Source organism: Enterocloster lavalensis (genome assembly GCF_046603895.1).
Classification (GTDB): Bacteria; Bacillota; Clostridia; order Lachnospirales; family Lachnospiraceae; genus Enterocloster; species Enterocloster lavalensis.
Window position 1 is genome coordinate 2,761,875 of record NZ_CP176637.1, and the last position, 57,671, is coordinate 2,819,545.

41 protein-coding genes (2 of these 41 cut by a window edge) are annotated in these 57,671 nt (G+C 56.9%); 8 read left to right on the top strand and 33 right to left on the bottom strand.

The genetic code is table 11. The features are described 5' to 3' along the window. The 8 genes from ACK2JC_RS12300 to cysK all read right to left on the bottom strand — a co-directional run. On the bottom strand, positions 1–319 hold the 5' portion of the coding sequence (locus ACK2JC_RS12300; protein ID WP_092362704.1) for a GerMN domain-containing protein. 254 nt of this gene lie to the left of the window's left edge; only the first 319 of its 573 coding nucleotides appear in the window; its start codon is at positions 317–319; its stop codon lies off the left edge, out of view. Between the two features lie 27 nt (positions 320–346). Beyond that, positions 347–796 carry a MarR family winged helix-turn-helix transcriptional regulator gene (locus ACK2JC_RS12305; RefSeq protein WP_034590677.1) on the bottom strand — a complete coding sequence of 150 codons (450 nt, stop codon included), beginning with the start codon at positions 794–796 and terminating at the stop codon, positions 347–349. A 123-nt stretch (positions 797–919) separates the two neighbouring features. Further along, complete coding sequence (gene murD, locus ACK2JC_RS12310) at positions 920–2,266, bottom strand: UDP-N-acetylmuramoyl-L-alanine--D-glutamate ligase (protein ID WP_320937307.1); 1,347 nt, start codon at positions 2,264–2,266, stop codon at positions 920–922. Between the two features lie 12 nt (positions 2,267–2,278). Further along, a complete protein-coding gene (locus ACK2JC_RS12315; RefSeq protein ID WP_092362708.1) occupies positions 2,279–3,691 on the bottom strand; it encodes a hypothetical protein in 1,413 nt (470 codons plus the stop codon). Positions 3,692–3,838: 147 nt separating this feature from the next. Further along, entirely contained in the window at positions 3,839–4,363 is a 525-nt protein-coding gene (locus tag ACK2JC_RS12320; protein ID WP_092362710.1) for a spore maturation protein, read from the bottom strand. 234 nt (positions 4,364–4,597) lie between these two features. After that, positions 4,598–17,686, bottom strand: a complete 13,089-nt coding sequence (locus ACK2JC_RS12325; protein ID WP_411338515.1) for a doubled motif LPXTG anchor domain-containing protein — start codon at positions 17,684–17,686, stop codon at positions 4,598–4,600. Positions 17,687–17,900: 214 nt separating this feature from the next. Beyond that, positions 17,901–18,998 (bottom strand): hypothetical protein, encoded by a 1,098-nt coding sequence (locus ACK2JC_RS12330; protein WP_227169688.1) that lies wholly within the window; start codon positions 18,996–18,998, stop codon positions 17,901–17,903. Positions 18,999–19,030: 32 nt separating this feature from the next. After that, positions 19,031–19,966, bottom strand: a complete 936-nt coding sequence (gene cysK / locus ACK2JC_RS12335) for a cysteine synthase A (protein ID WP_092362719.1) — start codon at positions 19,964–19,966, stop codon at positions 19,031–19,033. Positions 19,967–20,152: 186 nt separating this feature from the next. Here cysK and ACK2JC_RS12340 point away from each other — a divergent pair, with 186 nt between their 5' ends. Next, positions 20,153–20,740: a hypothetical protein gene (locus tag ACK2JC_RS12340; RefSeq protein WP_092362721.1), complete on the top strand. Its 588-nt coding sequence runs from the start codon at positions 20,153–20,155 to the stop codon at positions 20,738–20,740. 51 nt (positions 20,741–20,791) lie between these two features. On the opposite strand, the gene ACK2JC_RS12345 is transcribed toward ACK2JC_RS12340, so the two are convergent. The 3 genes from ACK2JC_RS12345 to ACK2JC_RS12355 form a co-directional block, all read right to left on the bottom strand. Next, the gene (locus ACK2JC_RS12345; RefSeq protein WP_092362723.1) at positions 20,792–22,147 is read right to left on the bottom strand and encodes a sodium-dependent transporter; all 1,356 of its coding nucleotides are present in this window, start codon (positions 22,145–22,147) and stop codon (positions 20,792–20,794) included. A 67-nt stretch (positions 22,148–22,214) separates the two neighbouring features. Next, complete coding sequence (locus ACK2JC_RS12350) at positions 22,215–22,805, bottom strand: nucleoside recognition protein (RefSeq protein ID WP_040411175.1); 591 nt, start codon at positions 22,803–22,805, stop codon at positions 22,215–22,217. A 134-nt stretch (positions 22,806–22,939) separates the two neighbouring features. Beyond that, positions 22,940–23,566 carry a hypothetical protein gene (locus tag ACK2JC_RS12355; RefSeq protein ID WP_092362725.1) on the bottom strand — a complete coding sequence of 209 codons (627 nt, stop codon included), beginning with the start codon at positions 23,564–23,566 and terminating at the stop codon, positions 22,940–22,942. Between the two features lie 200 nt (positions 23,567–23,766). Between ACK2JC_RS12355 and ACK2JC_RS12360 the strand changes: the two genes are divergently transcribed. Further along, positions 23,767–25,191: a cell wall-binding protein gene (locus ACK2JC_RS12360; protein WP_092362727.1), complete on the top strand. Its 1,425-nt coding sequence runs from the start codon at positions 23,767–23,769 to the stop codon at positions 25,189–25,191. A gap of 319 nt (positions 25,192–25,510) precedes the next feature. Continuing rightward, the gene (locus tag ACK2JC_RS12365; protein ID WP_368271388.1) at positions 25,511–28,198 is read left to right on the top strand and encodes a sigma-70 family RNA polymerase sigma factor; all 2,688 of its coding nucleotides are present in this window, start codon (positions 25,511–25,513) and stop codon (positions 28,196–28,198) included. A gap of 14 nt (positions 28,199–28,212) precedes the next feature. On the opposite strand, the gene ACK2JC_RS12370 is transcribed toward ACK2JC_RS12365, so the two are convergent. Continuing rightward, positions 28,213–28,563, bottom strand: coding sequence for a helix-turn-helix domain-containing protein (locus tag ACK2JC_RS12370; protein WP_390515466.1), 351 nt, complete (start codon positions 28,561–28,563; stop codon positions 28,213–28,215). Between the two features lie 178 nt (positions 28,564–28,741). Between ACK2JC_RS12370 and ACK2JC_RS12375 the strand changes: the two genes are divergently transcribed. The 3 genes from ACK2JC_RS12375 (at position 28,742) to ACK2JC_RS12385 (ending at position 30,638) form a co-directional block, all read left to right on the top strand. Continuing rightward, the gene (locus ACK2JC_RS12375) at positions 28,742–28,939 is read left to right on the top strand and encodes a hypothetical protein (protein ID WP_092362731.1); all 198 of its coding nucleotides are present in this window, start codon (positions 28,742–28,744) and stop codon (positions 28,937–28,939) included. 60 nt (positions 28,940–28,999) lie between these two features. Beyond that, positions 29,000–29,755 (top strand): hypothetical protein, encoded by a 756-nt coding sequence (locus tag ACK2JC_RS12380; protein ID WP_107435019.1) that lies wholly within the window; start codon positions 29,000–29,002, stop codon positions 29,753–29,755. 208 nt (positions 29,756–29,963) lie between these two features. Then, positions 29,964–30,638, top strand: coding sequence for a YitT family protein (locus ACK2JC_RS12385; RefSeq protein WP_092362735.1), 675 nt, complete (start codon positions 29,964–29,966; stop codon positions 30,636–30,638). Positions 30,639–30,740: 102 nt separating this feature from the next. On the opposite strand, the gene ACK2JC_RS12390 is transcribed toward ACK2JC_RS12385, so the two are convergent. From ACK2JC_RS12390 to ACK2JC_RS12410, 5 genes are all read right to left on the bottom strand, one after another. After that, positions 30,741–31,565, bottom strand: a complete 825-nt coding sequence (locus ACK2JC_RS12390) for a MerR family transcriptional regulator (protein WP_320937310.1) — start codon at positions 31,563–31,565, stop codon at positions 30,741–30,743. 141 nt (positions 31,566–31,706) lie between these two features. Next, entirely contained in the window at positions 31,707–32,987 is a 1,281-nt protein-coding gene (locus tag ACK2JC_RS12395) for a lactate racemase domain-containing protein (protein ID WP_320937311.1), read from the bottom strand. A 17-nt stretch (positions 32,988–33,004) separates the two neighbouring features. Next, positions 33,005–33,763: an SDR family oxidoreductase gene (locus ACK2JC_RS12400; protein ID WP_320937312.1), complete on the bottom strand. Its 759-nt coding sequence runs from the start codon at positions 33,761–33,763 to the stop codon at positions 33,005–33,007. Between the two features lie 12 nt (positions 33,764–33,775). Beyond that, a complete protein-coding gene (locus ACK2JC_RS12405; RefSeq protein WP_320937313.1) occupies positions 33,776–34,435 on the bottom strand; it encodes a ribulose-phosphate 3-epimerase in 660 nt (219 codons plus the stop codon). A gap of 14 nt (positions 34,436–34,449) precedes the next feature. Next, positions 34,450–34,923 (bottom strand): RpiB/LacA/LacB family sugar-phosphate isomerase, encoded by a 474-nt coding sequence (locus ACK2JC_RS12410; RefSeq protein ID WP_092362745.1) that lies wholly within the window; start codon positions 34,921–34,923, stop codon positions 34,450–34,452. 119 nt (positions 34,924–35,042) lie between these two features. Here ACK2JC_RS12410 and ACK2JC_RS12415 point away from each other — a divergent pair, with 119 nt between their 5' ends. Then, the gene (locus tag ACK2JC_RS12415; protein WP_092362747.1) at positions 35,043–35,732 is read left to right on the top strand and encodes a GntR family transcriptional regulator; all 690 of its coding nucleotides are present in this window, start codon (positions 35,043–35,045) and stop codon (positions 35,730–35,732) included. Positions 35,733–35,870: 138 nt separating this feature from the next. Here the strand turns inward: ACK2JC_RS12415 and ACK2JC_RS12420 are convergent, their stop codons facing one another. From ACK2JC_RS12420 to ACK2JC_RS12445, 6 genes are all read right to left on the bottom strand, one after another. After that, positions 35,871–36,830, bottom strand: a complete 960-nt coding sequence (locus ACK2JC_RS12420) for a C-terminal binding protein (protein WP_302326478.1) — start codon at positions 36,828–36,830, stop codon at positions 35,871–35,873. Between the two features lie 11 nt (positions 36,831–36,841). After that, positions 36,842–37,849 (bottom strand): 2-dehydro-3-deoxygalactonokinase, encoded by a 1,008-nt coding sequence (locus ACK2JC_RS12425; protein WP_092362751.1) that lies wholly within the window; start codon positions 37,847–37,849, stop codon positions 36,842–36,844. Between the two features lie 4 nt (positions 37,850–37,853). Then, positions 37,854–38,858: an ABC transporter permease gene (locus tag ACK2JC_RS12430; protein WP_320937314.1), complete on the bottom strand. Its 1,005-nt coding sequence runs from the start codon at positions 38,856–38,858 to the stop codon at positions 37,854–37,856. A 14-nt stretch (positions 38,859–38,872) separates the two neighbouring features. Next, positions 38,873–39,835, bottom strand: a complete 963-nt coding sequence (locus ACK2JC_RS12435; RefSeq protein WP_007708062.1) for an ABC transporter permease — start codon at positions 39,833–39,835, stop codon at positions 38,873–38,875. 58 nt (positions 39,836–39,893) lie between these two features. Next, a complete protein-coding gene (locus ACK2JC_RS12440; protein WP_320937343.1) occupies positions 39,894–41,393 on the bottom strand; it encodes a sugar ABC transporter ATP-binding protein in 1,500 nt (499 codons plus the stop codon). Between the two features lie 198 nt (positions 41,394–41,591). Then, positions 41,592–42,713, bottom strand: a complete 1,122-nt coding sequence (locus tag ACK2JC_RS12445) for an ABC transporter substrate-binding protein (protein ID WP_092362757.1) — start codon at positions 42,711–42,713, stop codon at positions 41,592–41,594. Positions 42,714–43,122: 409 nt separating this feature from the next. On the opposite strand from ACK2JC_RS12445, the gene ACK2JC_RS12450 reads away from it, so the two are divergent. After that, positions 43,123–43,848, top strand: a complete 726-nt coding sequence (locus tag ACK2JC_RS12450) for a hypothetical protein (protein WP_092362759.1) — start codon at positions 43,123–43,125, stop codon at positions 43,846–43,848. A 92-nt stretch (positions 43,849–43,940) separates the two neighbouring features. On the opposite strand, the gene ACK2JC_RS12455 is transcribed toward ACK2JC_RS12450, so the two are convergent. The 10 genes from ACK2JC_RS12455 to ACK2JC_RS12500 form a co-directional block, all read right to left on the bottom strand. Continuing rightward, positions 43,941–49,106 (bottom strand): AAA family ATPase, encoded by a 5,166-nt coding sequence (locus tag ACK2JC_RS12455; RefSeq protein WP_320937315.1) that lies wholly within the window; start codon positions 49,104–49,106, stop codon positions 43,941–43,943. Positions 49,107–49,357: 251 nt separating this feature from the next. Further along, positions 49,358–50,770, bottom strand: a complete 1,413-nt coding sequence (locus tag ACK2JC_RS12460; RefSeq protein ID WP_368272607.1) for an ABC transporter substrate-binding protein — start codon at positions 50,768–50,770, stop codon at positions 49,358–49,360. Positions 50,771–50,966: 196 nt separating this feature from the next. After that, on the bottom strand, positions 50,967–52,340 hold the full coding sequence (locus tag ACK2JC_RS12465) for an ABC transporter substrate-binding protein (protein WP_007708083.1): 1,374 nt from the start codon (positions 52,338–52,340) through the stop codon (positions 50,967–50,969). A gap of 93 nt (positions 52,341–52,433) precedes the next feature. Continuing rightward, a complete protein-coding gene (locus ACK2JC_RS12470) occupies positions 52,434–53,141 on the bottom strand; it encodes an ABC transporter ATP-binding protein (protein ID WP_411338491.1) in 708 nt (235 codons plus the stop codon). Continuing rightward, positions 53,134–53,883, bottom strand: a complete 750-nt coding sequence (locus ACK2JC_RS12475; RefSeq protein ID WP_107435032.1) for an ABC transporter ATP-binding protein — start codon at positions 53,881–53,883, stop codon at positions 53,134–53,136. Before ACK2JC_RS12475 ends, ACK2JC_RS12470 begins: the two co-directional genes overlap by 8 nt. Positions 53,884–53,885: 2 nt before the next feature. Continuing rightward, positions 53,886–54,944 carry a branched-chain amino acid ABC transporter permease gene (locus ACK2JC_RS12480; protein WP_320937317.1) on the bottom strand — a complete coding sequence of 353 codons (1,059 nt, stop codon included), beginning with the start codon at positions 54,942–54,944 and terminating at the stop codon, positions 53,886–53,888. A gap of 1 nt (position 54,945) precedes the next feature. Beyond that, entirely contained in the window at positions 54,946–55,809 is an 864-nt protein-coding gene (locus ACK2JC_RS12485) for a branched-chain amino acid ABC transporter permease (protein WP_007708090.1), read from the bottom strand. Between the two features lie 192 nt (positions 55,810–56,001). Continuing rightward, a complete protein-coding gene (locus ACK2JC_RS12490) occupies positions 56,002–57,237 on the bottom strand; it encodes a helix-turn-helix domain-containing protein (RefSeq protein WP_411338492.1) in 1,236 nt (411 codons plus the stop codon). A 20-nt stretch (positions 57,238–57,257) separates the two neighbouring features. Next, positions 57,258–57,590, bottom strand: a complete 333-nt coding sequence (locus tag ACK2JC_RS12495) for a response regulator (protein ID WP_320937319.1) — start codon at positions 57,588–57,590, stop codon at positions 57,258–57,260. 18 nt (positions 57,591–57,608) lie between these two features. Next, positions 57,609–57,671: the end of a histidine kinase gene (locus ACK2JC_RS12500; RefSeq protein WP_092362777.1), read on the bottom strand. 1,476 nt of this gene lie beyond the right edge of the window; the window shows 63 of its 1,539 coding nt (coding positions 1,477–1,539); its start codon lies beyond the right edge, outside the window; it ends in the stop codon at positions 57,609–57,611.

The window sequence follows — 57,671 nt, forward strand, 5'->3', positions numbered from 1 at the left end:
TTCCCTTGGTCAGCACGCCGTACTCCACCAGCTTGTCCACCAAAAGCTGTGCATCCAGGCCCTCGGTGTCCAGCGCGTCCATATCCTGGACAATTCCATCGCTGTCGTCGCTGCCATGGTATATCGAAATCACCGCCACCGGCTTCACGTTGGGATCCGGCACCTTGTCGCTGGCTCCGCCTGTGGTCATGGGGATCGTCTCCATATCGGCTGCGGCCGCGGCCGTGGTATTCTCTTTCTGCTTTTCAGTCGTTGGTGTGCACGCTGCCAGTGCAAATGCCATAGCCGCCAGCATAACGCCCATCATCAATTTTTTCATAGTAGTAGTTGCCTCCTTTAGTCCTCTTCAGAAGCCTCTGAACCAGGAATTCAGCTTTGTTACCGCCTTAATCAGAACTTCTAACTCTTCCTCGGTCAATTCATTGATCACGCCGTCGATCATGGCTTTGTGGAATTTGGCGTGGTGTTCAAACACTTCCTTGCCCTTTTCCGAGAGGGAAATCAGTACCACTCTCCGGTCCTCCTCGCTGCGCTGCCGGACAACGTAGCCCTTTTTTACCAGGCTGTTCACGGATATGGTCAGAGTGCCGACCGTCACGGACAGCTCCCTGGCGATGGACGACATATTTTTAGGCGCGTACACGCCGATCGCCTCGATCACATGCATATCGTTGTTCGTTATATCGGGATATCCCAGCGCGCGGACCGCCTTCTGTTCTATCCCCGTAATGTCGCGAAACAGGTTCACCAATACATCGTTCAGCGTCTCGTACGTTCCCACGATTTTTCCTTTCATTTCCCGCTTCAAAAAAGCTTCTTTCTGATTGTACAGTATTTTACAGGTTCGCACAACCCCCAAAATCCTTATGAAATTCTTAAAAGGCTGTGATTTTTTTGTGTCTTTTCCATTTTTATCCAGCTATTCAAATACATACCGCGAAAAGGCCTCCCCGCGCTCCTCAAAATTGCGGAAAATGCCGTAGCTTGCGGCTGCCGGAGATAATACGCAGCTGTGTCCCGGTCTGGTCACGGACCTGGCGGCCCGAACCGCCGCCTCCAGATGGTCCGCCAGGATCAGGCGGTCCCTTCCGGCGAACTCCGGATAATCCCGGCCGATCTCCTCATAGATCCGCCGTCCGGTGGCTTCCATCAGCACGATATGAGGAACCGGACACCCGGACAGGAACTGAATCAGCTCCCCGTAGTCAATCCCCCGGTCCATGCCCCCGATCAGCACGGTGTCCGCGTCCGTCAGGGTTTTCAGCGCCTGGATGGTGGTGGCGCAAATGGTGGAAATGGAGTCGTCATAATATTTCACGCCGTCCCTCTGGCCCAGATACTGAAGGCGGTGGGGCAGCGGCTCGTAGGATTTGAGGCCCTCCGTGAACGCGGCCTCGCCGATGCCCAAAAGTCCGCACACAGCGTACACCACCGCGATATCGAAATAGTTGTGCTGGCCCAGAAGCCGGATCTCCGTCTCCGGGATGCGGTAGCGCCTGCCGCCGTAATCCACAAATGTTCCATTTTCGCCGCAGTTATCCACATTGACGTCCGCATCCGGGCAATTTGTCCCCACGCGGATCAGCCGCGACGGGCATTCCCCCGGCTCAGGGAGACATTGCACATTGCATACAAGAATGTCGTCCGAACCCTGGTTGCGGAAAATGCGGTGCTTGGCCGCCACGTATTTCTCCATGGTGCCGTAGTGGTCCAGATGTTCCTCGTGTATATTGATCAGCACGCCGATGTGGGGCGATACCGTCATGTATTCCAGTTGGTGGCAGGACAGTTCAAAGACGATCCTGGTGTCCGGGCCGATCTCCTCCAGGTGGTCGAAGGCCGGAATTCCGATATTTCCCATCACCACGCAGTCCTGCCCCGCGCTTTTTAGCACGTGGTACAGCAAGGAGGTGGTGGTGCTTTTCCCCTTGGTGCCGGTGATGCCGATGATCTGGTCCCGGAACAGGTGGAAAAACAGCTCCGCCTGGGACAAAATGGCGCAGCGGTAGGACTCTATGGGGCGCTCCAGCACGATTCCGGGGCTTTTGAACACCACGTCGTAGTCGTCCAGACAGTCCTGATAATGATCCCCGGTGATCCAGCGCGCCCCGTCCGCGTCCACGGCGGCGGGCTTCTGGTCCGCGATATCCACGCAAGCGCAGGTTCCCAGCTGCTTTAATACCTGCCAGGTGGACTGGCCCTCCCGGCCGAAGCCCAGCAGCAGAACACGTTTATTGTGGACCCATGGGTCGATTCGTTCAATCACGTCATTATCTCCTTATCCTATGGCATTGTCTGTACAAGCCACACAGTTACGCTTTATCAGCGCGGCAAAGGGCTCCGGAACCAGGTTCTCATCGTCGTAATAGGCAAAATACCGGTCTCTCCCAGCCTTTCTTCCCGCATACATTCCAGATTGTTTGTAGTGCCTCAGCAACAGGGGAAGCGGTTCTCCCTCTTCCTCCATGCGGTCAATGGTCAGCACCAGCGCCGCATTGATCTCGTCGCGGCTGCCCACGCACTCAAACGGCTTCTCTTCCTCAATGCCCACCAGTTGATCCAACGTAAACGTCATGGACGAATCCTCCAGCATATTTGTTCCGAAAATAGCCCTCACCTCGTCCGATGTCAGAAATGGCGACAAAATCAAATAGACGAACAGGCACTTGGGGCAGTGACCGCACCAACTGTCCGTCTTGCTGCCTGCATTACAGCTGCGGAATACGCCGTGATAGAGCTTCTGCCTGGCAAAGAACCTGGCAATCTGAAACTCGCTGAGAGGCCTTAACAGACTGAAGTAGTAAGCGCTTCCCGGCAGATATTCCGCCGCATATTGGTGGAAATCCCGTTCAAATTTGAAGCTCTTGGAATATTGATGGTTTACCGTGCTCCCCAAAACCGTACTCTCATTGGCGCTGGATTCATTGGACAGCGCCACATATGGCAGATGCAGAAGCTTCGCCCCGATCAGGCCGGAAAATGCCACCAGGGCGGAAAACGGTGTATGTCCATTCAAATACCCCTTCTGATTCAGCTCCAGCATATTTTGATCCAAAGTGCGTCTGACCTCCATGAGATGACCGCCGTCCAGGCCTGCAACCTCTGCGGTGTGGACAGTAGCACCTCTGGGATTGATGATATATCCGTAGAGCGGCGCGCCGGACTGGCGCAAAAGCTCCAGCGTCACCACAGAGTCCTTGCCCCCGCCGATGGGAACCAGAATGCCGGAAATCTCAGAAGCCACAGTAAAATCTTCTGCCACCTGCTCACAGGCAGTCTGGTCCGCACTGTCCTCGCAGATAATCTCCATAAAATCATCCGGATTTACATTGTCGATCTGATTCACATAGAAAAACTCACCCAATCCATTGTAATACAGGTCTTTCCACCAGCGGATCTGCTTCTCATCCAGTGCGCCTGCCTCCACAACCACCTGGGGGGAACAGGTGATTTTCCAATAGCTGACCAGCTCTACCATGCCCAGCGAAAAGACCATACGTTCCATCAGCCCGTCCACGGCCGTCCCGTCGGCACATTCCGGCCTGGTGAACGTCCAGCAGGGTGCAAATGAGCTGAGCCCTTCGATCTCAAAGTGATATGTAATCCCGAGTGCAGTGCCTGTCTCCTCTATCTCGTATCCTCTGTAGAAAAACCGCGGAAAACGGCGGCGCAGAGTCTCATATTGCTCCATTTTGGCTCCTTTTTCATGACAAAACCCGCTGTATATGCACCGTCCTCTGTACTATGCCGGCGCCGATACACAGCGGATCTCCTATTTTCTTATGGCTATTATAGTAAAAAAACCTGGGTTTTGCAATGTTTTCTTTGGCTTCGGCCTTTACATCACCCCGGCCAGCACCACACTGGCCGCCACCCCCGCCGCGGTTGCGATCAGCGCCCCGGCCAGGGTGTAGCGGGTTTTGGTGATGCCCGCGGCGCCGAAGTACACGCTCATACAGTACAGCACCGTCTCCGTGCTGCTCATCAGCAGGGAGGCGATCAGCCCCAGGTTGGAGTCCGTTCCGAACTCCTTGAAAATGTCCAGCACCAGGCCCGTGGCCGCGGAGTTGGATACCAGGCGCACCAGGATCACCGGCACGATCTGGGGCGGCAGGTGGACCAGGGCCGCAGGGGCTTTTAACACCTCCCCAAGAAAGTCCAGGAAGCCGGAGGCCCGCAGCACCCCCACGGACACCATCAGCGCCACCAGCGTGGGCAAAATGCCCGCCACGGTCCTCATCCCCTCCTTGGCTCCTTCCAGAAAATCGTCCATCACCGGCCGCCCTGAGAGCAGCCCGAACCCGATTATGTAAAATATCATCAGCGGAACCATACATTCCGACAGAAAAATCAATATTTGCATTTCAACACCCCGCGGCTTCCGTCTATCGATGCATCTTATTCCGGAGGCCGCGGTTCCATTCCCACTGACCCAAACAATGGGTCACATCCGCCCGGCGCACTAAAAAACAGCAGCCCCACGGGATTTCCCGCGGGACTGCTGTTTCTGTCGAATTTTCTAAATGATCTGCGCTTCGGACGATCCGTATTCCGCACCGCCCGCATTCCAGGCTGTCCGTGTCGTTTTGCCCGCCGTTTACCGGTCAGGCCGCCGTTTCTTCTGCAAAGCCAGGTACACGCCCATGAGCGCGGTGGAGATCAGCGCCGCAAGCCCTGCGGCCGCATTTACGATCTCGCCGGTCTTGGGCAGTCCGGCCAGCGGTACGTCGTCGTCCAGAATGATGGTCTCGTTGACCGGCGGCTGGGGCAGATTGGCCAGCGGCACATTTTCGTCGTTGATAACCGTCACGCTGCGTTTTCCGGTGGAACCTCCACCGCCGCCTCCGCCGCCGTTTCCGCCGCTGTGGGTGATCTTCTGATCCTCCACCTGGATGAGGCTGTGTTTTGTCCCGTCCGTTGTGAAGGAGGGGATGTCGCTGTTGATTTGGTAGCCCGAAGGCGCCGTTTTCTCAACCAGCGTGTAGGTTCCGGCAGGCAGGCGTTTGATCACGAACGCGCCGTTCTCGTCTGTGGTAAACCGGCTCGCTTTTTCCTCCTCCTGAACATACCCGTCAAAGCTTCCGTCCTTCAACAGCACGTAGCCCTTCTGGGATTTGAGGATGAATTCCGCTCCCGCCAGCTTTGTCTCTGTGTTGCTCTTGCTCACCTTCACCACCGTTGTCTCATGAGGGGTGTTGGCGATGGGACCCATGGCGTCCTTCTCCAGCGCCAGCTGGTCCGTGGTGTAGGAAATCGTGCGGTCGGCGCGGCTGATGGTGAACACTCTCACCTCCGGCGTGCTTCCCAGAATATAACCGTCGGGCGCTTTTATCTCGGTCAGCGTGTAGGTGCCGTAAGGCAGTTCCGTCAGGACGGCGGTTCCGTCCGTCGCACCATGTTCCGTGCTGCCCGCAATGGTAAAGCGCAGCGTGGTTCCGTCAACCGTTACCGCCTGAACGCCCGTTAAGCCGTCCGGCTCGCTGTTCGCAGCCTTAGCCAGGTAATTCTCCCAAGCGCCCTCCACATTTGTCCTGGACGCAGTGAGCTCAAACCTCGCTCCCGCCAGGGCTGCGCCGGTCTCGCTGTCCGCTTTGGTCACTTTCAGCGTTCCGTCGCCGTATTTGTTGGTGACGCTGGCCTCGGTTACGCCCCACGGGATATACCAGCTGGCGTCCGCCCGGTCCGCGGACATGGGCCGGATATTGGAGCTGGCCACCGCGCCGTAGGTCATATAGTCGTCCGGGGTGGACTCTTCCACGATCACGTAGTACAGATAGTAGTAAAGTCCCTCGAACTTCAGGGTTCCGTCCGCTCCGGTGGCCCCGCGGCCCACAAACTTACCGCTGCCCTCGTCCGCTTTCCCTGTGTCAAAGGCCCTGGCTTCTTCCTCGTTGTCAAAGGGGCCGTACAGGGCGAATTCCGCCCCTTCCAGCGTTTCCTTCGGATCTCCCTCCCCGTATTTGGTGATGGTCAGATCGCGGTAGGGAATCAGGCCGAAATCCTTGGTCTGATCCCAGTTCTCCGTGTCGCCCCACAGGAAGAATTGTTCGGAGACATAGCTGTCCGCCGTGCCGTTGGTCACAAAGTTGTTGTCCTGAGTCTCGCTGGGGTACGTCCCCGCCTTCAGCTCAGAGGGTTTGCGCGACATGCCGCCTTCGGCGTTGGAAATGCCTTTGCCGTTCACCGTTGTCGCGGTTTTCTTTAAATACATTCCGGGAATGATGTCGGCGCTCCCGTCGCCCCCGGTGATAATGGTCAGCCGGTTTGTCTGAGGATTCAGCCCCTTTAACGCGCCGGGCTTCAGTTCGTTTCGGATCGTGTTGAGCGCTCCGTCGTCGTCCATGGCCGCGTACAGGTTTTCCTCATCGTGAGGCTGCGCAGGCAGCAGGCCCGAGAACAGGAACCGTCCGGTCCGGTCCAAAACGCCCGAAGGCTTCGCCGTCTCGTTGGGTACCGCCGGGATCGCCTGGGATACAGAGGCCACGGACACCGTGTTCTTCTCCTCGCCGCTGGTGTTCAGCCTGATTCTGAAATACTGGTTTTCCACCAGCTTCTGCAAATCGGACACGGACGTGCCGTACTGGTCGTCGTCCTGGAGTCCGTTGCCGTTGGCGTCGATCCAGATTCGGCCGCCCACGCCCACTCTGGCGGGGGTCAGCACGGCCTGAACCATGTTGCTGGTCACATCCTGGAACGCCAGCTCCTCCGGGTTTTCGTTGGACATATGGTAGTAGGACATGGAGAACCGGTTCACCGCGTAGGTGTAAGCGATGCGCTCCAGCTCCTGGGCCGAGTTGATCTCCTGCACATCCGCCTTGAATTCCAGCACGGCGCTCTCGCTCGTCTTTAGATGTTGATCCTCGGGGAGCGTGATATCCGCCATCACCGCAACCGGGTTGGTTCCGGTCCAGTTATCCTGCAATACCCAACCGTGATCTTCCGGGTTCTCGTATTTCTTCAGCACGCTCTGGTCCATGGCCGTCTCGCCGTCCCCGGTAAAGTAGTAAATCCGGTAGTTTTCCGGTTCGATCACCGTTTTCGCGCCCTCCGCGTTCACTTTGTACACGGTAAACGCAGTGCCGCCGTCCACGTTGAATCTCCACTGGCTGCTTCTGCTGGTTCCCTTGAAGTCCTCCATCTCGCTGGGTCTGGGCAGGGAATCCGCCAGGCGCAGCCTGGTGATCACCGTCTTGTTGGCTTCCGCCGACGTGTTCTTGGCAATCAGATGATAAATGATGCTGCCGTTCTCGTCAGGCGTTACCTTGGCGCTCACCGGCTCGGACACGAAGGCGCTGTCCAGGTTGCCCTTGCCCTCCTTCAGAAGGGTAATGTCGGAGTTGGTGTTAAATGTGTTCTGCCGGTAGTTGTAGGTGTAGCCGTTGGCCTTGTTCCACAGCCCCAGCGTGTCTTTTGCAATGTCGTTGATGTCCGGGTATTCATTGGGCCAGTTGGTTCCCGTTTTCTCTTCCTGCCACTTGAAGGTGGCTCCGCCCGGGTTGCTTGCGAAAATATCTTTGGTCAGGCGGCTGGTGATATACATGGAATCCGTGGCGGCCCCCGTGTTGTTGATCACCGCGTTGCCGACCTCGGCCTCAAAGGTCACGACCACCTTATCGCCGTTTGTCAGGTTGTGGTGCGGCAGCGATACCACCAGATACTCAATTCCCTCGCTGTCGTAAATCACACTGATCTGATCCGGCTCGATCTCCGTACCGTTCATGCGCACTTTGATCGTGTCATCCACAGCGTTTACGCCGATGGGCAGCCGGTTTACAAAGACCGGTCCCACCATCTCGCTGCGGATCGATTCGCCGCTGACATTTTCCAGCGTCATGGTGTAGGTCAGCTTGTCGCCCACCTTGATATTGCCGGTGGCGGTATCCGCGGGCCTGGTGTTGTTGGCCACGTCCAGCCGTGTGGAAACGGTGGGAATATCCGGCTCCAGCACACGGACGTCGTCAAACGAGTCTCTGCCCATGGTATATTCCTGGTGGGTTCCGTCGCTTAAATATTTGCTGTACTTCACCGCCACATTGGCGCTGTTGCGGATCCTGCCGATGACCTGGACCGCCTGGGAGTTGTACGGCTGCTGGTACAGCACCGCCTCTGCCTGGATGGTTCCGGGGTTGAAATTCTGGCCCAGGGCGTAACCGCTCTGCTCCTTCATCCGCGCGTCCTCGTAAGTGACCGTAAAGCCCTTCACTCCCGCTTCCGCTCCCAGATCCAGGGTCCAGCTGTCCTCCAGGTCAAACGTGTGCTCGTAGGTGTTCTGGGAGCCGTCAAAATGCTCCGTGGTAACCGTCGCGGTAATAGCTCCCGCCTCCACGGCCACCCCGTCCCGGACAATAAAGCTGTCGTGGGACGGCATGGGAATCACCAGCTCCGTGAAGGAGTAGTTATCCCTTGTATAAATATCGTAGGCCAGGTCGTTTCCATCCGGCCCCTGCATGGTAAGCCCGGTGTCGGTCAGCGCAAAGCGCTCGATGGTTCCGTTGTTTCCCCTGCCCGTAATCTCATCACCAAGGACCGGCGTGAGCTCATAGCGCACCGTCTGGCCGTCGTTCCACCACAGGTTCTCCAGCACGCCTTCGCGGCCCGCCTCAACCTCCTGGCCGTTCACAGCCGCAACCTGTTTGTTCAGCTCCACGGTGGGAGCGATGCGCAGGTTGGAGAATTCATAGGTGTTGTTGTTCGCTTCATCCGGCACCGTGATCTCCCGCCGGGTGATCACCCGGCTGTCGTCCGGAATCAGGTTGTAGCCGGAGCCGGTTTTCGTCTCCACCAGCGTGTACGTTCCCGCTTTCAGCGGTATTTTCACCTGGGTGTAGTTCTCTCCGCCAACTCTAGCGGTCTGAACCTTCTCCTGCCCGTGAATCATGACTACGCCGCCGTTGGCATCCAGAATCTGGAACTCGGCTTCGGGAGCCGGACCGCCGTTGGCGTCGGTCTTTTGGATGGTCACCAGCTGTGCCGGGCGGTTGTAAGCCTCAAACCCGAAGGTCTGGCCCGCGGACATTCCTGCCAGCACGTAAAGTCTCCTGCCGTCCTGCTCCGCGGTCTCCTCCATCTTCACGCCGTCCAGATATATGCCGTCCAGCGCGTAATTTTCGTAGGTTCCGCCGGTAATGTCGTACTCGTACAGAGCGTACTGGCGGTCCGCCAGCTTAAGTCCGGTCCATTTGATGGTTCCGTCCGCATCCGGCTCCCTGGTCTCGCCCACCTTGGTCCAGCCGCTTCCGTCCTGGGCCGTGTCGCGCACATACAGGTCAAATTTCACACCGGACGTTTGGATGGTTCCGGCTTCCGGCCCTCCGTACACATCCGGGTGCTTGATCAGGCTGATGTCCACGCCGCTCTCATTTTGAATGGTCAACAGACCGGCGCTTTCCGGCGTCTCATAACTTAAGTGCTGTCCCGGCAGCACGGTAACTTTCACCGGCTCCGCCTTGCGCACATAGTGTTCCGGCGCGGTAACTTCAAATACATAGTAGTCCGTCCCGGAAATGCTTCCGGCCGGGATATTGGTCAGCCGGTAGATTCCCTGGCCCAAATCCGCGAAGGTGCCGATTCTGGCCGAATCCGCGGGCAGCCCGGTGCCGCCCACCGTCTGATCGGTGGCGTACAGCGCGAAAACGGCTCCCGCCAGCGGCGCATTGCTGTCCTTGTCAACCTTGAGCAGCGTGATGTCCGCCCTGGCCAGACGGTTGGTGACGGTGATTGCAACATCCGCCCTGGTTGTAAATCCGGGCAGTTCGATGTAGGTCACGCCGCCCTTTGTCACGGTATTAAGCGCTGTCCCTGCCGCGTCCTGATTGTCGGCGGCGGCGACAAAATTCCAGTCCTCAGACTTTTCAACCGTCTCCGCGAGATAGTAATGGACGCCGTCTGCGGTTTCTTTGGCGGTAAGCTGCGGGATGCCATCGATTATACCGGTGTGGCCGTCCTTTGACATCACTTCCACGCTCCTGCCGGTATCAGCCAGCGCGCCGTCCGCCGTTCCCTTGTAAAGCCTGAAGGTGACGGTATCCGGCAGAACGTTTTTGTGATCCGTGAGTCCGGCGTAATCCAGATTCTTTGTGACAGTCAGGGACACGTCGTGGGGATTGGTCACAACCGCTTCGGGGATAACCCCTGCTACGGTGTGGTCTGCGCCCATATCGGCGACTACCGCCATGTAGAACGGTTCCTGTCCCGCGGTGTAGCCCTCCGGCGCGTTGGTCTCCGTGATCCGGTACCAGCCGGGATCCAGATGCTCCATCAGGAGTTCGCCGTCAGCGTTGGTCTTTCCGGCAGCCGTTTCTGTTCCCCATTTTCTTCCAGCCAAATCCTGAAGCAAGGTCGCATCTTCAACCAGACCGGGCTGGCGGACCACATAGGCCTCGCCCTTGGAACCAACAATATCGCCCTTGTTTGCGTTAAACGGCAGATAGCTGTATTTAAACTCTGCACCCGCAAGTTTGACCTCCGGGTCCTCAGCGTCTGTCTTGATCAGCTTCAGGCTGCCCTTCTGCGGGTTGTACAGCTCCATGGACACCTGGGACTCATATGGGTACGTCTTGAGCTTATCCCGCTTCTGAATCTGTGGCGTGCTTCCATTCTTGGCACGGGAGAATCCGATGATCAGCTGATTCTGATTGTAAACGCCAAAGTATTGAATCGAGGTGTTCTGCGGCTGTCCGGACTCGGTAATGGTGTAAGCGCCGGGAGCCATGTTGTCGATTCTCACGGTGGTTTCGTCGGCAGAATCTTTGTTAAAGATTCTGGTATACTTTGTGCCTCCGTCCTTAAAGGTCAGCGTCAGACCTGCCAGATCCACATGTTTCCCGCCTGCCTTTTCCGCCAGCACACGTTTCGTGATCTCCAGATTCGGCTTTTCCGGATTGTACACGTTCACCACGTTGCGCTCTGAGGCGTTGACGGTGAACTCGCGGCGCCAGTCTTTACTGTTGTACATATTAAAGTAGCGGTCTTTGTTGGCCTGGCCCAGATTTGTCTCAACCAGATAGTATTTCCCTCTGGGCAATCCGTCCTCGAACAAATACCGGCCGTTTACCGTGCGGATGGAGGTATCGGCCATATAGCGCTCATATTTACCGGTTTCATAATTATACCGGTAAAGCTCCAGTATCACCTGATTCAGAGGCGCAGCGTCCAGTCCGTCCATCTGCTCCAGCTTGGCATCGGTGATCGCTCCTCCGGTGGCCTCAAACAGCTCCTCCGTGGGATTGTATCCCCAAACGTTCAGCTCCACCCGATAGCCTTCCAGCTGGGTATTGATCAGGCGCTTGGACTCCGGATCACCCTCGCTCCAGAAATAGCTGGTATCCACCGGCGTGTTCCCGGCAAAGGCGACCGTCAGGGTCTTGGAGCCGTCCATCATTTCCACGCGGTCCGGCGCGCTGATCTCAACCAGCTCAAAGCTGATCTCATGAGTCTCGAAATTAACCCACTTCAAAATCTCCTCGTCGGTTCTTCCGGCCGATTTCAGCGCCTCCACAATCCGGTCGAAATACAGCATCTCGGACATGGCCTGGCCGGTCTTGTCGCCGCCGTTCCACTGGTTATCCAGTCCGGTTTCCAGGGTGGCGACGGTGATTCCGCCCACGCGCAGCTGGAAGGTCACTCCGCCCAGAGGCGTGTATTCCTTCTGGCCGTCCCGCTCTGTTTCCAGCCACTTGTTCAGCTTCACATAGGCGGTGTTGATCTCGCCTATTCCGGTGCCGCTCATGTCGTAGTTAAACGCGTCGGCGGTTACGGTAGCGTTTTTCTCATAGGGAACTACCTTTACCTTGGTTTCGTCCGCCCGTACATAAAAACCGTTCTCATCCATCTCAAAGCCGCTCAGCTGGTCCGCGGGCACAAAGGCGATGATCTGCGGCCGGTCGCCCCAGGAATAACCGGGGCCGGCGCTCACTTCCTTCAGCCAGAAAATATTTCCCGGACGCACGATGGTGGTGTCGAACTCGCCGTCCACCTGCTGTCCGCCCAGCCCATTCAGCTTGGTGCCCGTCTCGTAAACGTCAATCAGGGTGCCGCCGTCCAGCACGGCTTCCAATCCGCCGGCCAGCGGGGTCTCATGGAACTCAAACCTCGCCCCGTTCACGTCTTTGTGCGGGTTCAGCTCTTCAGCGTAAAAGGTGCGCGAAGTCCCTTCGTACTCAAATGTAACCGGCGTCCGGTTCTCTGTGTTTTCATTGTATAATACGCGGTCCGCGTACTTGTGGAGGTTGAACTGCAGCCAGGGGCGCTCATTCAGGATTTCTCCGCTCCGGTTTACCTCAATCTCGCCAGCCGCCTGGACGGGGAAGAACACATAGTTGTAATCGCCTCCCATCAGCGCTCCGTCCGCGCTCACATCCAACTCTTCGGGGTAGGCGCCGCTGGTCTTTGTCAGAATGACTTTCCCGTCCTTTGGCTCGTAGCCCGATACGCCCTCGCCCTCTACCACAAAATATGCCAGCTTGCTGTCCAGCCCCTTAAACATGGCCGCTGCCGCCGCCTCATCCGAGGCGCCCGCCGCTACCAGCTGTGCTTTCCCGGCACCGCCGGTCTGATCCCACTTGTACAGAACCAGGTCCACTCCCGGCAGCTCGTTCTTGATGTCGCGGTGGTCGAACTGGGACTCCCATTTGTCGGTCCAGAACTTCCTCACCGTCAGATTGACGGCCAGGTTGTTGACAAATTCCAGGGTGTGGCCGGTTGTGTCAACTGTTGTCAGCAGGTCCTTCTGATCCAGCTTCACCGCGTACTCCCTGCCCTTATCCAGGGTATAACCGCTGGGAGGCGTGATCTCCCGCAGGCGGTAAGTGATCTTGTCGCCGTTATCGTCGTAGATCGCCACACCGCCGAACGTGACAAATCCCGTCTCCTTGTCGGAGGTCTGTCTGCCGATCTCCACATATTTGGCTCCGGCCAGCTTTTCCAGCGCGATCACGGCTCCGCCCAGGGGCTCGCCGGTATTTCCGCTTTTCTTAATCGCGCGGATTGTCCCCACGTTCTTGTAGTTGATCACCTCCACGCTGCCGGTCGCAACCTCTTTCCCGGACTCCTTCACCTGGATCGGCCCGTAATAAAGATTCTGCCGGCCGCTGTCCATAAAGTATTTCAGGTCAGCGTCCTTCCTGTGGTCGCCGGTTTCCAGATACGTGGCGGGATCAATGTGACCGGCCGGGACAGACTTTTCCTTCACATAGTAGGTTCCTGCTTTGAACCAGTAATTTCCATCATCGGATTTGATGGTCCGTCCGGTCGACTTAAACTGGCCGTCTTCCTCCGTAAATACCTCAAATTCAACGTCCGTCAGCCTGGAATCCTTGGTCAGCAGGTCGTTTAAGTCGATGGTTCTGGACTGCTTCACCACCTGCAGCCTTGACAGCCGACGGTTCACAAAGGTGGTGAGATTCCCGCCCTTTGCCTCCTGAACACCGCTGCCCATGGATATTTCCGGGCGTTTTGTCAGGTCGATGATCTGGTAGAATCCCTTTTCATCGGACTGGTTTTCCTGGCCCTCGTATCCTTCGTAGCTTTCCGGGTGCTTTGTCTCGTAAACCTTATACTGGTATCCCAGATCCAGGTATACCGGCTTTCCGTCGTTGCGGACCGTTACCGGCTGGCCTGCGGCCCCGGTTTTGTCCCCGTCCATCTGGTAAATGGTAAACTCAAACTGAGTTTCCGGATCGCTGTCCGTCCAGATTACCGTTTCTTTGGCGCTTCCATCCCGCTTCTCAATCCAGACCGGAAGCTTCTGGGCCACGTTGTAAGCGTAAGCTCTCACAGTGGAATCCACGGTCAGCTCAAACGGTCCCGCCAACATCGCCGCGTCATGGGACACACCGTCAATGACAGCGCCCGTCACGGTCTGCAGCCGGTTCTCAGAGCCGCCGGCGTATTCTGAATCAAAGACCTCCAGCCGGGTACCGGACTGGGGCATCTCATACCAGTAGTATTCAATCTTGCTTCCGTTGTCGGTCCAGATGTCCAGATTGGAGAACACGATATTTCCGTTCTCATCGGTCTGCCCGCTTCCGACCAGATCGTACCGGCCTTCCCCGGTTTTGCGCAGCAGCTGGAACTCGGCCGCGGCCGCGCCTGCTTTTTCGGACGTAATCCAGGACTTCCGGTCATCCCCGGACGCCCCGTAACCGGCGTTGTACTTGGTCAGCGCAATGTTGCTTCTGGGAATATTTGTAATATTTATAGTCTGCACGGGAGCCGGTTTGCCCTGCTCTCTCGCCTCCTCCAGGGTGAATTCCCTGGAAACCACCTGGCGTGCGTCCGGATCGAAGGTCTGGTAGTACGCCCCGTCTCCCACATTGTAGGTCTTGGAGGTGTATGCCTCCGGCACGCTCTCCACCACGCGGTACACGGTAGCTTCCGCAGACTCCGTTTTCCCGTTCCGATAGACCAGAAGATCCAGGTAAATCTCCCCGCTGCCGTCCAGCGAAAGGGGATCCCCGTATTTCAGCCAGTTTTCCCCGTCGCGGTACTCCACCTGGAACCGGCCTGCAAAGGCTTCCACGGCCTGACCGCCGAGCTGCACCCTGGTCTCCTGCTCCTGCCCGGGCTTCGCCAGCCACTTGACCACTCTGGCCGCGGACTGGTTGGGAAGGTTATAGAGAACCTCCTGGTCTGCTCCGCCCTTGCGGGGACGGGCGATCCTTCCGGCCTCCACCTTCACGTCGTATGCGGTGGAATCCAGAATGTAGCCGTCGGCTGTGCTCACTTCCTTCAGTGTATAAGTTCCTGCATCCAGCGGGAAAAAGTTCACGATTCCGTCTTTGCCGGATGTGGCGCTTCCCAGACTCTCCCCCTGCCCGTCGAACAGCTCGAAGGTTACGCCGCCAAGGGGATCGGCTTTTTCGGAAAGTCCGTGGTTGCGGTACTCGTACCCATACTTGGCAAACTGAAGCCCACCGCTCTGAACTGCGTTTTTAAATGTCACGGTTTTCTCGTCATCCAGCTTTACCGTAACCTCAAAATACGCCTGACCCCGGCTGTCAAGCTCCATACCCGGACCGGGCTGGGTTTTCTCCGGCAGCTCCGTCTCCGTGATCCGGTAGGTGCCCGGTTCCACGTAGAAGGTCAGACTCCCGTCGGTTCCCTGCTCCGGGACCTCCCCATCCAGGCTGTCCTGCACAGGATTGATGGCAATGTTCTCCAGGTCTTTGTAAGCTCCGCCTTCCAGTACCTTGGGGGAATAAACCTGGAATGTGCCTTCCTCATCCTGTTTCTCAAGGGTAAATCCGGCATACCCCTCATAGTAACCGCCGTATACTCCGTCAAAGGGTACTTCCCGGGTGGTCAGCTCTCCGGCCTCGTTGAGACCGGGGATCAGCAGATTCTTTTTCAGCCGGATGGCGCTGCTTCCCTCCACGAACTGGTAATAACCCCTGGCGTCATCCTGAATCTGAGGTCTGTTTCCGCCTCCGTTGACATTTGCCAGAGTGTAATCGATTGTGACGTCATTTTTCACCTGGTAGGTGGCCCCGTCCTCTACCTGGGGATCCCAGAAATCCAGTTTGAAGTTATCCCGGGCGTAATAAGCCGTCACCTGATACCGGGTAAGCGCCGGGGCGCTTCCGTCGGTCTCATATAAGCCCGTATCCTCGCCCGGATGTCCGGCCGCCGCATACTGCTCCGTGGTGATCACCGCGCTGTTTAGAACCGGTTCCTCCGCAACCAGGGGAGAGCCATTGTTTGCGCCCTCGGGCACAAGCTCAACCTTTAAGGGCGTGATATCCGTGGGATTGCCCTCTTTGTCGTGGAGCGTGAGGGTATCCGTGAGCCGGTAGGACTCAAAGGGCACGCGGCCCGGCCTGAAATAGTTGGCATCGCCCACAGCGGGCGCGCCGGCCTGGTCCAGGCCCACGGTGATCTCAAATTCAAATTTAACTGCATCCTGCCCGTTCAGGGACACCTGCTCCCCGACTCCGTTTAAGCTGGTGATCTCTTTGTTGACGGCCCAGACATCCGGCGAAGCCAGCTCCCACTGGTACATCTCCTCGGTAAGCTCCTCGTCCAGGGACTCCCTCTGCCCGTAATCGCAGAAGGCGTATTCCACCGATGAGGAGGCGTCCGTGGGATCTACGGCGGTGACAAAACCGCTGTACGCCGCAGACCAGATATTGCTCATCTCATAGGCCGTGCCGATCCCCGATCTGCCGTTTCCGGCAAAGTAGGCTTTTAGCACCATCTTGCCGGAGGCGCTTTCATCTGAAACCGGAATGTTGTAAATGGCGCTTTCTCCCGCTTCCTGGCGGTAGACTGCCTGCTGGGGCAACACCAGCTCCCTGGGTACGGTCAGAATAATAGTTCCGCGTTTCACCTCGTTGGGCGTGTAAAGGCTGACTGTGCCTCCGTTGTACGAATAGGGCGGAACCGCGTTCATCGCATAGTTGACGGTGAGGTGGAACTCCTCGCCCGCCATGATCTCCCCGGTTTTGTCGGGGGACACGGCGATGCTTCCCACCACCACCTGATTGTCCTCAGCGCTGTCGGGATCGCCCAGGGCCTCGGTCACCGCCTCAAAGAAAGGCGTGCTGGGCACCAGCGTAAGCCGCGTGCTCTTAATCATCCCGGCTCCCACTCTGCTGACGATTCCGCCTTCCTCCTGAAGGCTTTCCATGACTTCCTCAGTGGCATCCTCGTCAAAAGACAGGCTTACCAGGCCCGCGCCCTCGTCCTCCTCATCATCGTCGGAACTTGTAACCAGATATCTCTCACGGACGGATCTGGAAAGCTCCTGCTGCTCATCCGCCTCCGGTTCCTTCTCCGTCTCTTTTTCCGTGGGTTCGGCTGCGGGAGCCTCGGTCTCCGGCTCTTTTTCAGCTTCGGTCTCAGTCTGTGATTCGGTCTCAGGCTGCGCCTGGGTCTCCTGGGACTCCTGGCTTCCAGTCTCTTCGGAGGGCGTCTCCGCCCCGCCGTTCTCTGCGGGTTCCTGCTGGTCCGCTCCCCCTGCCGGAGCCTCCCCTTCCGTACCCTCAGCCGGATTCTGCCCGTTGTCTCCCTGGGCCGGATCCTGTGTTGTATTCTCCTGTCCTGATTCCCCCGCCTGTCCGTTATCCGGCTGGGCCGCGGGCGCTTCGGTTTCCTTCTCCTGCGCGGATGCGTTGGAATCCGTGGCCTTCACCGCGTTGGAATCCGTGGCGATGGTAAAGTCCTCATTGTCGCCCACCACCTTGAACTCCGAGCTGGTGGCCTCCCCGATCACCATGGTATCGCTGTCCAGCACCACCTTGTACTCCACCGGCTTATCCCCGACGTTTACGGTGTAGATTTCCAGGAAGTCGATCAGGCACTCGTCCTCATCCACCTCTGCATCCTCGTCGTAAAAGTCGATATCCAGGCCGTCCTTCTCCGCATAGATCAGGCACAGGCTTGCGCCGTTTCTCTGCTTCTTGATCAGAATCTTCCCCTCGGTCAGGGACAGAATCTCATCGAGAACGTTCTGCTTTTTGGTCTCACCTTTAAAGGGGATATCCTTCAGTTCCAGCTCGGGACGCCTCTCCGGGTCCCGGTCCAGAATCCGCTCAATCTCCTTTTCCGTTATTTTGATCACCCGCTGTCCGGTGGTCTCCTTTGTCTGGGACTGGGCCGCGTAGCCTACCTGGGATAAATTCCCGGAAACCATCGCAACCACCAGAAACCAGGCTAGCAGCCTCATTTTCCAACTGATTCGCTTTCTCATACCTCTCACGAACTGCGCCTCCTTATATCCTTCATGATCCATAGCAGGGTAAAATTTCCTAACATACCATTACAGTATAGCAGTCGGCGGTTACAATACGGTTACTTTTTGGGCTTTTTCCGAATATAAAGTACACAGCAAAAAACCGGCCCGGGCAAATCCTCTGATCTGCGCGGGCCGGTTCCTGACCGGCGTTAACTGATTCGGTTGATTGTCACGGATAAAGCCCCAGTCCCTTACTCACGTTCACCACAAAATCCTGGACATTGGTCACGATACTTTTGGCCGACAGGCTTCCCCGGTCGCCCAGCTTGTTCACTGCAAACTCGGACACGTCCACGCTGTAAAAATAAACCTGGCGCACAGTCCCGTCGGGCATCACCCGGAAGGACGGGGTCATGTTGCCGGTGGCGATGGAGTGAAGGGTGGTGGCCATACAGATTACGGTGGTGGCTTTGCGGATGCATTCCCGCATGGCGTCCTGACCCTCGTACACATTGGCGTAAACCTCGGGCAGGGGGCCGTCGTCGCGGATGGAACCCACCAGCACAAAGGGCACCTGCTTTTTCACGCAGCTGTACATGATGCCGTTGTCGATGCCTTCCTTGTCGATGAATTCCGGGATGGAGCCGTGAAGCTTCACCTGGTTGATGGTGTCGATGTGGTTGTAATGGCCGTTGGGCTGGGTGTGCTGGGTGTAGATGTTCTGGCCCAGGGCGGTTTTTAAGTAGGCCCCCTCCAGATCGTGGGTGGCCAGGGCGTTTCCGGCCAGCAGGGCGTCCACGTAGCCGTTCATCACCAGGCGGGAGAACGCCTCCCTGGAATCGGAGTCAAAGGCGCAGGCCGGGCCCATGACCCACACCACGTAGCCGTGATCCCGCTCGTATTTGAGCAGATCATAGATATTGTCGTAGTCCTTGGAAAACGCGGTCTCGCGGGTCCTTCTCTGGCGGAAGGCAAATGTCTCGTCGTGGCCGCCCTCCCCCGCGTCAAAGCCGTTGGGGTACACGAAAATGCCTTCCTCGCAATTCTCCGTCCGCCCGGTAAACACCAGATCCCCCTGTTTCAGGTTGCGGAACTCCCGCACCGCAATCGTCCCGTTCTCGTACACGGCCACGCAGTCCATCCGGCTCTCCCCGGCTAACAGCCAGCGGCCGTCCACCTTGAAGTATTCGGGAAATATGGTGGTGGCGTGGTAGTTCCCGGGCGCCACCCGGTCCCTGGGAGCCGGTGCCATGGCCGCGTCCGGCGCGTTTACAAACATTTCTCCGGAAAAATCCGGGGCTGCGTATTTTACCAATTCAAATGGCATATTGAGTTTCTCCTTTTCCTTTCGTTCCCGTACTACCCCTCCACAAACAGCGGCGTGGAATAATACCGGTCCCCGCTGTCCGGCAGCAGCACTACAATCGTCTTTCCGGCGTACTCCTCCCGACGGGCCAGCGCAATGGCCGCGTACAGCGCCGCGCCTGAGGAGATTCCCACCAGCATGCCCTCGGTCCGCGCCAGAAGCTTGGCGCCTGCAAACGCGTCGTCGTCCTCCACGGTCACGATCTCATCGTAAATGCCGGTGTCCAGAACCTTGGGCACAAACCCGGCGCCGATTCCCTGAATCTTGTGCGGCCCCCCGTGACCGGCGGAAAGCACCGGGGATTCGGCGGGTTCCATGGCGATTATCTTGACGGCCGGGTTCATTTTCTTCAGATAACGGCCGGTTCCGGTGATGGTTCCGCCGGTGCCGACGCCCGCCACAAACGCGTCCACACAGCCCTCCGTGTCCTCCCAAATCTCCGGCCCTGTGGTAAGCTCGTGGGCCTTGGGGTTCTCCGGGTTGTCAAACTGGCCGGGGATAAAGCTTCCCGGAATCTCCTTCGCCAGCTCCTCCGCCTTCTCGATGGCTCCGGTCATACCCCGCTCCCCCGGGGTCAGCACGATCTCAGCCCCGTAAGCCTTCAGGATATTGCGCCGCTCCACGCTCATGGTGTCCGGCATGGTCAAAATCATGCGGTACCCCTTGGCCGCAGCCACGGAGGCCAGGCCGATGCCCGTATTTCCCGAGGTTGGCTCAATGATCACGGCCCCCGGCTTCAGCTCGCCGCTCTGCTCCGCCGCCTCGATCATGGCCTTTCCCACCCGGTCCTTCACGCTGCCTGCGGGGTTGAAGTATTCCACCTTGGCCAGCAGGCGGGCCTTAAGTCCCTCCCGTTTCTCCAGGTTTACCAGTTCCACCAGGGGCGTTTTCCCTACCAGCTCAATCGCTCCCTTATAGATTGTTCCCATCGCTTTCTCCTCTCTCCACGTTCCATGGATCACGCCGCATTTCATAGTTACTTACTAGGTTTAGTGGGATTATATTCCCCTGCCGCTTGTTTGTCAATGATGTTTGGAAAATTTTATTTGTATTTTCACCGCACAGGTCTATAATTAAGAGCAGCATTTCATTTTATGACATATGGAGGTTGGAATATGAAATATTTAAAACAGTACATAATCTGCGCGGCGGCGGCCCTTGTCTGCCTCGCCGCGCTGGCGGGCTGCTCCGCCCGCAACAGCTCGGACAGCAAGCTGATTCTGGACGGAAACAAATTCCGGATCGGGCAGTGTACGATCCGGGAGATCACAGCCGCGGGCTTTGACCTGGAAACGGACGCGGACCCGGATCAGAACATTCCGGCGGGCACCATGCTGGCCCATCCTATTCTACTGCTGAAAAAGGACGTGCCCGCCGCCAGCGCGGTGATCGCCAATCCCGGAAAAACGGATCTTCCCCTCTCCCAGTGCCGCGTGTACAAACTGACCGGCTTCTACACCATTGACGGCACGGACGGCGCTTCCCAGGTCATCTACGGCGGCACGGATTTCAAGGGTTACGACCGGGAGAAGGTGGAAAAGTCCATGGGACGCCCCGACAACAGCGGTAAGGACACGGATCTGGCCACGCTGGACCAGTTCGAATATGCCGGCCCCGACTACATGGCGGTGTTCTCCTTCGGCGGGGACGGAACCGTCACGCAGATCGAGCTGGACCATACGGGCTACACGGTAAATAAATAGATCAAACGCCCGCCACCACGGCAGAAATGCCGGGATGGCGGGCGTTTTTTGTCAGCCGATTCCCCCGTAGAGGATCCCCAATACAAACACAATCACAGCCAGAGGCACGTACACATACTTAGCCAGCGGGCCGAAATACGGGCTCAGCTTCTTCCTGCGCCCCAACTCCATCTCCTCCCGGATTTTGTCAAATCCCAGCACATAGTAGATGGAAAACGCGCCCAGCACCGCGCCGAAGGGCACCACGATGATGGTGACAAAGTCCATCCAGGACCCCACCTTGGGCTCGGCCTCCAGGAACAAGCCCACGCCCAGCGTAATCAGTCCGCAGAGTAGAACGGCGGTCTTTCTGGAGAGCTTAAACCGGTTCTGCCAGGACTCGCACACCGCCTCGAACATATTCACCAGGCTGGTGATTCCGGCAAATGCCACGGAAATGAAAAACAGGATCGAGAACAGCTGCCCCATGGGCATCTGGCGGAAAATGTTCGGCAGCGTGATAAACATTAAGGGCGGCCCGGCATTGGGTTGGATTCCAAAGGCAAATACCGCGGGCATGATCGCCAGCGCGGCCAGCATGGCGGCCAGAGTGTCGAACACCGCCGTCTGGATGGAGGAACGCGGAATGTCCTCGTCCTTTTTCAGGTAGGTGCCGTAGACGATCATCCCCGATCCGGTGATGGACAGGGAGAAGAACGCTTGTCCCATGGCCATGACCCAGGTGTCCACTTTTAACAGATATTCCCATTTTGGCACAAACAGGAACTTGTACCCCTCCGCCGCGCCGGGCAGAAAGGCCACGCGGATGGCCAGAATGGCGAACAGCACGAAAAAGGAGGGCATCAGCACCTTGTTGATCTTCTCGATGCCGCTGGAAACGCCGAACATCAGAATGGCCATGGCCAGAACCACCACGATCACATGCCAGGGAATACTCCCGAACTCCCCGGTGGCCTGGCTGAAATACACTGCCGCGTCCGTGGTCAGTATGGAATTGGTCAGGGAGCCGAACAGGGCGCGCACCACCCAGCCCACGATGATGGCGTAGCCGATGGCAATACCCAGGGAACCCAGAAGCGGGATCCAGCCCAGAGCATAACCCAGCTTTCCCTTGCTGCGGGAGGCCCAGCAGTATTCGTAGGACCCCAGCGTGCCGGTCCTGGCCCTGCGCCCGATGGCGAACTCCGCCGAAAGGCCCACCAGGCCGAACAGTGTGATAAAGATCGCGTACGGAACCAGGAACGCAGCCCCGCCGTACTGGCCCACCCGGTACGGGAACATCCAGATATTTCCCATACCCACGGCCGATCCCACGCAAGCCAGGATAAAGCCCAGGCTCGTCTTGAAACCGCCGTTCTGGTGGCCTTTATGTTTCTGGGCTCCGTCGCCCTTAAAACCATCCCCCATTACATTTCACCTCTTAGAATTTTTTACTTATATAGACTAGCAGATAATAGGGGATTAGTCAAACCCATCATTTCCCTCTTCCCAACAGCTTCACCGCGATCACCGCCACCACCGTGGACAACAGGGTCGCCGCCAGCGCCGGGCCCACGATGGCGGCGGGATTCACGCTCCCGTACTGGCTGCGGTAGGCGATCATGTTGATGGGGATCAGCTGGAGGGAGGAAATGTTGATGATCAAAAATGTACACATCTCATTGCTCGCCACTCCTTTGGGGCGCTCGCCCCGCTGCTCCTCCACCTTTTTAAGCTCCTCCATGGCCTTAAGCCCGGCGGGCGTGGCGGCCCAGCCCAGGCCCAGGATGTTGGCGATCATGTTCACGGAAATCTGTTTGGCCGCCTCGCTCTCGGGGGAGAGGCGGGGGAACAGAAAGCGCAGCACCGGGCGCATGCGCCGGGAGAGCTGGTCGATGAGCCCGGCCCGCTTGCCCACCTCCAGCACGCCGGTCCACAGGGTCATGACCCCCAGCATGGTGATGCACAGGGTGACCGCCTCCTTGGCCGAGGTCAGCGCGCCCTCGGTGACCGCCGCCAGCTGGCCGTGAAACGCGCCCCAGAGCACGCCGATGAGTATCATGCCGGACCATAGATAATTTAACATTCGAATCGCCTCGAATTGTTTCTTAACTACACTTTATGAGCGGGACCGGGGCGGTTAGAACATTTCTCCAGAGATGCTTTTTGTCCGATCTGCGTTCCCGGCTCCGGGTATGGTATCCAGTGCGGTTCCCGCGGCTATGGGCGGTTGTAGCTGCGCAGAATGTAGGCGTAGTCCCCGTTATCCGGCAGTTCTGCAATTTTCCAGACCGGCTCTCCGCTGTAGCGTCCGAAATGGGGCCGTATTTTCCCTATGGACTCCCGGTCCATGTGAAAGAGATCATATTTGCCGTCCAAGGCGATCTCATGAGCGCTGGCTATACATGCCCGGTTCAATTTGCGGAACCAATCTGAAAACTCTTTCCTTGTAATTTTTGCGGTCCGTTCCATTTTGATCCCATCCACATCCATATCCAACACCTCGATCACTCTGACCTTGTCCTGGTGAGGCGTGCCTGCTTTCGCATAATTCACCAGGTACAGCGTGGCATCCAGCGACCTGGCCACCCGCCAAAGACCCAGAAATTTTGCTTTATTTTTTCCCCAGTACCACTTCGGGTGGCTCGTGTGGGGCGTCACGGTCTGTTTTTCATCGCAGAGCAGATATTCAAACAAAATATACCCCATAACCGGATGCTTTTGCAGCCTGTCAAAATTCACCGCCGCCGTAACGTCCCCGCACAGCATCTCCTGGGCAAACTGAAACCCACTCTGATCGTCGTGTCCCAGGGGTTTGCTTACCGCCTTATCATTGGATTCATGCATCTCATCCGCCTCCTTTATTGATCCTGCCTTTATTTTACCAGATATTATTTTGAAAGGACAGCGGGGTCATTTTTCGTAAGAAATATTACGCTTCTTTACCTTTTTCTGAACCCCATTGACCTTGGAGTTACTCCATAGTGTAAGTTGGTTTTGTCAAACAGAACGACAAGGAGCATGAACACGAAAGGAGAAAATAAATAATGAAAAAGAACATGAAGCTGCTGCTGATTCCATGTACGGCAGCCGCGCTCACACTGGGAAGCGCGATGATTTCCTTCGCCGCCACCGGCTGGGCTGAGGAGAACGGACAGTGGGTTTACTACAACAACGATGGGAGCAAGGCGACCAATGTTTTCAAGAAGTCCGGCAACGGCTGGTTTTACCTGGACGAGGACGGCTACATGGCGAAGAGCCAGATCGTGGAGGTGGACGACAACTACTACTATGTGAACTCTGCGGGCGCCATGGTCTCCAACGAGTGGCGCGAGGTTGAAAATGAGGACAGCGGCGACGGCGAACCGGACACCTGGTGGTATTACCTGCAGGCCAACGGCAAGGCCGTAAAGAAATCCGGCTCCAGCGACAGCGTGCGAACCGCCACCCTGCCCACAGCCGCGGGAAATGCGAAGTTCATCTTCGACGAGGAGGGACACATGATGTCCGGCTGGATCGATGAGAACGGTGAGATGCTGACCGACGATGACGCCTGGCAGGAGGGGCTGTACTACTGCGGCCTGGAGGACGGCGGCCGGATGGCAACCGGATGGAAATATCTGGAAGCTGAGCCTGAGGAGGACGACGACGACCGCGAGGGCGACGGCTATTACTTCTACTTTAACCCCAACGGCAAGAAGGTAAAGGACACGGAGAGCAAGAAAATCAACGGCCGCAAATACCGCTTTAACGAGCACGGCGTTGCGGAATTCGACTGGTACGCGAAACCCGGCACGGAGACCGCCAGCAGCTCCAACCTGTATTACAGCGCGGAGGACCAGTGCTGGCTGTCCACCGGCTGGTTCAAGACGGTTCCCAGCGAGGACGTAGATCCGGAGGCGCACAACGACGACGAGCCGTACTGGTTCTATGCAAATTCCAACGGCGAGCTGGCAGCCGGCGAAATCAAGACCATCAAAGGCCAGAAATACGGCTTTGACCCGGTCGGCAAAATGCTCCACGGCCTGTACAAGATCACCTTTGCCGAGGACGGAAGAACCATCCTGGAAGCGGAGGAGATCGAGTCCGAGAGCGACCTGCCCGATGAGGACGAGGACGTGTCCGTTTACTACTTCGGCGACTCCCCCAAGGAGGGCGCGATGAAGACCGGCACCGCTACCCTGGATATCGACGGCGAGAAGCATTACTACAAGTTCAAGAGCTCCGGCAGCGACAAGGGCGCTGGCGTGGATAAGATCGACGACGGATCCATTTACATCAAGGGCAAACGCGTGGAGGCCGAGGAAGGCTCCAAGTACGAGGACATCGAGTACAAGGGCGAGCATTACCTAATCAGCACCTCCGGCAAGATCATGAAGAGCAAGAAGAACATCAAGGACAGCGACGACACCTACTACTGCACCGACAGCAAGGGTATTATCACCTATAAAGGAAGCGAAAAGAAGGATTAAGATCCGACATCACACAGCGGAGGCCGCGGCATAAGCGGCCTCCGTTTTTATGTCTGGTTTTGTGTGAGGCGGGGCCGAGGCTGCCTATGGACTTTTTTCCAGATATAACCTATACTTCACTCAGAAAATATTTTTTAAGTTTTTAAAACGGACGGAAGCCGGGATGGTACTAAGTTATAGAGATCAGAAAACAGCCGGCAATGATCAGTTTACAGAAACAAAGGAGAATGACATGAGTGAGGTTCAAAATCATCCCGGGAGCAAACATGCGGATTCGCGGTTACTCGACGTCGTCGCCTTGGTAAAGCGGGGAGACGCTATGGCTTTTGAAGAATTATACAGGCTGACCTACAAATACGCCTATTTTCATGCAAAATCGATTTTGCACGATGACGACGAGGCGTGGGATCTGGTGCAGGAGACCTACATCGCCGTGTACCAGCACATTGACAGCCTGAGAGAGGAGCGCTATGTGAAATCCTGGATTTCCGGGATCGTCTTCAATCTCGGTATGAAACGGCTCCGGAAAAAGCGCGATCTGCTGGTGGACGGGGAAAATGATTTCCTCTTCGACGCCCTGGAGGACGAAAATACGGACGGTTCCCCGGAAAAGGCCCTGGACAGCAAGGAAACCGCCGCCATTGTGCGGGAGGTGATCGACCGGCTGCCCGCCCTGCAGAAGGCCGCCGTAATCGCGTACTATTTTGATGAGAAAAGCGTGGCGGACATTGCGCGGGAGGCCATGTGCAGTGAAAATACCATCAAGAGCAGATTAAACTATGCCCGCAAGGCCATGAAGGAGGGCATCGAGCACAAGGAACGCCAGATGGGCGTGAAGCTGCACGTTGTCACCGGCCCGATGATCGTATTCGTCCTGCGGGGCATGTTCAGCAGCATGACCGTTTCCGCGCAGAAGGCGCGGTATACCTGGATGGCGGTGCGAAAGACGCTGGGATTGGCTGGGATGGCGGCTGGAGCTGGAAGCGCGGGGAGCGCAGGCAGCGGTGCAGGCGGAAGTGCAGGCGGTACAGGCGGGGCGGCCGGAAGTGCGGGGAGCGCAGGCGGCGGTGCAGCCGGAAGTGCAGGCGGTACAGGCGGCTCGGCCGGAAGCTCAGGGAACGCAAGCGGCTCGGCCGGAAGCGCAGGAAACGCAGGCGGATCGGCCGGAAGCGCAGGAAACGCAGGCGGATCGGCCGGAAGCTCAGCAAGCTCGGCCGGCCCGGCGGCCAGCACCGCAGCAGCCGGTGCCGCCGGAACAGCCGAAAGCGCCGGTGCCGGTGACGCTTCCCTTCTCTTCGGCGCAGTAAAGGTCAAAACCGCCGTGATCATATTAACCGCATGCCTGGCCACAGGCGGGGCGGCGGGCGTGGCCATCGGCAAGGGCGCCATTGCGGCCAGCCGCCAGGAAACTGCCGAGCAATCAAACGGCGGCTCCGGCTCTCCCACGTCCCAGGCCGACGTTTTATCCGCAAATACCGGCGCCCCGGACGGCACAGACACCCAGGCTGAGACCACCGGGCCTGCAGTGGATCTCTCCGACGGTTGGAAAATTCTGGAGAATAACAGCGGATACGGATATATGGAAAACGGCGAATACGTCCGCCACACCTGGAAGGAAATCGAAGGGGAGGTATACTATTTTGACCGGAACGGCCGGATGGCGGATCAGCAGACATCCCTGGGACGGCAGACCTTTTCCTTTAACAGCGACGGCCGCCTGACCGGAATCCAGGCCGCCGACAATGGAGCGGGGTGCACCGTGTACTATGACGAGGACATCCGCTACAGTCTGGACAACGGCCGGCTGATCCGGGAATCACCCGAAAACGGACATCTGACCCTCTACGACGGCCCGGAAGCCCTAACCGGCTTCACCGTTTCAGACGATATGGCGCTTTGTTTTTCCGTTAACAAGCTTTTATTGATCGATGCGGCGGACGGGAGCGTTTTAAACGAATCTCCGGTGGCTTCCCTGGATATTACCGCGCCCTTAAGCCTCTGCCTTTCAGATTCCGGGCTTTACCTCAGCGCCTTAAATTCTGAACGCACAGACGGAAATCTGATAAAGCTTACCAATCTGGTGGTTCCGCCGGACGGGTATGAAACCGATACCAGGGACAGTTTCAGCCTGGAAAACATCAACCATTCCTACGGCTACTCGCCGGAATTTTTTAAGCTTCAGGCGGCGGACGGGGAGGTCTATTTTCTCCGCAGCAACCGCTACCCCACCGCAGGCGGCGTTCAGACCTCCGGTTACAGGCTGTGCCGCATCTCAAACCATGAAGCCACCGTCCTGATGGATGAGAATGTGGATGAATTTTTTATCCACAGCGATACGCTTTTCTATATGACCGGCGGCGAACTAAAGAAAAAAAGCCTCTCCCAAATAGCCGCCGCAACAGCAGAGCGGAACCAAAAGGCCCTGGCGGCATATAGGGAAAGGCTGACGGAATATGCAAAAATCCCTAAAGATACAACGGACGACGATCCGGCTGTTCCCGTGGGTTTCAGCGTCGTTGACCTGAATCAGGACGGTGTATTTGAGGTTCTGGTGGAACGCGGCCAATACTTTGCCACCCAATACTGCGAACTTTTGTACTACACCGACCATCTTGAACAGGCTGATCTGCTGCAGAGTTGTAATCTTATCAACGAAAACAACGGCCTTATTTTATCGACCATCGCCCATTATGACTTAAATTGCACCGTCTACCATTTTGATGGAACCGGGGTAAGGGAGGTGGCAAACATCTACCTCTCGCCCAATATTTTGAGTTACGAAAATGAACGCGCCGCTGCTGCCGAGATAACCCAGGGATTGGCGGATCTGGAGCGTTGGGAGTATGGCACCAACGAAATCAGCGGTTTGATATTGAACGAAACCACCTTTGACCTCACATTAACAGGAAACGGCGCACGCACGAGCTATATCCCCTCCACGTTCTACCTGTTTGCAGAAGAATTTTTAAGCCCGGCACTCAATCCCGAGGAATACTCCGCCCAGTAGAATTGCCCGGACTCTCACCCTCTCCTGTGCCTGATATAAGTCTGAATCATGTCCAGGATAAACTGCTGCTCCTCCCCGGACAGCTCCTTCACCGACGTGTATATTTCCGATAATACCTTAGCGCTGCGCCCGGCTTCCCCGCTCTCATCCATGGGGCCGTCGCCGCGCAGCAGCCATTGGCGGTTGATTTTCAGCACGTCGCAGATGGCGTTGACCACCAGGGGCTGGGGTTCCAAAACCTTGTCGTGTTCGATGTTGGTGACAACGCCCCGCGAGGCGCCTATTTTCTCCGCCAGCAGTTCCTGGGACATGCCGCGGGCCTTTCTCGCTTCTTTTAACCGTAAACCGATACTCAAAATGACCACACCTCCTCCATACCGGAAGTGTACCATGGCAAAAACGTATTGTCAATACAATACTGTATTCTAAATCCAGTGTTATTGAATTGACAAGTCTATTTTTATGTGTTAATATGTATTTACAATACATATTTCTTATTATTTAAGTATTATAAAAACATTTTCCAGGAGGGGATGGACCCATATGACCCGAGATACGAAGCTGGCCGACGAAATACTGACCCTTGCGAGCGCAACCTCTTTGGATTACCAGGAACATGTTTTAGACGTCGTGAAAGCGATGAATTTCACCCGGAACGTGGTGCAGAGAGAATTTGAAAGCCATGAACATTTTTCTGAAATGATTAAAACCTGCGGCCGGGAACCCGGTACTAATAAATGAGACGAACAGGCTGCGGCAAAACCCACAGCCTAAAATTTAAAAACTTAAAGGAGATCGATTATGAAAAAGCACTTTAAGAAACTGGCGGCCGCTTCCCTGGCCTTCACTGCCGCCCTGGCCCTGACATTTCCCTCCTACGCCGCGGGCTGGGTGCAAAGCCCCCAGGGCTGGTGGTGGAGCGACGAGGTAAACGGTTCCCCCGTGAGCTGCTGGCGCTGGCTGGACGGCAACGGGGACGGCTGGGCTGAGTGTTACTACTTCGACCATTACGGTTATATGGCGGAAAATACCACCACACCGGACGGATACCAGGTGGACGCCAGCGGCGCCTGGGTCGTGGACGGGGTCGTCCAGACGGTCTACCAGGATCCAGCCGCCCAGGATCAGGAGGAAGAGCCGGAAGAGGTCTGGGTGGACACCACCGAGGAAAATCCCTCTTACCGCTTTTTTGAGACGGACCATTATAGCCAGGGCACCAATAAGACCCTTAACCTCAGCGACGGCTCCACCAAATTCTGGAGCAGTTACCTCTGTCTGACGGGGTACGACGGCTTCATCAAAATGGACGTGAAAACCCGCAATAAATTCCGGCCCGAGACGCTGGTGGCCAATGTCTACAGCACCAATGGAACGCTGACCATCTATGGCGACGATGACGAGGAGCTGGAATCCTTTGAATTCGACTACGAGGACTCCATACGCGAGATCGCGGTGGATGTGAGCGATCAGAGCTCTATTACCATCAAAACCAGCAGCGGCCCCCACTATATGTACTTCCAGTATCTGAAGCTGGAAGGCCAGGAGCGTTACCAGTAAACCTGGGTATCAGCTGGCAAAAACGCATATTTCCGCCTTGCAAACGGCCCCGGCGCGTCTTTTGCCCGGGGCCGGACCCCCGTCTCCCGGCCCGGGACCAGCCCCATTCCCCGAAAATACTTGACTTTATACCCGGTACATGGTTTATACTATAGTTACGGCCCGGGACCTAAAAATCAAGTATTATAAAAAGAAACGGGGTTTTATTATGAAGCAGCTGAATAAAATCATGCTGCAGCTGTTACAGGAAACAAAACAAACATTTACCCGGAAAACTGTCATATCAATCCTTCTGGGTACAGCCATCACCTCATTCGGCATTTATAATGTCCACCGCCAGACGGGTATCACCGAGGGCGGAATACTGGGGCTGCTGCTGCTGTGCAACTATTGGTTCGGAATCTCATCTTCCCTTTTATCTCCCGTACTAGACGGAATCAGCTACCTGTTCGGATTCAAATTCCTGGGCAGAGACTTTTTAAAGACGTCCATTTTTGCGACCTTCAGCCTGGCCGCCTTTTTCCGGTTATGGGAAATGTTCCCGCCGCTGCTTCCCAGTCTGGCGGGCACGCCCCTTTTGGCGGCGGTGATCGGCGGACTGTTCATCGGCGTCGGCTGCGGGCTGGTGGTTCGCCAGGGGGCATCCTGCGGAGGCGACGACGCCCTGGCTTTAATCATCTCCAAAACAACGCGGCTGAAGATCAGCCAGGCCTACCTGTTCACCGACATCACGGTTCTGGCTCTGTCGCTCTCCTATATTCCGGTCCGCCGGATCGTCTACTCCCTGGTGACGGTGACCATCTCATCCTACCTGATCGATATTGTCACCACCTTTGGCAGGGACAAGGACGAAAAGCCAAACTCTGAGGCCGTGCCGGAATAACAGGTACGCGGCGCGCCTCCTAAAATGAAATTGAACGCAATGTAAACAACAACGGGCCGTTAAAACGTGCGCCCGCGGGCGCATCAAAAGAGGACTGAACCGTCAATGGGTTCGGTCCTTTTCTGTTTCTACGGGCAGATACAATTCCAGGCAATAGGTCATGGTATCCGTCTTAAAAAATGTCATCATATCGTTTGCGTAGAGCCGCTGTTTGTGCCTTAAGCCCTGGCTCTCGGCCCATCCGGCCATGCGCCGGTAGACCGCCTCGTCGGGCAGCGGCCGGGGGGACTCCATCACGGAGTAAACGCAGTCCATCTCCTCGGTCACCGGGCACTTCTCCAGGTCGATGTCCGGGTCCAGATAGGGTTCGATTCCCCGGTAGAGCAACAGCTGGGTTTCCTCCTGGACCAGCCCCTCCTCCGGCGTGTAGTTGAGCACGTTGTAGAAATAGGACATGTCTAACCCCGCGCCCCTGGCCGCCAGCCGGAACCACTCCTTTAACCCCTCCTGAAGAGAGCCGCATTTTCCCATAATATAACACTTTGGGAAACGCTTCACCCGGAATACGTCCTTGCTGTTCTCGATGGCGTTCAAATCCCGCTCGATCAGCTTCAGCCGCGTGACCGCCTGTTGGTGGCACCGCATCTTCGCCGTCTCCTCCGCGATCCGCTGCCGCGCCCAGGCCCTTAAATCCGGCGGGGTGGTTCCCTCCATCACCAGGCCTCCGATGTCCTCCAAACTGGTGTTCATTTTCCGCTGGTACAGCACGTACATCAACCGGTATATGTCATTTTCCGAATAATACCGGTAGCCATTCTCCTTCTTTTGGGATGTAATCACGCCCTTTTTCTCGTAAAAACGCAGGGCGTCCCGGCTCAGACCCACGATATCCGCCACGTCTCCAATCCGGTACTCTTGTTTTTCCATACCGCACCATCCTTTTATGCCTTCAAATTCATAACCAATATAAAGGTTGGCGCGTTTTTTTTCAATGGCTTGCGGGATAATGCAAGGGAACCGTAATGAAATTGTAAATAGGGCAGGCCGCTTCCGGGCTCCGGTCAGCCGTCAGAAGTATGTGTCGGAAATATTTCCCTGTTCGTCGAACGTAAGGGGTTCGCATTCCCCGCAGACCTCCGCCTGGGGGATGGACCGGGCGATGTCAACCAGGGCCTCGGACACCAGAATCTCCTTCATATGCAGCGTGTTTTTTATGTACACGATCCGCATGTGCTCCACGTCCACATCCGCGCAGGTCTTGATCGCCGCCTTGATGCACTCCTCGTCGTTTTGGAAGATCATGGGCACCTTGCTGACCTGGGTCACGCGGCAGGTCAGGCTGTTGGGGTAGGTCTTGTCCATGTCGAAGCTGTCGAAGGCTTTCCGGGTGGACACGTCCGCCATCCCCCAGCCCACCGTATTGCCGTGGGACTCCTGGGTGATGTTGAGCACGGCCACCCGCTGGGACTTGATCCCGCCGTGGGCGTAGGGGGTGGCGAAAGTGCCGCTGACGTTGGGGTCCATGCCGTCGCCGGAAATATTTTTCCCGATCTCATGGACGATCAGCACGTCCGCCTCCGGGATCAGAATCCGGCTCATGTTGGCCTTGGCCTCCAAGAGCAGCTTCGGTTCCTCCTGCGCAATGGACTCCGCGGGCACGGCCCGGACAATATAAGTGTCGTCGTAGGCGTTTTCCACGATGGCCAGACCGAACAACAGCCTGGAATACTGAATAATGGCCTTGCCGAACTTGGGCACCGTCTCCGCCATGTGGCCGAAGCCCTTGGCATGGCAGTAGTCCGCCCCCGCCTGCTTGGCCAGGCCGATGGCTAACATCTTCATCAGCCCGGACTCATAGTCCCCCATAAATGCCGTGTGGGCCTTGATCCGGTTCACCACGATGATTCCGTCGGCCTGGGCCGCAAACGCGTCGATCTGCACCGGCAGCCCGTCCTGCGTGGTTCCGATCACCTGGGTCCCGGTGCCGATACAAAGGGGACATCCCATGGCCTCCTCGGTGATGCCGTAACCTGCCAGAATCTCCGTCTGACCCTCCACCGTCGCGCCGCCGTGGCTGCCCATGGAGGCGACGATAAACGGCTTTGCACCGATCTGTTTCAGTTCGTCCACGATGGTTCTGACGATCAGCTGGTAATTGGTGATGCCCCGGCTTCCCACGCCCACCGCGATGCGTTTTCCCGGTTTCAGCCGCTCTGCGATCTCCGGCCGTTTAAGCTCCGCCAGCACGGCGGCCTTCACGTCCTCGATCCGGGGCCGCGGGAAGCTCTGTTTCACCCGCACCATTTTGGGTATTGTAACCTGCTTTAAAATGTCGCTCACTGCGCTCATTGTTGATTCCCCCTCTGCTATCTGCTCAAAAATCCCCCGTCCACCGGGATAATCGCTCCGTTTAAATAATCCGACGCCCCGGAGGCCAGGAAAATCACCGCGCCCTTCATATCCCCGGGCTGTCCCCACCGGCGGGCCGGAATCCGGTCCAGAATCTCCTTGCTGCGCACCGGGTCGTTTATGATCGCGGTGTTGAGCGTCGTTGCCATGTAACCGGGCGCCAGGGCGTTGATGTTGATGTTTTTCCCCGCCCACTCGTTGGACAGCGCCTTGGTCAGCTGGGCCACGCCGCCCTTGCTGGCCGCGTAGGCCGCCACGGTGTAACCGCCCAGAAAGCTGAGCATGGAGGCGATGTTGATAATCTTGCCGCCTCCATTTTCCAGGAAATGCCGTCCCGCCAGCTGGCACAGCTTCCACACGGAATTCAGGTTCACGTTGATCACAAAATCCCACTCCTCTGTGGGGAATTCCTCGCTCCTGTACCGCCGCTGGACTCCCGCCCCGTTGACGATGATGTCCAGCCCGCCCAGGGCGTCCACCGCCCGGCTGAAAACGCCTTCCAGCTCGTCGATCCGGGACAGATCGGCCTGTATCCCATGGCAGCGAAAACCCCGGCCGCAGAACTCCCGGGCCACCTCCACCGTCCGGTCCGAGATATCGATCACAGCCACCTCGGCCCCGCTCTCCATCAGCCCCTCGGCCATGCTGTAGGCCAGTCCCTGGGCCGCGCCGGTGACAATGGCTTTCCTGCCGGTCAAATCAAACAGTGTATTCATTGGTCCCTCCCGTCAGCCGAATTCCCGCTCAAACCGCAGGCAGGCTTCTCTCAGGCCCTCCGGCTGCTTGAAAATGTTGTGTACGGTGCCCACGATCACATCCACGCCCATATCCCGGCAAAGGACGGTTCTCTCGTGGTTGATTCCGCCGTCCACGGAGATCAGGAACCGGCAGTCATGTTTTCTACGCAGATCCGCAATCTGAGCCAGCCGCTCCATACTGCCGTCTAACAGCGCCTGCCCGGCAAAGCCCGGCTCCACCGCCATCAGCATCACCATGTCCACGTACTCGATATAAGGCTCGATGTGGTCGATGCGCTGGGACGGGTTGATCACGATTCCGGCCTTCATCCCAGCCCTGTGGATCTCGTTGATGATCCGCCGCACAAAGGGCGTGCTGTCCGTGTGGAACGCCACGTAATCCGCCCCGGCTTCCCGCAGGCGCTCAATGTAGTCCTGGGGGTTGGTCACCATAATGTGGACGTCCATGACGATCTGGGGGTACGCGTCCTTCAGCTCCCGGATCAGCTTGATGGGCATGCACAGATTCGGCACGTAGTGGCCGTCCATCAGGTCAATGTGAAAAAACTTGGTGCCGCCCGCGGCCAGCTCGTCCAGCTGCTCCCGCATTTCCAGAAACGGCACATTGATAACCGACGCCGAATTAATCATTTTGTTTCTCCTTTTTATTTCAGGTTTTCCGCCTCGATCTCCAGCATCCGCCGGCGCAGGCCGCTGACAAAGGCTTCCCGCTCCGGCGCGAAGTCCTGGCAGAAGTCCGTGGTCAGGAACATGTTTACGATCTCATAGGTATTCTGCTCGCCCGCCACGTTTTTTCCCATGGCCAGCACGTTGGCGCCGTTGAGCTGGCGCATCTTGAAGGCCGTGTACATGCTCTCGGAAGCCACGCAGTAAACGCCCCGGAACTTGTTCGCCATGATGCTGACACCCCCGCCGGTTCCGCAGAAGATGATTCCCCGCTCGGCCTCTCCGCTCTGGACCGCCAGGGCGATTCGCTTCGCCGCCTCCGGGTAAATCAGCTGGTCCTCCCCCTCGTTCTGGCCTAAGTCCAGCACCTCGTAACCGTTCTCAAGTAAGTACGCCTTGACCTCATTTTTCCTTGCGATTGCGGAGAAATCCGCCCCCACTGCCACTTTCATAAAAAACACGCTCCCTTCTCTCTGAAAATTCAGATTTTCCTTGACATTCCGTCATTTTGCTATAGTATTATTAATGTGTAATATATTAACTACGTTATTTCAAATGAAAGGCCGATAATATGTTAGAGATCGCTCCCCGCCAGAATGACCAGTCCCTGAAGCAATATGTGTTCGCCACCCTGTCCCAGAACATCGTGCGCCTCAACCTGAAGCCCGGTGAAAAACTGAACGAGGCCGAGATCAGCGAACTGCTGGGAATCTCCCGCACGCCCATCCGCGAAGCCCTGCTGGACCTGGCGGAGAAAAAGCTGGTGGTGATCCGTCCCCGAAGCGGCACCTTTGTGTCCTTCATCGATATGGATATCGTGGCGCAGTTCCTGTACCTGAGAACCGTGGTGGAGCGGGATTTGTCCCGGATGGCCTGCGACTGCCTGAGCCCGGACGATATCGACCGGCTGCATGAGAATATCGCCATTCAGAAGTATTATTATGAGACCAGCAAACCCAACAAGCTGCTGGAGTGCGATATCCGGTTCCACGGGGAGATCTACCGCATCTGCAAAAAGGAATTTCTGAGCGACGTGATCTCCAACCTGTCCATCCACTTTGACCGTATCCGCTACCTGAGCATGACCAAGCGGGAGTTTATCCTGAAAATTTCCGAGCATGAGAATTACCTTCATGCGCTGGAAAACGGGGACGTCCAGGCGGCTATGGCCATATCGGATGAGCATATGGCCCATACTTTTGAGGACTATGAGTGGATTAAGGAGGCGTTTCCGCATTATATTGGGTCGTCGGAGGGGTGAGGCGGCTTTGCCTGGTACCCCCTTATGTTCAGATTGCTGGAATTCGCTGGCCGTCCTAAGGAATCCACCAGGCAAAGCCTGGTACCCCTTAGGACAAGGGCCGTCATAAGGAATCCACCAGGCTATGCCTGGTACCCCTTAGGACAAATTAATACAGTTAAACGGTTTATTCCCATCCAACACATTCACCACTTCCTCCGCCACCTTCCGCTGCAGCGTCGTGATCGCAGTTTCCGAATACCACGCGCAGTGGGGGGTGGCGATTACATTGTCCATGTGAAGCAGCGGGTTGTCTGCTTTCACCGGCTCTTCCTCATACACGTCCACCGCCGCGCCTGCGATCCGGCCGGTCTTAAGGGCTTCCACCAGGGCCTTCTCGTCGATCACGCCGCCCCGGGCCGTGTTGATCACAACGGCCGTGGGCTTCATGCGGCAAAATTCCGCCTCCCCGATCATCCCCCTCGTCTCTCTGGTCAGCGGCACGTGGACGGAGATAAAATCGCTCTCCGCCAAAAGCTCGTCCAGCTCCAACGGCTCCGCCCCGTATTCCCGCACCAGCGCCGCGTCCGCGTAGGGATCGCACACCCGGATGGCCACGCCGAACCCCTTAAGCTTCTTCGCCACCAGCTGGGGAATTCTTCCAAATCCCACCAGCCCCACCGTGGACTCGCAGAACCGGGACAGGGGAACGGTGCTTCCATATCCCCAGTCGCCCTCCCGCAGCGCCCTGGTCAGCACCGGCAGTTTCTTCGACAGGGCCAGCATCATGGCCACCGCGTGGTCGGAGACCTCCTCCACCCCGTAGTCCGGCACATTACACACGTAAATTCCCTTGCGGGTCGCCGCCTCCACGTCGATGTTGTTCACCCCGATGCCGTACTTGATGATCATAGCGCAGTGTTCCAGGCTGTCGATCAGCTCCGCCGACACGTCCGAATACTGGGTCACAATGGCGTCCGCGTCCCGGCAGACCGGGATCAGCGCCCCGGCGTCCCGAATCTGATAGTCGTAGAGCTCATAGCCGTGCGCCCCGATGATCCGTCGCTCCGCGTCGATATTTTCATACTGGTAATCCGTGATTACTACTTTCTTTCCCATCTCGTTTCCCCTTATAAAATTCCGGTTTCCCGGGCCACGATGTAAGCGCCTCTGGCCGAGAGCGGGATATCCCCCTCCGGGCAGAAGGTCTCCACCTCCCGGAAATAACCGTCATATTTCAGCACATCCGCCACCGCCGTGCGCAGCGGCTCCTTTCCGCCCACCACTGCCAGCGTGTCCCCGTCCACCTTCAATGCCGTGGAATTGCGGACCGCCTGCATGTCCCCGGCGATGGTGGCCCCCAAAATATAGTTGGCCAGCTTCTTCGGGTCGTTGTTGTAGAACAGCATCAGGATTCTGGCGGTAAAGCAGGCCCTTCCAAGTCCCGCCCGGGTGGCGGTCTCATACCCCTTCTGAACCCATTCCCGGTCATAACTCTCCGGCGACACGAACTCCCGGTTCACCGACTTGGCGATAATGGTGTCGTTGGTGATGGAGGCCAGCAGTTCCCCGGAAATGGAGGTGAGGCAGCCCGTGATCTTCCCCTCCCGGTCCACAGACACGAACTTGTTGTGGGAGCCGGGCAGAATCAACAGCATAGGTTTTCCCGGCGGGAACTTGTCGAGAATGGCCACGCTCTCCACCTCCTCGCCACGCATAATGTCCATGGCTTCGATATTTTCAAGGTCAAAGAGGCCCTCCCCGTTCTTGATCCCCGGGATAAAGCAGATGGGGATGGGGCAGATATCCGGCAGGGAAATCTCTGCGATATTGGCGGCCAGCTCCTTCACCCCCGCAGGCGCGGTGATCCATGGCACCACCACCAGCCCCACGTCGGAGGTGATCATGCCGCTGCCGATGATCCGGTGTATCTGGTCGTAGGAGACGCCGTTGCGCTCCAAAAGCTGCTCGATGCACTCCCGCACCGCCTGCTTAAGCTTATGGTTATTGCCGTCGATGGAGGTGTTGCGTACCCCCACGGCCCGCCGCTCCTCGTCGATCCGCCTCTGCCCGCTGCCCCAGAGGATGCACCGGGTGTTGGTGGTGCCCCCGTCAATGGTGATAATATACTCTTTCACGATCTCACTCCCCGTCCTTCCTGGAATGTTTTACTTTCTCCTTCTGCTTGTCCGAATACACCTGAACCAGCACCGCGATCAGCAGCACCACGCCTGTGATAATGTCCTTCCAGTACGCGCTGATATGCCCGTTTAAGTTGATCAGGTTGGTGATAAACGTCACGAACAGGCAGCCCAGGAACACGCCGTGGATCTTTCCGATGCCGCCGCGCACGGACGTGCCGCCCAGCACCACCGCGGCCATGATGGTCATTTCCCAGCCCTCGCAGGCCGTGGGCTGTCCCGCGCTCAGACGCCCGCAGAGAATGATACCGCTGCACGCCGCCATCAGCCCGCTGATGGTGAACACGATAATCTTGGTCCGGTTCACGTGAATCCCCATCATTTCCGCAGAGCCCTCGTCGCCGCCCACCGCGTAGACGCCCCGGCCGAAGTCCTTTTTCCGCAGAATCACGGTCAGAACCAGGATCAGGACGATAAACGCGAAGGTAGGAAACGGGATCAGGCCGAACACATTTCCATTACCCACGTACTTTAACTGGGGCGCGTTGGTCCCCAGGGAAATGGACAGCTCCTTGTTGATCAGCAGGGCGAATCCCCTGGCCGCCAGCTGGGTTCCCAGGGTGGCGATAAAGGGCTGCACCTTGAACATGCTGACGATCACGCCGTTAAAGGCCCCAAATATAGCACCCACCGTCAGTCCGCCCGCCACCGCCACCGGGAAGCCGTAGGGGGCAAGCCAGGCCGTGACCATGCTGACCAGGGCCGCCAGCGCGCCCACGGACAAGTCCCTGGCTCCGATTAAGAAGCACAGGTTCACGCCCAGACCCATGATGCCCATCATGGACGCGGTGTGGAGCACGTTGATTAAATTTTTCTTGTAGTTCAAAAATGTGGTCCCGTAGGCCGCGGTACCCAAAAGGATCAGCAGCAGTACCGCGATCACGGAAGAGTTGTCGTTCAGGAACTGCCCCAAGGGCTTCCTGGTTTTCGCTTTCATCGTATCCATGTTCCGCCCTCCCCTTATACGCTTCTCTCACGCTGAATAGCCAGCGCAAAGATGATAATTGCCGCCTTGATAATGTTGGATGTGGCAAACGGGATACCGTTCATATTGACCGTGGTTCCGATGAGGACCATGATCAGGCAGCCCGCGATGGAACCCACGATGTTGGCCTTGCCGCCCTTCATGGAGGTGCCGCCCACCGCCACGCCCGCGATGGCGTCCAGCTCGTAGAGCTTGCCAAGCTCATTGGGGTCCAGGGCCGCGTTCCGGCACATTTCCAGGATGCCGCAGGAACCCGCCAGCACCGCGGAGATCACGTACACCGTAATGATCACGGCCACGGTGCGCACGCCGGTCAGCCGGGCCGCCTTGGGATTGCTGCCCACGGCCTCCACGTACTTGCCTAGCAGGGTTTTGCGCAGCACAAACACGCTGACAATGACGATGAAAATGAAAAATACAATCTGAATCGGCACTCTGCCCGGAAAGCGGTAAATGCCCAGGGTCTTGATCTCCGGGTAGCCGCCCAGCACGAACACAGAGGATTTGGCCATGAGAACCGTGACGCCGCGCATCACGATCTGCATCACCAGGGTCAGAATCACCGGCTGCACGCCCACGCTGGAGATAAGAAAGCCGTTGAACACGCCGATGGCCGCGCAGGCTGCCAGGCCGATCAGGCACCAGACCCAGAAATTTCCTCCGTTGGTGATTCCCAGGGACACGATGATGCCGCAGAACGCCATCATGGACCCTGTGGAGATATCAATCCCTCCCGAGCTGATAACAAAGGTCATACCCACCGTCATAAACAAAATGGGGGTGGACTGTTTAATGACCAGCCACAGGGTGTTGAGGGATAAAAAGTTTTTTGTGACAATTCCGTTAAAGACGATCAGCACCGCCAGGGCGATTACCGCGCCGTAGCTGATAAAAATCTCTCTGAACGTCATCTTCTCTTTCTGTATGTGATCCGCCATACAACCAGACTCCCTTCCGCGTTTGTAACCGTCCGCTGCCTTCGCAGCCGCCCACGCTCTACATATCGATTTGGCCGGACGCAATCACGTTCATGATGGCATCCGAGTTGATCTCCTCATTCACCAGTTCCCCCACGTTTCTCCCGTCGTGCAGAATCACGATGCGGTCGCATTCCCGCACCAGTTCGTCCAGCTCGGAGGAAATGTAGAGCACGCTGATCCCGCTGTCGGAAATCTGTTTGATCAGCTCCTCAATCTCGCCCTTTGCGCCCACGTCGATGCCCCGGGTGGGCTCGTCCAGGATAATCAGGTCCGGGTGGGTGGCCAGCCATCGGGACAGGATCACCTTCTGCTGGTTCCCGCCGCTCAAATCCTTGATCTTGGTGGAGGTGCCCGGCGTCTTGATGGCGATCTTCTGGATGTATTCCAGGGTGACTTCCTTCTGCTTTTTCTTGTTCAGGATTCCGAACCGGCTGATCTTGGGCAGTATGGTCATGGTCAGGTTGTCCTGGATGGACATGTAGGGGAAAATGCCCTCGGCCTTGCGGTCCTCCGAGCAGAACGCCAGCCCCCGCTTGATGGCGTCCGCCGGGCTCTTGAAGCGGATGGCCGTCTGGCCCATGAACACCTCGCCGTCATAGTTCAAATCGTCCCCGAAAATGACCTTGGCGGTCTCCGTTCTGCCGGAGCCCAGCAGCCCCGAAAGCCCCAGAACCTCGCCCTTGTGAATCTCCAGGTTGATGTTCTTCAACCTCTGGTTGGTTTTTTTCACGCCCACCACCCGGCAGATCACTTCCGATTTCACCTTATCCGGGTCGTATTTTTTCCTTTTATTTACAAGTTCGCTGGCATCCCGGCCGATCATCAGGGAGATCAGCTTGAGCTTTGGCAGCTCCTCAAGGGGCATGCAGGCGACGTATTCTCCGTCTTTAAAGATCGTGGCCGCATCGCAGACCTGGTAAATCTCGTCCATTTTGTGGGTCACGAAAATGGTGGAAATCCCCTTCTGTTTCAGTCCCTTGACCACGTCGAACAGCACCTTGACCTCTCCGGTGTCCAGGGAGGAGGTGGCCTCGTCCATGATCAGCAGCTTGGTGTTGCGCGACAGCGCCCTGGCGATGCTGACCATCTGCTGGATGGCCGTGCTCTGCATGCTCAGCTGGGCGGTCACGTCGATGTCCACGCCCAGCTCCAAAAGCGCGGCCCTGGCATTTTTGTTCATGGTATCCCAGTCGATCATCCCATTTTTCTTAGGTGTATTTCCCAGATAAATATTTTCCGCAACACTCAAAAACGGGCTTAGGTTCAGCTCCTGGAAAATGGTGCTGATCCCCAGCCTCTGAGCCTCGTCCGTATTTCTCGGGTTTACCGCTTTTCCGTCGAAATAAAACTCCCCGGCTCCCGGGTCCCGGCGGTAGTAGCCGGTTATAATCTTAATGAGGGTGGATTTTCCCGCTCCGTTCTCCCCCATAAACGCCATGATCTCGCCCCGGTGGACCTTAAAGTGGACGTTTTTCAAGGCCTTGACGCCGGGAAATGTCTTTGATATGTTCTTCATCTCCAGCAATACATTCTCTTCCAATGCGGTCCCTCCTCACTTGCCTATTCTCGCCCGCAGGCTGCGCCGGCGGCCCATTACATACGGCAACCGCCCGCGGCCTTTTCCATTTAAAAAATGAGTGTGCGTTCAGCCATCACACGTAGCGGAGTGCACACTCATTTTGATTATTACCAAACATGCCTGAATGCCGGTGAATTACCAGCCCGCTTTCTCCAGCTCTGTCGCTGCATTGTCAACTGTGAAGAAACGGTCGTTGGCCCAGATCAGTCCGTCCACTTCCATACCCTGTTCCAGAGCCGCCACTACCTGAAGCGCCTGCGGCCCAAGGAGCGGTGAGCACTCGGAGCAAGCCGCCACTCTGCCGTCAATGATTTCCTGAAGCATTGCCGAGCTGCCGTCGCCGATGGACAGCACGTCGATGTCCTCGCCGGGTACCAGGCCCATTCCGTCGATGGCCTGCAGTGCGCCGAAGGTCATCTCGTCGGAGTGCGTTACCACCACGTCGATCTCGTCGCCGTAAGCCTGGATCAGGTTCTCCATACAAACCTGAGCCTCGGAACGCATGTTGTTGCCTACCTGGGACTCCAGAAGCACGATGTTATCGTGTCCCTTGATGGTGGCCATGAAGCCCTTGGAGCGGTCCATCGCGGTGGTGGAGCCGGGCGCGCCGAAAATCTCAACCACGTTGCACTTATCAGGATAATTCTTAATCACCCAGTCGGCGCACCACTCGCCCTCGGCCTCGGCGTTGGAACGGATGGCGGTCACATAGTCCTCGCCCGGGGTACCGTTAGCGGAGCGGTCCAGAAGGATCACGGGCACGCCCGCGGCCTTTGCAGCCTCCAGGGCCGGAACCAGACCTTCCTCCTCCTTGGGTGGCAGCAGCAGATAGTCGATATCCTGCGCCAGCAGGTCGTTTACATTGGAAATCTGGGTTGCGGTGTCGTTCTTGGCCTCGTTCCAAACCACCTCGAATCCGGCGCCCTCAAATGCTTCCAGCACGCTGTTGGTCTCGGCGATACGGAACGCGTTGGTGTAGTGCATCTGCGCAAGGCCCACCTTCTTGCCCTTGCCGAAATCCTTGGGAAGTCCCTCTAACGCCGCACTCAAATCCACGGATTGCGCGATGGTCTCCGCTGCGGCTGCGCTGGTCTCAGCCTTGGACTCTTCCTTGGTTTCCTCCGCCTTCGTCTCAGCCTCGGTGGCCGCGGTGGTGGCGGGTGCTGCGGTGGTCGGCGCTTCCTTGGCTCCTCCTGAACATCCGGCCAGGGATGCAACCATTCCGATTGCGATTAAATAAGCGTAAAATTTCTTCATGTACCCTCCTCCTAATGTGTTTCATCACATTTGATATATTTGTATATATGAAATATATCATTGTATTTTTGCAGAGTCAACAACATTATCTTCGATTTATAGAATATATTCGACTTTTCTACTATATCCACAATTAATCCCCCCTCTTTTTATTCAATATTGCCTAAATTTTGTGTGAATTTCGTTATAGTTTTATCAATAATATGTAATTTCCGTTTTGTTTTTAACAATGTCCCCCTGGGGAGTGGTGGCCGGATGCTTTAAAAACTGATATGTTTCAGTGGGGATGATATTTTTATAAATTGCGGTTGGTTTGATCGAAAGCGGGAATTCAGGTTTGACGGGATGTCCACTTAGCGGTATACTGAATACAACATAATTTACCATATTATACAAGGGGGACTTTAAGATGAAAAAAACTTTCATGACCGCGATTCTGGCAGGGCTTATGGCCGTATCCATGAGCATGACGGCCTTTGCAGGGCAATGGCAGCAGGATGCAAAGGGCTGGTGGTATCAGAACGATGACAAGACCTATTTGAAGGACGGCTGGAAATGGGTGGACGGGAAGTGCTACTATTTCACCTCCGACGGTTATTGCCTGACCGGGACCCAGACGCCCGACGGATACACCGTGGACGCCAGCGGGGCCTGGATCGTGGACGGCGTCGTGCAGACGCAGGGCGGTGAAGCGGCTGCGGCCCCAGAGCAGAGTACCGTCACGGCAGGTGGTTTAACGCTTGCCATTCCCAACGGATTTTCAAAGTATTCCGAGGAGGATGGATTTGTTTATCTTGCCAACTCAGATACCACCGCGATGATTGCTCTGGCTTCCGAAAGCCTGGCTGACCTGGGTTTCAGCGCAGAAGAACTGAGAATGCTGACCGCACTTTCCGATTATATCCTGGATGAGGCTATGAAGGAGAATACCGGGGTTGAAATAACCGGCACTAATCTGCAGCTCGCCAACCGCACCTGGCGCTTCTACGACTACGGGTATAACCCCGTTCTGGAAATTCCAGGCCAAACGCAGGTCTATGCCAGACTGACCGAAAGTCACCTGTACATGATCTTCTTCGCCGGAGAACTCTCCGGGATGGACACCACTTCCATCATGCAGAACAACCTGCGCTAAAGGCCGCCGTCTTTAGCTGCCAAATGAAAACACTACAAAAAAGGAAGAATCCCAGCCGCGCCTGCCGCACCCGGGATTCTTCCTTTTTCAATCTATACCATATTGATAACCCTTGTCCAGATTTCCATAAACTCCTCGCCCGAAAGCGTCTCCCGCCGGATCAGCTCCCCGGCAAGCGTTTCCAGCGCGCCCTGCCAGCGGGTGAGTATCTGCAAGGTCTGCTCATACTGTTCCTTGAGGACCCGGATCACCTCCCGGGACACCTCCTGCTCCATCCCCGGCAGCACGCTGCCCGCATTGGCATTTCCCAGGTAATCAGCGGCTTCCGCCAGGATGGCAGCCGGACCGAAGAGGCCGCACATTCCATACTGCGCCACCATCCGTTTTACGATGCCGGTGGCCTTAGCCAGGTCATCCCCCGCTCCCTGGGTGACGCCGCCCTCCCCGCCGGTCAGCTCCTCCGCGGCCCGTCCGCCAAGCAGGCAGCGCACCTCGGCCAGCAGGTCGTCCTTTGTCCTCAAATGCTTATCCTCGCCGGGCAGGTTGATCACGTACCCCAGCGCCGACTCCCCTCTGGGCACGCAGGTGACCTTTTCGAAGGGCCGGACCGCCTTGTCCCTGGCCACAGGGTTTCCCTCGCCGTCCACCACGCGCAGAAGGGCGTGCCCGATCTCATGAAACGCCACGATCTTCTTATCCTGAGCCCCAGGGGTTTTCCGGGACGGAAGGCCCACAATCATATTCTCCAGCGCTTCCAGCAGGTCCTCCAGCGTCACGGTGTACAGGCAGTTGTCCGCCGGAACCGGGCCGGGACGCCAGCCTCTGCCAGCCGCCAGAATTCCCGCCTCATTGACCAGGTTGGCCAGCTCCGCCGGGCTGGCGCCGTAGCTTCTCGCCGCCGTTTCCCGTATCACCGCTTCAGCGGTTTCGGACCACCGGGCGTCCAGCTCCTTCTCTTTTTGGTTGAGCGACGCGGCCAGGGCCGGGCGCAGCTGCTTTTTGGCATACAGCCGCAAAATATCCTCCCGGCCCTTGCGGTCCGGCAGCCCCACGGGGATGCGCCGGTCAAACCGGCCGGGGCGCAGCAGCGCCGGGTCCAGAATCTCAGGGCGGTTGGTGGCTCCCAACACAAACAGATTTTGGTTCCCCGAAAAGCCGTCCATGCAGGCCAGAAGCGCAATCAGCACTTCGTCCGCCCCGCCCCTGGCCCCTCTCGCCTTCGCCACCGCATCCAGCTCGTCAATAAAGATCACCACCGAGGCGGCTTCCGCCTTCTGCGCCTGCAAAAACAAATCCCGCACCCGGTCTGCGCCGGTGCTGAGTCCCCCGGCCAGAAGATCCGTGGCTGCCAGAGCGATAAAGGCCGTGCGGCCCTTGCTGCAGCCCGGGTCCATTTCCCGGACACGCCGGGCCGTCTCCCCGGCCGCGGCCCGGGCCAAAAGGGTCTTGCCCGTTCCGGGCGGGCCCACCAGCAGCGCGCCCTTGGGAAGCCGCGCTCCGGCCAGGCGGTAGGTGTCGCTGTGGGCCAGCATGTCCACCACCTCGCCCAGCTTTTCAACCGCGGTCTCCTGGCCCTTCACATCCGCAAAGGTCTCCGTTATGTCCTGCTCCACCTTAAATAACTTGCGGGTGCGTCCCAGACGTTCCTCGTTGGCCTCCAAAATGGCCTCATAGTTGTCGACCAGCTCCTTGCCGTAGGTCTCGGTCACGGTCCGCCAGACCTGCGCCCAGCCCGGGGCCTCCCCCTGCTGCCGGAAGAAACGGTATTCCGTTGCCAGGCGGACGGCCAGCGTCTCATTTCCCCGGAAATACGCGAACTGATCCGCATACTCCTGACCGGTGACGCGCCGGTAAAAATGCTCCGCCAGGCGCAGGGCTTCCCCCTCCAGGCGTCCGCCGGGCAGAAGCCCCGGCTCCCGCCTGCCGATCCGGAATTCCAGATCCCGCACCAGATCGGGCACGGAGGGACTTTCCAGCTCCAGCACCGTCACCCGGCTGTAAAGTCCTGGATTGTCGTTTAAGAAACGGCGTGTTTCCTTCTCATATCCGGCCATCAGGATGGTGGGAAGCTGGTTCTCCCGGTAGGTCTCGTACTGCTCCACCTCCTGCCCGCTCTTCTCGTCGGTGACAATCTTCGGAAGTCGGCACTCCCCTTTGAGCACCGGAAGCAGCGCCTCCAGGGCCTCACGGCCGAAATCCTCGCCCGAGGTGTTAAACAGCGTGTACACGTCGTCCAGGAACAGGACGGTTTTCCGCTCAATGGCCTGGATGATCACCTTCAGCGTTTTGGGCCTGGTGTGCCCGATATACCGGCCCACCAGATCCCTCGCGCTGATGGCGGTGCACATGTCGTCCGGGTCCGTGTCTGACCGGGGGATCACATGAAATTCCACCAGCGTGTCCACCAGCCGCTTTGCCAGCGTGCTTTTGCCCACGCCCGGACCGCCGAGAATCACGATTCCAGCCAGGCGGCCCGCTTTTTGTTCCCAACCCGAAGGCGGGTACTCCCCCATATATCCCCGCTCCACCACCAGGCGGTGCACGGTGTCCACAATGGATGAGGCCTCCATCAGGCCTTCCTCCGGCGGGAACAGGCGGCGGGATACCTCTTGACGTGGGATAAAGCCGGGGAGAGGAACAGGGGCGGCGGCAGCTGGCGGCGCAGGGACGGCGGGCGGTGGGGCGGCGGCGGGCGGTGAGGCGACGGCGGACGATGGGGCGGGAGTGGCCGGTGGGGCGGAAGCGGCGGCCGGTAGGGTGGGAGTGGCCGGTGGGACAGAAGCGGCGACCGGTGGGGCGGAGGTGGCCGGTGGGACGGGAGCGGCGGCCGGTGGGGCGGCTACGGCTGTCCCGCACGTTTCTGTCTCATTCCGCTCCGGATAATTTGTCTCATTTTCCCACGCGCTGACCGCCACGCCGATCACAGCCGGGTAGGAAAAAATTCTCCTGGCCTGCTCCACCGCCTGAGGATCGGAGGCGTCTCCAAAGCCCTTTAGCCAGAGCCGGGGGCTGCGGATATCCTCAAAACCCCTGGACGGCCTGCCTTCCACTCCTTTGAATTCCCCCTTCTCAATTCCGCCAAGGTAAACCTTGCCATCCTGCCACCGGTAGATCAGCACATAGGGCCGTCTTTCGTCGGTATCGGGAAGCAGTCTGCGCATATTGGTAAAGCTGCAATCCTTCTGTACCTCCAGGCAGAAGTCCACGAAGGACCGCTCCCCAATTTTAAGCGGCAGGCCGGTGTAAAGATGGTTCTGCACCTCCGGCAGCCGGAACAGATAGGTGTAATTGCCCGTGTCGTCCGCAGGCAGCGGCTTAAACGTATGGGGGGCGGGAAGCCCATCCTTGTTGTCCGCCCCGCTGCAGAACGTCAGGGCGACGCAGCTGTTGGAACCGCGGTAGCCTTCCGTTTTCCAGCGGTTTCCATTATACTGGATACAACAATACCGGCCATTTTCAACCTTAAAATAGACCACGTAATGTTTGTACGAGCGCATGTCCTCCATATCCCGCAGCAGCGCTAATCCCCTGTTCAGCCATATTCCGCATCGGCAGTCAAAATTAACCTGCTCGTAGCTGGTCATAAAAACGTTATCGTAGTCGACCTTTGGGATATTTTCCGACAGCTTCCAGTCCGACATCTGGTAGCAGTATTCCTTGTAGTTCAGAATTTCACCCTGGAACGCATTTTCTTCTTCCACAGGATTCCGGACATCCGGAATTGTTTTTTCCTCCGCCCCATTTTGTTCCTTTGTTGCCCCTTCCTTCCGGATCCACAGTTCCTGATAACCTCTCAGGTGATAATCCTGATAGCCGCGCAGCCAATGACAGGAATGGTAAATGCTTCTGTCGCGGCCCACAAACGGCTTCTGATCGATTTTCCGAAAATCCAGAAGCTCGTCCCGTTCTCTTTTTTTCTTCTGAATGCTGTCTTTTGCAAGTTCGTTTTCCCGATCCCGCCGGCCCTCCACCTCCTGTAAAGGTCCACGTTTCTGATCACACTGGCTCTTTCCCACTGTCATGGGCATATCTTCACACGATTCGTTTTTGCAATCCTCTTCCTCAGGCTTGTTCTTAGCCTTTCTGTACCGCCGGTTCTCTCCCTTTACCAGAAAATACTCGTTCGTCAAAGAATCTTCCTCGTACACGGCCATAAAATAGCCTTCCTGAATCTCCGTCCAGAGTTCCTCCTCCGCCGGTTCCTCTGCGAATTCCTTTACCACTCTGGTATATATCTTCCCTCGCAGCTTCTGCGCGATTGGCTCGCCGACCGTTCCCATATAAAATCCCAGCGGTTTTCCCGCCGTATCCCATGGGCACAGCTGAATCCTCCGCCTGCATTTCAGCGTAACGCCCCCGTCTCCAAATCCCGCCTTGCTGAGATAGCAGTCGTAACCGGACAGCGTGTAGATCATCAGGTTTGTGTTTACCGGCGCGTAACAATTAACAAAATCCGATTCCCGCTCCTGACAATTATCCCAGGCCAGAGGAATAAACATACAGGTCTGTCCCTCAGCGTAAGGATAATAGGGCCCCGTTTTGAGGCAGTCCCACTTCTCCACCTGATAAACATCCGGTATTTCCGCTCTTACCAGCCTCATTTCGCTGAGCCAGCCTTTTTTCGCGGAGGCATTTATATCGTTACCCCAGCCATATCTCCGGATCAGAAGGCGATCGCGCTCCCCTCTGCAAAGATAGCGCTGAAGCTCATACAGGGTCCAGCGCACCGAGGCCTCCGGGCGGTCCAGTATCCCCTGGGCCGATTGCGCCTCCCCATCAACGGAAATCAGAAATTTCACACCGCTCTTGGTATGCGCTTTCCCCGCCGGGAACGGGAACCGCAACTCAAGATAGCGCCGGACTAATTCTGCACGATTCCCATCCTCCCTGCCTGCGGATCCCTCCGGCCAGCTATATAGTTCAAACTCTGCGCAGACGGACAATTCCTGCTGCACATTCGTATTGATTTCTAAATTTTTCCAAATCCAAACTTTCACTTTTACCGCCTGCATCTGCGCCAGCGCCCTGCACAGCCGTTCCAGGCTCTCAATCTCACAGCTTCCTTTGCTCTCCCACCGGGATAACTGGCTCTGGGGCACTCCCATGCGCTCCGCCAGGTCGTTCTGGGTCAGCCCACGGGCCATTCTCAGTTTCTTGATCTGCTCAGCCAGCTCCTGATCCTTACCCAGATAACCCAAAAGCTGATCGTACAACCGCTGAAATTCCACTTCATCATATGTTTTTGACTCCGTATCCATCGTTCCTCCTTGATCTAATCCGGTATATGCGATATATTGAATATAAATAAGGTATATTTTTATCATATACTTGTTTTCAATTTTTCAATATTTCATTCCTCCGGTTTTATGTCAAATGATGCCCCACATATTGGTTCTCCCACCTCCCACTATACAAAAAAAGCGGATTTTGCCAGGGGATTCCATCTATTTTTAGGAATCCCGCGGCATTTACCCGCTTTCAACTAAAACTTGTAATTGTATTTCCACACTCACCGGTTCTCATACCCCGCCGGATACTCAATTCTCTGATTGGAATATTCGAAGGGCCACACGGTCTTGTATTCGCCGTCCTGGATCTGGGCGATGGCTACGGAAGCGTAGATGTTATTATGATAATGCCGGACCCCGTCAAATTCATGATCCTCGAACTTGATCCGGTCGTAGGGCAGAATGATCTCCGGGCCGTCAGGAAAAGATTCCCGGATATCAATCTTTGTAAGCACATCCTTCACCGTCTCCCCATCGTCGGTTCCAGCCTGCTCAAAGGCGGTCTTGAAGGTCCAGACAGCCGTATAGGATTCTGCCGAATGGCCGTTCATATCCACACCGAAGATTTCCTTAAAACGCCTGTTGATCTCCTGCCCTTTGGTCATATCCGGATTCCACTCCACCACAGAAGTGACTCCCTCCGACATTCCCCTGGTTGCCGGGATAAAGCTGGGATCCGCAAAACCGTTGGCCTTGGCGATGAGGATCGGCGGACGGTAATTCTGTTCATACATGGTCCGCATCAGCAGGCTGGCGTCGGAGACATAGCTCTCCGCCAGGACCGCGTCGGCCCCGGCCGCCTTCAGCTCCAGGATCTCATCCGTCAGGTCCGCTGCCCCCTGGCCGTACTGGATCTCTTTTACGATCTCCATTCCATACTGAGGCGCATAAATCCTCGCACAGCGGATGGCCTCCTGGCCGATCATGCTGTTGTCCGCAAACACGGCGATGGTCTTTACTTCCTTCCCGGTCTGCTCCGCCTGCTCCTTCATGTACATGAACATATTTTCCAGATAAAGGGAATTCATGGGACAGAGACGGAAAAAATACTCATTGTGGTGGGTGGAAATGCTGTCCACCGTGGAGATTGCCGTGATCATAGGGATATGGTACTCCTCACACACCTCGGCGACAATCTCCGTCAGTGTGCTCTGATGGCAGCCCACAATCGCATGCACCTGCTCCTCGGTGATCAGGCGTTTTGCCACGGCCCGGGCCACCTCCTCATCCCCTTGGGTATCTCCCCGGATGATCTCGATGGGACGTCCGTCCACCCCTCCTGCCGCATTGATATCCTCCGCCGCAAAGTCAATTCCCCGCAGAATATTGGTGCCGATGGCGGCGTTGTTGCCGCTCAGAGCGTAAATCGCGCCGATCCGGATCGGTTGGCCCGTCAGAGCCGTTCGCCCGGAAGGCTTCGCCGCGGCGCCTTTTACACCTGGCTCCTGCCCCGCCTGTCCTGCTGCTGCGCCCGCGCCCGCCGTCTGTCCCGCCTCGCCGCCCACGCCTGCCGCACGTTCCCCGGCTGTCCCGGCCCCGCCCGCCGGTCCCGCACAGCCCGTCAGCAAAAAAGCGGCCAGAGCGACGGCAGCGATTGCCAACGTCTGTTTCTTTAAAATCATGGGATGCTTCATGTTTATCCCCCCTGTCGCCTGAACTCAATATACCCCTATCATACCAGAAATGCCTATCGGAAATCCAGTATTTTCCCGTATCCGCAAACTCCGCAACTGTCGGAAATCAGCCTGCCGCGTTGCGCAGCAGGCTGTTATGTTCCTGGCAGTTTTATTTCCTTGATCCGTTATAACAGTTGCCGTTCACACCTGCTCCCTACTGCAGCGGAGCCGGGTAAGCGATCTTTGTCTCGGTGAAGCTGAAGGGCCATACGGTCTTCCACTCGCCGTCCTGAATCTGGGCGATTGCCACGGAGGCAGAGGTGTTGTCTCTGTAGTGCGTCTCGCCGGCCAGATCATAGTTCTCAAACTTGATGCGGTCGTAGGGCAGGATGATCTTGCGTCCGCCCGGGAACTCGCCCTGAATGTCCAGCTCAGCCAGCGCGTTCTTCACAGCCTCGCCGTCGGTGCTGCCAGCGGCCTCGATGGCGGTCTTGAACAGCCATACGACGGTGTAGGACTCTGCGGAGTGGCCGTTCATGTCCACGCCGAACTGTGCCTTGAACTCTTCGTTGATCTCAACGCCGTTTACCAGGTCCGGGTTAAACTCTACTACAGAAGCGACGCCGTTGGAAATCGCGCCTAAGTTGGTGATAAAGGAAGGATCGGTAAATCCGTTCGCCTTTGCAACGATCATTTTCGGGCTGTAGTTCTGCTCTTTTAAGGTCTGGATGAACAGGGTTGCGTCGCCGATGTAGGAATCGCACAGGATCGCATCCGGGTCAGCCTGCTTCAGAGCCAGCACCTGAGCGCTTAAATCGGTCGCATTGCTGGTGTAGTCAACCGTTGCAACCAGCTCGATGCCGTACTGGTCCTTGAACAGCTCCACGCAGCGGATCAGCTCCTGTCCGATGGCCGCTCTGTCGGTGAAGATCGCAACGGTCTTGATCTCCTCGCCGGTCTGCTCTGCGGAATCCTTTAAATACATCAGCATGTTCTCAACGTATACGGAGTTCAGCGGGCACAGGCGGAAGAAATAGTCCATATCCTTGTGTTCCTCATTGGACAGTCTGTCCAGGGTGGAGATGGCGGTGATCATCGGAACGCCGTACTGCTGGCATACCTGAGCCACGACCTCGGTCACAACGGACATATGGCAGCCCATCATCACATCGACCTTTTCCTGGGTGATCAGACGCTCGGCCTCGGATCTTCCGGTAGCGGCATCTCCCGCATGGTCGCCGCGGACAACCTCCAACGGCCGGCCGTTAACACCACCTGCCGCATTGATCTCAGCTACTGCAAAATCAATGCCGCGCAGAATATTGGTACCGATGGCGGCGGAACCGCCGGACATTGCATAGATCGTACCGATTTTGATGGGTTCGCCGGTCAGCTCTGCGCCGGCCTCTGCCGCTGTTGTGCCGGCATCCGCCGCTGCTTCCGCCGCCTTCGTCACGGCTTCCGTCACCGCATCGGCTGCCGCAGGAGCCGCGGAAGACGATGAGCCGGAACCGCCTGCGCATCCTGCCAGCATGGAAATCGCCAGCGCCGCTACGCACAACACAGAAGTAATTTTTTTCAATTTCATGTTTTCCTCCTTTTTTACCGTTCCGGTATTCCCGGAACTGCTCTATTTCACACCAGACTGCCAGCGGTGTAAAAATCCTTCAATGGTCTGTTTCTAAATGCCAAGATAGGCTTTCTTGACGTGTTCATTGGCCTGTAACTCAGCGGAAGTCCCTTCCAGGGCGATGCGGCCGTTCTCGATCACATAGCCCCTGTCCGCAGCGGCCAGGGCCTTGGTGATATCCTGCTCTACAAGCAGCACCGAGATACCGTCGTTTTTCGCCAGAGTGGAGGCCACATTCAGAATGTCGTCCACGATATTGGGCGCCAGGCCAAGGGACGGCTCATCCAGGATCAAAAGCTTTGGCTCGCCGATCAGCGCCCGGGCCACGGCCACCATCTGCTGCTCGCCGTCGGACAAGGTGCCCGCGGCCTGTTTGGCCCGTTCCTCCAGCTTTGGGAACCACCCGTAAGCCTTTTTCAGATTCTCCTGGAAATGGGCTTTGGTCCCCTTGTTGAATGCGCCCATCTGTAAATTTTCCAGAACGGTCATGTCCGTGAAGAGCTGCCGTCCCTCCGGCACCTGCACGATGCCGCTGTTTAAGATCACCCGGGAATTCTTTTTCGCCATGTCCTCCCCATTAAATACCACCGATCCGGAAGAGGGTTTGAGCATTCCCGTGACCGCCCGCACCATGGTCGTTTTGCCAGCGCCGTTGGAGCCCAGGATGGCGACGATCTCACCCTCCGCCAGTGTAAATCCGATGTCCCACAGGATATTGACGGAGCCGTACCCTGCATTCAAGCCTTCGACTTTAAGCATGTGCATCCTCCTTCTTCATCCCCAGATATACCTCCATAACATACGGGTCGTTCATCACCTGCTCCGGCGTGCCTTCCGCGATCTTTTCGCCGTGGTGGAGCACGATGACCTCCTCGCACAGGCTGACCACTGCCTGCATAATATGTTCGATCAAAAAGATCGTCACGCCGGACTCGTTGATCTTGCGGATCAGCCGGATGGCCTCCTCCGTCTCAGCCGGGTTGAGACCCGCCATATTCTCGTCCAGAAACAGCATTTCCGGTTTTGTGGCCAGGGCTCTGGCCATCTCCAGACGTTTCTGGTCGGGCGTTCCCATGTCCTTGGAGAGCACATGGCGCTTCTCAAAGAGGCCGGTAAACTGCAGCACCTCCATGGCCCGCTCTCTGGCCTCCCTCACGCTCTTGGCTCCGGCATGACCGAAATAGGAGGAGGCGACCACATTGTCCAGCACGCTTAAATTTTTCAGCGGCTTCATAATCTGGAAAGTCCGGGCGATCTTCATATTGGTGTACTCAAAGGCTTTCTTATCAGTAATATCTTCCCCTTTATAGAAGATCCGGCCCTCTGTGGGAGGGTAATACCCGCAGATCATATTAAAGGTGGTGGACTTTCCCGCGCCGTTTGGCCCGATCATGCCCGTGATGCCCCCTTCCCGGATGGAAAAGGAAACGTCCTTCACGGCAGTCAGCCCCTTAAAACGTTTGGTAATATTCTGTACTTCAATGATTGGAGATTCCGCCATCTCTACGCCTCCTTCCTCTCATACTCCATCAGCTCTACCTCCTCCAAAATATCCAGGGAAGGCTTCCTAAGGATCTTTTCATCGATAAACTGTTTGGTCCTGCTGTGCATAAACCAGCCCAGGACACCGGATGGCCGGAACCGGATGACCGCCAGCAGCACCACCGCGTACATCAACATGTTGATGCCCGGAAGCACGGCGCTGAAATTGGCTCTCAGGTACTCGGACAGCGGAATCATGATCAGTCCGCCCACAATGGTCCCCTCCACAAAGGCAGCGCCGCCTACGACCGCCGGCAGCACCGACTCGGTGGACTTGGCCTGGATCATCAGATCCGGGTCGATATAGCGGATATAGCTGGCATAGAAGAAGCCCACCAGGCCCGCCACCATAGCCGAGATCACCACCGCCATAATCTTATACTTTGTGGGATTAATACCGATAGCTGCCGCCGCATCCTCGTCCTCACGGATGGTCTTTAAGGCAAATCCCATTTTGGACCGGTCGATTTTTTTCATGATCAGATAGATTCCCACCATCATGGCCAGACCCACATAGTAGTAAGGCACCTTGCTGGCAAACCGGAAATTCAGCCAGGAATCCTGACCGAAGGGCAGGCCAACGCCGCTGGCCCTTCCGAAGAACTCCGAGTTGATAATCACCTGGCGGATGGACTCTCCAAACGCAATGGAAACCAGGGTGAAATACGGTCCCCGCAGAATAAAGCAGGGGTAAAACACAATACCTGCAACCAGACCCACCACAACCATGCCGAAGATCGCGGCCAGCCAGGGATTCGCCCCGGTCTTTACCACCAGCAGGCAGCAGGCATAGGCTCCAAGGCCCATATAGGCCGCATGGCCCAGGGAGTTCTGCCCCGTCATTCCACCCAGCAGGTTCCATGCCATGGACAGTGTGGACATATAGAAGGTCAGAACAAAAATGTTTAACATGTACGGCGACTTCACCATCGTGGGAATCAGGATGAACGTCAGAAGAACCAGGCCGACCAGGATGGCAAGATTCCGATGGTAAACGCGTACCGCTTTCTTACGATCCATATTATTTCCTCCTCGCTATCACGGTCTGGCGTACAACCAGGATCACGATAAATGTCATAAATACGATCAGGTCGCTGTAGGACGGGCTGATAAACAGCGCGCTCATGGTCTCCAGCAGCCCTAAAAAGATACCGGCTAAAAACGCTCCCGGAATGGACCCCAGTCCTCCTACGACTACCACGATCAGTGCCCGGAATCCGAAGCTGGCGCCCGCCGTCGGGAAAATGGTGTAAAACTGCGTCAGCAGCGCTCCCGCGGTACCCGCCAGCGCAACGCCCAGGCCGTAGGTCAGAAGGTAGATCTTCTTCACGTCGATTCCCACTACCTCAGCGCCCACCGGGTTCTGGGATACGGCGCGGATCTGCTTTCCCACGGTGGTATATTTCAGGAATGCAAACAGCGCAATGGTAACCACGATCAGAACCCCGAAGCTGATCATCCTCGGCAGGGAGATTGTCACCGGTCCCATCGGGATGTAGGTCTGGGAATAAGCGGTGCGGATCGAGCGGTACTCCGATCCGAAGATGACCAGCGCACCGTTGGATAGCAGCAATCCCAGTCCCACTGTCAGAAATAACAGGTTCGTAAAACTCTTTGTTCCAAGGGACGGTGTGATCAGCGTATGCTGAATCCCGGCTCCCAGAACGAACATCACGGCCGCCACCATCGGAACCGCCAGATACGGATCAATCCCGAAAAAGGTGTAAAGTATGAATGTCAGGTACATTCCCACCATCAGCATCTCTCCATGGCAGAAGTTAACAATTTTCATCACGCCAAAAATAATGTTCTGCCCCATGCCCATCAGAGAGTAAAAGCCTCCCATCAGAAGTCCATTGACACACGCCTGCAAAAACATGTTCATGAACGTATTCCTCCTCTCCTGTGTCTTTTCATTGATCTAACACTAACTACCATGGCCATAGTTTAGCACAAAAAAAATAGCACTAACTTGCAAGATCCTGCACATTTCTTTTCCGGCCTCCAGGCCGGCGAAAAATATGTAGCATTATTTTGCTATGAGTTTGTGCTATTTTACTTCGCTTATTTTAGAGTTCTAATGGTCCTCGCCCACGCCGTCCCGGAACTCCGTGGGCGTGATTCCCACCCACTTTTTGAAAATACGGCTGAAATAATTGGGGTTGGCGTAGCCGGAATCCACGCAGACCTGCTTGATGCTCAGCTCCCGCTCCGAGAGCAGCCGCTTGGCCGTCTCAATCCGGATTCCGGTCAGATACTCCGTAAAGTTCATCCCCGCCTCTTCCTTGAACAGCTTGCTGAAATAATAGGGGCTGATCCCTACGGCTCTGGCCACCTCCTCCAGGGAAATATCTTTGCGGAAATTCTGCCGGATATAGTCCTGGGCCCTGGTGATAATGCCGTCCGGCTCCTGGTTTTTAATGACCACGGCCTGGGCCAGTTCCACCATGGCGGCCACGAACTTCTGGCGCGCCGTCTCCTCATCCCCGGCCGCAAGCAGGGCGCTCAAAAGCTCCTGATCCCGGACCGGCGCGCCCCCCTGGTCCTGCACCATCCGCCTGGCTAAAAGCAGCATCTCCATGAGCTGTAGTTTTTCTTCCTCCAGGGCGCTGGCCTGATTTTTAAACACCCAGCCGGCAAAGACCGTGGCCTCCTGGCGGGCTTCGTGCTCCATACCCATGGAAACCGCCTTTAATACCATCTGCTCCATCAGCTGTTTCTGTTTTTCCCGGTTATCCTTCACCACCAGGTCGTCGATATGGTTCACGTTCCGCATTCCGTGGCGCAGCGCGTTGAGCGCTTCCTGGTAGGAATCAAACATGTCCTCCCAAGGCCGGACCGTTCCGATCCCGGCTTTAAAGTCAATCCCAACCGCATGCTTTAACGAGGTGACCAGACTTCTGGCCTTTTCGATCAGCTGAAGCCGGGCTGCGTACTCCAGATTCGGCTCCACCGCAGGGATCACGCAGATCATCTTGTTTCCCATGATTCCGCTGACAAAGGCCCGGAAATACACCTTCACCAGCTCCGACATTTTCCCGTAATATTTATGTGCCAGGACGCCGGACCCCACCGGGTTGCCCATGGCCGCGCCCTCCCTGGCGTTGCCCCACTCCAGAGCCATGATGATGCCGTAGTCCTCCTCCAGGTTTAACAGGCTCCGGTACTGCTCCCCGCTGTCCTCATATTCATTCTGAATGATCAGGCTGATGACGAACCCATTTTCAATAATAGGGATCACCGCCTCCATCTTTTCCTTCACCAGGAGATCGTCCCTGCGTTTCTGCCGCTCCTGGTCAATGGTGTGCATCATGCCGGTCAGGCGCTCCACGATCACTTTTTATTGATGGGCTTCATCAGGTAATCCACGGCCCCCAGGCGCAGCGCCTCCTTGGCATAATCAAAATTATCATAAGCCGTCAGGATCAGGGTCTTGACCCTTGGGTTCTGGGCGCGGATTTCCTCCATGGCCTTCAGTCCGTTGATGCCCGGCATCTGGATGTCCAGAAGGGCCATATCCGGCTGAAAGCTCTCCGCAACCTCAATGGCCTGCCGCCCGTTCTTGGCAATGGCGACCTGGCACTCGCTGCCGAAGTTCTTTTCTATGATGTACTGAAGGGAGTCCGTTACAATCCCCTCGTCATCTGCTATCAGAATCTTGTACATTGCCTGCTCCTTTGTCTGTTACAGCATGTTCGCGGCTTCCGCCACGGCCCCGGCGTCTCCCCGGAGGACCGGCACCCGTAT

What these genes read in the sequence shown, in the direction of transcription:
- ACK2JC_RS12305 (WP_034590677.1), bottom strand. Translation starts at nt 796, where the DNA reads ATGAAAGGAAAAATCGTGGGAACGTACGAGACGCTGAACGATGTATTG.
- ACK2JC_RS12315 (WP_092362708.1), bottom strand. Translation starts at nt 3,691, where the DNA reads ATGGAGCAATATGAGACTCTGCGCCGCCGTTTTCCGCGGTTTTTCTAC.
- ACK2JC_RS12320 (WP_092362710.1), bottom strand. Translation starts at nt 4,363, where the DNA reads ATGCAAATATTGATTTTTCTGTCGGAATGTATGGTTCCGCTGATGATA.
- ACK2JC_RS12325 (WP_411338515.1), bottom strand. Translation starts at nt 17,686, where the DNA reads ATGAGAAAGCGAATCAGTTGGAAAATGAGGCTGCTAGCCTGGTTTCTG.
- ACK2JC_RS12330 (WP_227169688.1), bottom strand. Translation starts at nt 18,998, where the DNA reads ATGCCATTTGAATTGGTAAAATACGCAGCCCCGGATTTTTCCGGAGAA.
- cysK (WP_092362719.1), bottom strand. Translation starts at nt 19,966, where the DNA reads ATGGGAACAATCTATAAGGGAGCGATTGAGCTGGTAGGGAAAACGCCC.
- ACK2JC_RS12340 (WP_092362721.1), top strand. Translation starts at nt 20,153, where the DNA reads ATGAAATATTTAAAACAGTACATAATCTGCGCGGCGGCGGCCCTTGTC.
- ACK2JC_RS12345 (WP_092362723.1), bottom strand. Translation starts at nt 22,147, where the DNA reads ATGGGGGATGGTTTTAAGGGCGACGGAGCCCAGAAACATAAAGGCCAC.
- ACK2JC_RS12350 (WP_040411175.1), bottom strand. Translation starts at nt 22,805, where the DNA reads ATGTTAAATTATCTATGGTCCGGCATGATACTCATCGGCGTGCTCTGG.
- ACK2JC_RS12355 (WP_092362725.1), bottom strand. Translation starts at nt 23,566, where the DNA reads ATGCATGAATCCAATGATAAGGCGGTAAGCAAACCCCTGGGACACGAC.
- ACK2JC_RS12360 (WP_092362727.1), top strand. Translation starts at nt 23,767, where the DNA reads ATGAAAAAGAACATGAAGCTGCTGCTGATTCCATGTACGGCAGCCGCG.
- ACK2JC_RS12365 (WP_368271388.1), top strand. Translation starts at nt 25,511, where the DNA reads ATGGCTTTTGAAGAATTATACAGGCTGACCTACAAATACGCCTATTTT.
- ACK2JC_RS12375 (WP_092362731.1), top strand. Translation starts at nt 28,742, where the DNA reads ATGACCCGAGATACGAAGCTGGCCGACGAAATACTGACCCTTGCGAGC.
- ACK2JC_RS12380 (WP_107435019.1), top strand. Translation starts at nt 29,000, where the DNA reads ATGAAAAAGCACTTTAAGAAACTGGCGGCCGCTTCCCTGGCCTTCACT.
- ACK2JC_RS12385 (WP_092362735.1), top strand. Translation starts at nt 29,964, where the DNA reads ATGAAGCAGCTGAATAAAATCATGCTGCAGCTGTTACAGGAAACAAAA.
- ACK2JC_RS12390 (WP_320937310.1), bottom strand. Translation starts at nt 31,565, where the DNA reads ATGGAAAAACAAGAGTACCGGATTGGAGACGTGGCGGATATCGTGGGT.
- ACK2JC_RS12395 (WP_320937311.1), bottom strand. Translation starts at nt 32,987, where the DNA reads ATGAGCGCAGTGAGCGACATTTTAAAGCAGGTTACAATACCCAAAATG.
- ACK2JC_RS12400 (WP_320937312.1), bottom strand. Translation starts at nt 33,763, where the DNA reads ATGAATACACTGTTTGATTTGACCGGCAGGAAAGCCATTGTCACCGGC.
- ACK2JC_RS12405 (WP_320937313.1), bottom strand. Translation starts at nt 34,435, where the DNA reads ATGATTAATTCGGCGTCGGTTATCAATGTGCCGTTTCTGGAAATGCGG.
- ACK2JC_RS12410 (WP_092362745.1), bottom strand. Translation starts at nt 34,923, where the DNA reads ATGAAAGTGGCAGTGGGGGCGGATTTCTCCGCAATCGCAAGGAAAAAT.
- ACK2JC_RS12415 (WP_092362747.1), top strand. Translation starts at nt 35,043, where the DNA reads ATGTTAGAGATCGCTCCCCGCCAGAATGACCAGTCCCTGAAGCAATAT.
- ACK2JC_RS12420 (WP_302326478.1), bottom strand. Translation starts at nt 36,830, where the DNA reads ATGGGAAAGAAAGTAGTAATCACGGATTACCAGTATGAAAATATCGAC.
- ACK2JC_RS12430 (WP_320937314.1), bottom strand. Translation starts at nt 38,858, where the DNA reads ATGGATACGATGAAAGCGAAAACCAGGAAGCCCTTGGGGCAGTTCCTG.
- ACK2JC_RS12435 (WP_007708062.1), bottom strand. Translation starts at nt 39,835, where the DNA reads ATGGCGGATCACATACAGAAAGAGAAGATGACGTTCAGAGAGATTTTT.
- ACK2JC_RS12440 (WP_320937343.1), bottom strand. Translation starts at nt 41,393, where the DNA reads ATGAAGAACATATCAAAGACATTTCCCGGCGTCAAGGCCTTGAAAAAC.
- ACK2JC_RS12445 (WP_092362757.1), bottom strand. Translation starts at nt 42,713, where the DNA reads ATGAAGAAATTTTACGCTTATTTAATCGCAATCGGAATGGTTGCATCC.
- ACK2JC_RS12450 (WP_092362759.1), top strand. Translation starts at nt 43,123, where the DNA reads ATGAAAAAAACTTTCATGACCGCGATTCTGGCAGGGCTTATGGCCGTA.
- ACK2JC_RS12455 (WP_320937315.1), bottom strand. Translation starts at nt 49,106, where the DNA reads ATGGATACGGAGTCAAAAACATATGATGAAGTGGAATTTCAGCGGTTG.
- ACK2JC_RS12460 (WP_368272607.1), bottom strand. Translation starts at nt 50,770, where the DNA reads ATGAAGCATCCCATGATTTTAAAGAAACAGACGTTGGCAATCGCTGCC.
- ACK2JC_RS12465 (WP_007708083.1), bottom strand. Translation starts at nt 52,340, where the DNA reads ATGAAATTGAAAAAAATTACTTCTGTGTTGTGCGTAGCGGCGCTGGCG.
- ACK2JC_RS12470 (WP_411338491.1), bottom strand. Translation starts at nt 53,141, where the DNA reads ATGCTTAAAGTCGAAGGCTTGAATGCAGGGTACGGCTCCGTCAATATC.
- ACK2JC_RS12475 (WP_107435032.1), bottom strand. Translation starts at nt 53,883, where the DNA reads ATGGCGGAATCTCCAATCATTGAAGTACAGAATATTACCAAACGTTTT.
- ACK2JC_RS12480 (WP_320937317.1), bottom strand. Translation starts at nt 54,944, where the DNA reads ATGGATCGTAAGAAAGCGGTACGCGTTTACCATCGGAATCTTGCCATC.
- ACK2JC_RS12485 (WP_007708090.1), bottom strand. Translation starts at nt 55,809, where the DNA reads ATGAACATGTTTTTGCAGGCGTGTGTCAATGGACTTCTGATGGGAGGC.
- ACK2JC_RS12490 (WP_411338492.1), bottom strand. Translation starts at nt 57,237, where the DNA reads ATGATGCACACCATTGACCAGGAGCGGCAGAAACGCAGGGACGATCTC.
- ACK2JC_RS12495 (WP_320937319.1), bottom strand. Translation starts at nt 57,590, where the DNA reads ATGTACAAGATTCTGATAGCAGATGACGAGGGGATTGTAACGGACTCC.